Here is a 56,026-nt window from a genome sequence, read left to right on the forward strand (position 1 = left end):
TCGAACCTGATCCGAACTCAAATCACTGCGCACCCTGATCGGCGCCGCCATCGCAAACCTCCAACAGTTTGCCATGGTGAATCACGCCCAACGCCAGAGCAAAACCCTCCGTGAGTCAGATTCCACAGGTTTCAGTATAACGTAAGTAGGGTCGACTGCCTGCCGATCTATGGGGGCAACTGCTACTTCTCGAGAGACGTTCCACCCCTTGGCATAATCAGGGACTACCGCCACCCCGCCCAAAGTTCCCCTAACATTAACTAGAAGTTCTCCGCCTTTCAAAACAGTTCTAGAATAGTCATCAGAAATATCAGGTGATATGCGTTTAATACCATCGAGCTCGATATGCAGTTTCCTGACATTGCTAGTCCGCAAGCAATGGATGCCGCTTTCGATATGATCGCCTAGTTTGATGACGCCGTAGGTAATTCCCCTGTCCTTGTCGCATAGGTCCAAAAGCGGCTTAACACCGCCATTCGTTGAGCATTTTTGCAGAAAGTTCTGTAAATGGAGATCAAATAGTTCCTTGGCATTCAACAAATTCCGTTCCGTATTAGCCATTACCGTTGCAATGGCCTCGAATGCCTGATCGAGAATGCGGACAATCCGCTGCTGTTCGGGAAGCGGGAAAACAGGGATCTGAATTTCTTTGAATTTTTTTATCGAGACGCCGCCAATCATTCCAGTCATCAATGCCCGAAATTGCTGCTGGAACGCTTCGCTCTGACAAAAATAGAAAATAAACCTTCCATCCCAGTCCGTCCCGACTTCAATGGCAAAGAGTTTGTTGCCAAAGCAAACGGAGCGATCGGTGATTCCGATTTTGCGTCCAGCACTTCCGCCTTCGGCGCACACGAGAGGCGTCCCCGCCTTCGCAATTCTAAATGACCCGACCATTTCATCGGGGATCGCAACGCCCGAATGATAATCTATGGCGGTATCGAAACCCACCTCGGCTGTTCCGATATAGGGTGTGCCCGATACCCCGCGGTAATGCTTGTCTTTTTCGGCAACGCTAATGCTGTTCCCGTTAAAGACTTTGGCAATTGCACCAAAGGGAACGGCTTTCACAGAAGCCCCCGAATCTGCTCAAGGATGTCGGCACTTTCGTCATCAAGTGTGGCAATCTCATCGAGGATTTCCTGCGGTGTCCGCAGAGCCACTTCCTCGCCGCCATTGGGGTTCTTCACCGACAGGTCATAGGTTCTCTGATCCACTTCCGAGACGTTGACCGACCACGACTTCGGGGAATCGGCAAAGTTGCCCTGAAACTCGATGAACTCGGCTAGATCAGCGGCGTTCAGCGGATTGGTCTTGCCAAGACTACGACCTGGGTCGAGCTGGTAGTACCAGACCTTCTCGGTTGGCTTGCCTTTCTCGAAAAACAGCACGACGGTTTTCACGCCTGCGCCGATGAACGTCTTCGCTGGGCAATCAAGGATGGTGTGCAGGTCGCAGCTTTCCAGCAAAAGCTTTCGTAGGCTGACCGAGGCAGTGTCGGTATTGGAGAGAAACGTGTTTTTGATGACAATGCCCGCCCGTCCGCCAGCTTTCAGCGATTTGATGAAGTGCTGCATGAAAAGGTAGGCAGTCTCGCCCGTCTTGATCGGGAAGTTCTGCTGGATTTCCTTGCGCTCGTTTCCACCAAAGGGTGGGTTGGCAAGGATCACATCGAAGCGGTCCTTCTCCTGAATGTCGCTGATGTTCTCAGCCAATGTGTTGGTGTGAATGATGTTCGGCGCTTCGATCCCGTGCAGGATCATGTTCATCGTGCCGATGATGTAGGCAAGCGGCTTCTTCTCTTTGCCAAAAAACGTGCGCTTTTGCAGCGTCTCGACGTCCTGTGTGGTGAGCGCCTTCGACTCCTTCAAATATTCGAAGGCTTCGCAAAGGAAGCCTGCCGATCCAACAGCAGGGTCGTAGATGCGATCCCCGATCTTGGGGTTCACGACCTGAACGATGGCACGGATCAGCGGACGGGGGGTGTAGTATTCCCCACCGTTGCGGCCCGCATTGCCCATATTCTTGATCTTGTCCTCATAGAGATGGGACATTTCATGCTTTTCCGCCTGCGAACGGAAATGAAGCTGGTCCACCCGCTCGAGGATTTCCCTCAGCGTATAACCACTGCCGATCTTATTCCGCAGTTCGCTGAAAATCTGGCCGATCTTGTATTCGATGGTGTCGGGGCTGTCCGCAGTCTGGCGGAAGCGGGCCAGATAGGGGAACAGGTCACGGTTGACGAAATCGATCAGGTCATCGCCAGTCAGGGCATTGATATGGTCGATCTCGCCATTGGCCTTCTTGGGAACGGCCCACGCCTTCCAGCGATGCTTCTCGTCCAGAATGGGCATGTAGTACCCACCTGTCAGTTTCGCAGCGGTATGGCGGTCGGTGTCTAGGTCATCGAGGTACTTGAGGAAGATGATCCACGATGTCTGCTCGACGTAATCCAGCTCAGTCTGGCAGTCCGTGGTACGCAGCAGATCATCGATGTTTTTGAAGGTAAGCTCGAACATTCATCCCCCTGAATCGTCATACCCGACGCTACCATCGGGTATGCCGTTTTGGTGGCCGCAAGTCCATAAAGGTGTTTGCGGCTAATACCTCGAACGAAATCAGCTGTATAAGTGAGGCATAGCAGCCCAATCACAGCTCACTAAGGACGCTTTACAGCCATGAATAAGATCGACCTGCTCTCACAGCTGGAGAACGTCAAAAACAACTGGATTCTGGGTTTAGCGGCGGCTGGAATGTTGCACCGTTCGGATGCACCGCAATTGCTAAAAGGCGGTGTTGCAGAATTTGATGGCCTTACTGTGAACTTTGATCAGGTGGGGGCGCTGCTACGAAGCCCTGCCGACAAGCAGTTGGTTATGGAGGAGTTTTGCAAGGCGCACTTCCGCTATTTCGGATATGAATCTTTTGAGCGGGTTAAGGTATACGCCAAGGAAACATCGCAATTCATAAAGTTGAAAAATTGGGAGAATTTCCTCTTTTTCAATGCAATCAGGAATACGCTTGTCCATGATTTTCACTTCAGCGTGAGGTCAGAAGACCTGCATAAACTGCCGTTCCAATGGCAAGGCATCACCATTGAGAAGTCCATGCTCGGCACGCCTATGTCCGTTAGCTTTCTCAGGTATGGTGGCTTCTACCAGATGCACCAAGAGTTGCGTCAGTTTGCGCTGGAAAAGCTGAACTAAGAGCAATTTCACTGCCTATTCAATCAGCCCCAACTTTTCGAGCAATGGAAAATGGATAGGCCAATATCTCACTTTTGACGCATGTGTTGCATTTCAAATGCCAAATAGATTTTTTATGATCCATATATTCTTATTTGGCATACCAGATTTTGATAATTCTAAAATAAATTCAAAATTACTAAAATTTTTCGGTTTTTCATTTCCATTGAAAATCGAAACTATTGCCTGATGGAGTTCGGGGCTATCTACATCGCTATGACTATTGATTTCTAGAATTATCTTATTGGCAAATTCTGACATGAGGCGAGTCTGAGTGACATGATCGTCCTCACGGCGCTGCAATGCTTCTTCGAATGAAGTGGCGTCTATCCATCCATCTGGCTGCTGGCCCTCAGGGAAAAAAGCATTTTGCCTGTCATCGTTGATTCCGAGCTGCAAACCACTGCCCCAACGATACCTTTTCCAGTTCGAAGGCAGGAATTGACTCGAGCTAAGCCTTTGCGAGGCAAACCAGAATGATCGCGCAAACCCCTTAATCCAGCCACTTGGAGGGTGCCCGATGGGAAAGAACCTGAAGTCAGTAACTTTCGAATTTTCGTCTATTTGAACATAAGGCGCATAGCCTAATCGAGGATGATCCACTGCAAATGCTAAATCGTCAGGATAGTCCTTGTGGAAACGCCATTCTGGTAACTCTAGGCCTTTAAAGGTGTATCGCCAGCTACTGCTGAATTGATCCTTGTGACTCATATCTTCAAATTGAGCCCATTGCGCGGGACATTCCTGCCAGTTGATTGGCTCTGACCCGCTAATGAACCATCTATACTCTCCTAGTGGCGAAATATATCTAGTTCTAGGATAGAGCTCATCTACTCGACCGTCGATAAGCTGTGAAAACTCATTATAAAAATGTGGGTTTTTACCTACCATCAGCTGCCAATGAAGGTCGGCTTCATAAAATTCAGCATCTTTCCTGTCTTGAAAGGTGCGAATTATAGTTTTTTCAAATTTTGCACCTAGTTTTATAGCTTCCAGAACACTTTTGCTGGAGCTCCAATAGACATCGTCTTCAGGGCGGCAGTTTTGAGCGGTTCGGACACCGATATATCTAGAGGGGCCAGAGCCAGAGCTGGTGCGGCGGAGTTCATATACGTAGTGCGGGTGCGACATTGCGAGGCCAAGATGCTGCTGCGTGGCTTTAGGTGTCAATGCAGTAGGCATCATCATGGGATTTAACGAGCTGATCTGAGAGCACATGCGCGTGAGCGCATCCACCCAATGCTAATCTTCATCCAACCGTTCCCAAAACCGTCACAGCCACCATCACCAGCACCATCCAGGGCCAAGATGATGCCCATGGCGAAGGCTTCGGCAGGTTTTCCATTCGTTCGATAGCCAATGTGATAGATGCCTGTTGCTGATGGAGTTCCTTCAGGGCAACGGCCATGGCATCGCTGTTCACGTATGAAGCAGCGTCTTGGGCCAGAACCTCCACCTCTTCGAGAAGCTGCAACACTTGCCGCAGCCTTGGAAGGGCATTGGCATCTGGTGTGCCAACCATAGCCATTGCCTCCTCATGCTTTCGTTTCGCCAAGGTCAGCATGGAACTGACATGGTCGACCGCAGCAGGTGGTAGGTCTGGCTCGCAAGGCATAAGGCTGGAGTTTAGAACGATGCGGGTAAGTGGGAAGTGAGAATTGCGATATTCATTTGGTGGATAATGGGTTGAGGAGGGCTGCTAGCTGCAGCAACGTAATTTGCTTTCTAGGCTGTTATCAGCCCCAACCTTCGCAGTAGCCCGCATTACGCATATATTGCCCAGAAATCAGAGGTTTTCTGAACGAAGGGGCACCATCTTCGGATCATGTTCGGATTTTAAACGTCAATATAAAGCATTGTAATAAACCAGAAATACATCGCTTCGACTTTTGCCAAGGTTGGGGTCGAGGGTTCGAATCCCTTCGCCCGCTCCAGTTTTCCAAGCAGCAGTATCTGGGTGGAAGCTCGGGCGCATTGTCGTCCGTGGCTTTTCGTGGTGACGGCACTGCCGCCCGGTTTCTCGCTGGTCCTATAGGGGAACTACGATATTGTGCAGATGCCCGGTCCTGGCGCAGCCGACCGGGCTATGCTGCATGGCCCCGGCCCCCTTGCTGTCGCACTGCTGCTGGCGACCGTAGCCGGACCGCTCCGGGCGCAAGAGGCCGCTGGCCCCGGCCAGCTGCGGATCGAACCCAGGCTGCCGCAATCCTTCCCTGCCGCTGAGGATGCCGCCCTCAACCCCGGTGTGACCGTGCTGGCCGCACGATCGGGCGATGGGCTGCGGGTGGCGCGGGCGGCCGATGGGGAGGGGCGGCCGGTCAGCCCGGTCGCGCTCGAGCCCGCAACCGGCAGTCGCGGTACTGTTCGCCTGCGCGGCACAACTAGCGGATTCGGCTATAGAATGCATCCGATCCTGGGGCAGGTGCGGTTCCATGCCGGGATCGACATTGCCCGCGCCGCCGGCACGCAGATCATTGCCGCGAACGATGGCGTGGTGGTCCAGGCGGGCTGGGCGGCGGGCTATGGCCTGCTGGTGACAGTGGATCACGGCGGCGGGGTGCAGACCCGCTATGCCCACCTTTCGGGGCTGGGCGTGCGCCCCGGCCAGCGCGTGCGGCGGGGCGATGTGCTGGGCGCGGTTGGCTCGACCGGCCGCTCCACCGGCCCGCACCTGCATTACGAAGTGCGCCGCAACGGCCAGCCGGTCAGCCCGCTGCCCGCCCGCCCGAAACCATAGGGCCACCGATTCGCCCGGTTCCACGCACGTAGAATTGCGAAATTGTCGCTCCCGGTCCCCGGTTCCAATCTTGACCACGGTTGGCTGGCGGCATCGCCACTGACCTTGCTCCAAAACTAAGCCGCGGTGCCCGAAGTGCTGCGGATCGAGAAAGGTAAGTAGCCATGAAGTCGTTCCTCAAGCAGTTCTTCAAGAACGAGTCGGGCGCATCGGCGGCCGAATACGCGCTCATCCTCGCCATTGTCGGCGTGGCCCTTGGCGCTGCGGCCTTGGCGCTCAGCGTGCAGATCCAGAATTCGATGAACCGCGCGGCGGATCAGATTGAAAACTGCACCCAAGGCGATTGCACTGCACCGCCAGCGCCAACGACAAAGTAACCCGTCATTCCACGCGCGTCGGCAGGCCTCGCCGCATCCCCGATGTGGCGAGGCCGACCGGGCCAAGCGCACAATTGCAGGAGGTTGGCCGTGCAGAATCGCAACTGGGTTATGCTGGGCATCGCCGTGCTTATCGGCCTGTTCGCGGTATTACTCGCCAATGCCTGGTTTTCCGGTGTCGAGCAGCAGCAGGGTGGCAAGGTGGGCGAGCAGAAGCTGGTCCGCATCGTCGTTGCCGCCCAGCCGCTTGAGTTCGGCACCCGGCTGACCGGGCAGAACGTCCGTTTGCAGGACTGGCCCGAGGCTTCGGTGCCACAGGGTGCCTTTCGCTCGCTGGCCGATGCCATGAAGGATGGCCGCGTGGCGCTCAGGCCGGTGGTGCCGGGCGAACCGGTGCTGGCCAGCAAGGTCAGCGGCACTGACGGGCGCGCCACCCTGGCCGCGCTGCTGCCCGCCGGAATGCGGGCGGTTTCGGTGCCGATCAATGCCGTCAGCGGCGTGTCCGGCTTCATCCTGCCCAATTCGATGGTCGACGTGATCCTGACCCGCAAGATCTCGGGCGATGGGGCGGGCCGCGAAGGGCACCGTTCCGACGTGATCCTGGAAAATGTCCAGGTGCTCGCGATCGACCAGCTCACCAGTGACAAACAAAGCGAACCCAAGCTGGCCAAGACGGCCACCCTGGCGGTCTCGCTTTATGACGCCCAGCGGCTGGTCCTCGCCGAACAGGCCGGTTCGCTCAGCCTTGCACTGCGCCGACCGACCGACGCCGATGCAACTGCCGCTGGCGCTGCGCCGGTCGCCCGCTCGGTCACGCTCTATGAGCTGGGCGGTGGCCGCCTGGCCAGCGCGACCCCGGCTGCTTCATCCGGTTCGCTGGTCGCCCCTGCGCTGCCTGGCTTCGGCCCTGCCGCCAGTGGCAGCGCCGCTGCCGCCGTGGCGCCGGGCTGGACCGGCCCGACCATGACCATTGTCCGCGGCACCCAGCCGACCAGCTACCCGGTCGGCCAGACGAAGGGTAAGTGAGATGAGCAAGTTCAATAGCAGCATCTGCGCCCTTGCCCTGCTGACCGGCGCAGTCGTCAGTACCCCCGTGCTGGCCCAGACCAGCGAGGAATCGCTTCACGCCGGGGCGCTGGAAGTGCCGGTCAACAAGAGCCGGGTGGTTTCGGCCGAGCGGCCGATCGGCAAGGCCCTGATCGGCAATTCCGATGTGGCCGATGTCCTGCCGATCTCGGAACGCTCGGTCTATCTCCTGGGCAAGAGCTTCGGCACCACCAGCCTGACGCTTTACGATCGCAACAACCGCGTGATCGCGGTGATGGACGTCGCGGTCGGTCCGGACGTTGAATCGCTGCGCGGCCAGATCGCCACGCTGGTGCCCGGCCAGAAGATCGACGCCCACCTGTCCAACGGATCGGTGGTGCTGACCGGCCTGGTCAACGATGCCGGGGCGGCTGATCGCGTGGCCCAGCTGGCCAAGAGCTATGCCGGGGACAAGGTGATCAACCTGGTCTCGATGGGCGGCAGCCAGCAGGTGATGCTGGAAGTGCGTTTTGCCGAAGTGGACCGGCAACTGGGCGAGAAGGTCGGCTTCGGCCTGGCCGGATTGTCGCGCGGCGGCAGCTTCAGCTTCAATACTGGCGTTGCCGCCGGTGGCGTGGCGGCGGACAACTTCGCCACCGTCACCAAGTCGTTCAGCATCGGCGATACCGATATCGACGCGACGCTCGACCTGCTGGAGCGCAAGGGCCTGTCCAAGACCCTGGCCGAACCGACGCTGGTCGCGCTGTCGGGCGAGAAGGCCTCGTTCCTGGCGGGCGGGGAGTTCCCGATCCCGGTCGACAACAGCAACCGCGCCAGCGGCGATGTGACGATCGAATACAAGTCGTTCGGGGTCAGCCTGGGCTTCACGCCCACTGTCCTTGCCGACAAGGTGATCAGCCTGCTGGTCGAACCCGAAGTCAGCTCGCTCGACCCTAGCGCTTCGGTTTCGGTCAACGGGATCGTGGTGCCTGGCCTGCAGACCCGGCGGGCCAGCACCACGGTCGAACTGCGCGACGGCGAAAGCTTCGCGATCGCCGGGCTGCTGCGCAAGGACTTCCAGACCACCGTCCGTCAGGTCCCGCTGTTGGGCTCGATCCCGATCCTGGGCGCGCTGTTCCGCTCTTCCGGGTTCCAGAAGGGCGAGACCGAGCTGCTGATCGTCGTCACGCCCCGGCTCGTTTCCCCGATCCGGCCCGAGCAGGTCCGCCTGCCGACTGACCGGATCGAGGATCCCCGGCCCGAAGACGTCGTGATTGATGGCGAAGGCTATCGACCCAAGGCGCTCGCACCCCAGCCGGGTGCCGCGCCCGCCAATCCGGCCCCGCAAGCGAAGGAGAAGGGTTATGAATTCTGATCGCGGCAAATTGCTTGCGCTGGTGCTCTTGGCGACCCCCCCGCTGGCGGCCTGTGTCCATGATGATGCAGGCACCGGCACACCTGCGTCCAGCTTTGGTGAGGCCAACCGCCAAACCATGCTGGCGCAGGTGATCGAACCCGACCCCCAGTACGAGGAGGCCACCCCTCCGGCCAGCGCCGCCAAGGCGGGCCAGGCGGTGGAGCGCTATCGCAAGGACACGGTCAAGAAGCCGGACCGCGTGCGCAGCACCTCGGTCACTTCGGGCTCGTCCTCGTCCGGCAGCGGCACCACGCCCTGAACGCTGGAGGCACAACGTGACACCCGGCACCAGGGCACCCGGCATCAGGCACTTGGCAAGTGACCGGGGCGGCAACGTCTCCCCGCTCTATGCCCTGGTGCTGATGGTGCTGATTGCCCTGGCCGGGATCGGTTTCGACTATGGTCGGCTGATGGCCATGCAGAGCGAACTGCAGAACGCGGCGGACCAGGCCGCGCTGGCTGCCGCGACCCAGCTGGACGGGCACGACGATGCCATGATCCGGGCCCGCACAGCCGCCACTGCCGCCTTTGCCACGGCGGGCAGCGAATTCGCCAATATCACCCAGGTCGCCAACGACGAGGCCGGCCGCACGGTCAGCGGGCTGACCTTCACCTTCTACGAAAGCTATGCCGACGATGCGCCCGGCCCGCAGGTGACCAGCGATGGCGACGGCGCGCGGGCGCGGGTGGTCGAGGTTGGCGTCAATGGCCGCAAGGTGTTCTACGCACTGACCCCGGTGATCGGCGCGTTCAATTCGGGCGGAGTGACGGCCAAGGCCATGGCCATGCTCAAGAAGGCCGCCTGCAACGTGCCCTCGATCATGGTCTGCGTCGACCGGTCCGATTTTCCGCTGCCCGCCGATGCCGGCAAGGGCCTGCGGATGCGCTGGAAGAGCAGCAAGGACGTCACCCCGCTGGCACCCGGCAACTGGGGCTTCCTCGACATCTCGGGGATCAGGGACACACAGTACGAGCTGGGCGAGAATACCGCGCCGAGCTGCATCAACCTGGAAAACCTGACTACCGAACCCGGTTTCCGCAACACCGAGCCCGAAGCGCTCAACACCCGCTTCGACATGCCGACCAGCAAGCTGCAATGCCAGGGCAACGGGGATTTCTGCCCCTCGGAGAATACCCGCAAGAACTATGCGATCGCTTTCCCGGCCACTGTCATCAGCCCCAAGCCGACACTGACCTTGGCCGATGTGCGCGCCGCGCTGAGCTGCCCGGCAAGCGTCCCGTCCGGCAAGAGCACCTGGGTGCCCTTTTCGAACATCGGGGTGATCGATCGCACGGCCAGCGATTCCTTCACCATGGATTCCTGCTTCTATTCGGGCACCTGTTCCTACCTCGGTGACGGTACCTGGGACATCAACCGCTACCTTGCCGGGCATCATCCGGGCGTTTCCGCCAGCACCTTCCCCAAGGGCACCCGCTACGAGATCTACCAGTGGGAGATTGCCAACAAGGCGGCGCGGCTCGGCCGCGAGCTGGTCGGCTTCAGCCCTGATAACAGGCCGCAGAAGAGCGGCGCGAACTATCGCCACTCGATCACCTATCACTGCAGCTACCCGCAGCCGCAGTTCTCCCAGCCGTGGATGCCGTCGGATACCCAGAAGGACCGCCGCGTGCTGACCGTTGGCGCGGCCCGCTGCGAGGGGATCAGCGGGCGCAAGGAAGTCGAGCTGCTGGGCTGGATGGATGTGTTCCTGATCGATCCGTCCGAGCCGGCCGAACCTGGCACGATCCGCGCCGAGGTGATCGGTCCGGCGCTGCGCCCCGACAACCTCAGCGGCTTCCAGTACTATGGCCGCGACCGCGCGGTGCTGATCCGGTGACCGGGCTGCGCGCCCTGACCGATCGGGCTGGCGCAGCCGCCGCCGAACTGGCGCTGATGCTGCCGCTGATGCTCGTCCTGCTGTTCACCGGGTTCGAGGGCGGCCACTTCATCTGGACCCAGCACAAGCTGACCGAGGCGGTGCGCGATGGCGCGCGCTTTGCCGGGCGGCTGGAAGTGACCCAGGTCTGCCGCGACGGCGCGCTGGTGATCTCCCCCGAACGGATTGCCGAGATCAAGCTGCTGACCCGCACCGGCCAGCTCGACGATACTGCGCGCCATCCGCTGATCCCCGGCTGGAGCGATAACGAGGTCTATGTCTCGATCACCTGCGGCGGGTTCGTCGATACCGGGATCTATACAGAGCTGGGCGAGGCCGGGCCGGTGGCGGTCGTGGCCGCCCGGGGCGTGCCCTATCCCTCGCTGTTCGGTCGTCTCGGACTGTTCGATCCGGGCTTCCACATGAACGCGCGGGCCAGCGCGCCGGTGATCGGGCTATGACCCGGCTGCGCGCCTTTGGCCGGGCCAGCAGCGGGGCCAGCGCGGCCGAGTTCGCGCTGGTGCTGCCGCTGGCCCTGCTGCTGCTGTTCGGGGTGCTTGATGCCGGGCGCTATGTCTGGACGCTCAACCAGCTTGAAAAGGCCGCGCAGATGGGTGCGCGCTATGCGGTGTCGACCGCGCTCGTGCCGACCGGCCTCAACAGTTACGAAACAGTCGGCCTGAGCTGTCCCGGCGGCACGCTCAAGCCCGGCGACCGGATCTGCCGCGAGGCGCTGGGGGCGATCCGTTGCACCGGTTCGGGCGGCAGCGCCAGCTGCACCTGCGAGCGCACGCCCTGCCCGGACCTGGGCACTGCCGATGGCGCCGCCTTTGCCCGGATCGTTGACCGGATGCGCGCGATCACGCCGCTGCTGCGGGCCGACAACGTGACGATCACCTACAGCGGATCGGGCATCGGTTACGCCGGCGATCCGGGGCTCGACGACAATGGCGATCCGCTGAGCGACATTGCCCCGCTGGTCACGGTCGAGGTCGGGGGCATCGGCCTGCGCACCATGACGCTGTTCGGCGGTTCAATCACCCTGCCACCCGTCCGTTCCACCCTCACGCTCGAGGATGGCGACGGCGCGAAAGCCTATTGAGAAGGATCCATGGCCTCCATCAAGCCCCATGCCCAGCCAGACGCAGGCCCGCCCCAGCCGCACTTCGGTCGCGGCGGGCCGGTCGTGGTCGTGGCCAACCCCCAGGCGATTGCTGCATTGCAAGCTGCGCCGGACCGGGCCTCGCTGGGGGCGCTGTCGTGCCACGCCATCGGCGCGGCCGATCCGGTTCCGGATGAGTGGCTGACTGGAGCAGGGGTGCTGGTGATCGAAGCGGCGGTGGACCAGCCGGCCTCGCTGGACCGGATCGCGCTGATCCACCGCCAGCATCCCGAACTGCCCGTGATCGCGGCGCTGGCGGCGGCCTCTGTGGCCCTGTCGCGCGGCCTCCTGCGCCAGGGCGTGACCGATATCGCCACTCTGCCGATCGATTGCGACGAACTGGCCGCGCAGCTGCGCGATCTCAGCGATGGCCAGTTCGAGGGTCGGTCGGGCCGGTCTGGGCAGCTGATCGTGGTGGCGGGCAGCACCGGTGGCTGCGGCGCGACCACGATCCTGACGCACCTCGCGGCCAGCCTGGCCGCCACGCGCGACCATCACCCCAAGGTCTGCGTGATCGATCTCGATCTTCAGGCCGGCGAAGTGGTTTACTATGTCGGCCAGCAGCCGCGGGTCACGATCACGCCGCTGCTCGATGCGGGCGACCGGCTCGATGCCGAACTGGTCCGCAGCGCCCTGACCGACAGCCAGCACGGCTTCTCGGTGATTGCCGCGCCCGAAACGATCACTTCGCTCGACGATGTCGACCAGGACCGGCTGCTCGAAATGGTCGGCCTGGTCCGTTCGATGTTCGACGTGGTGCTGGCCGATGTGCCGACCGACTGGTCGAACTGGTCGCTGTCGCTGGCCCTGGCGGCCGACCGGGTGGTGCTGGTGACCGAACTGTCGGTGGCCGGTCTGCGCCAGGCTCGCCGCCGGCTCGACCTGCTCGCCTCGGTCGGGCTGAGCCCGGACCGGGTCAGCGTGATCGGCAACCGGGTCGAGCGCGGCCTGTTCAAGCCGATTGGCGTCAAGGAAGCGGCCCAGGTGCTGGGCCATCCGATCGCCGTCGCCGTTCCCGACGAGGAGGGCGAGGTGGTCGCTGCGCAGAACGAGGGCCGGTTGCTGACCGACCTGCATCGCCACGGCCGCTTTGCCTCGGCCGTGCAGGCGCTGGCCGAAACACTGAATCTGGAAGGCAGGTAGAGTGCGATGAGCATCTGGAAAGTTAAGCAACCCGAAGGTTCGCCAGCAAAGCCGGCTCCCGCCGGTTCGACCACCGGCACGGACCCGGCCGAACCGGACCGCGTGAGCGAGGATCACAAGCTGCGGCTGAAGGTGACCATCCACCGCGACCTGCTGGACAAGATCAACCTCGCCGCGCTCGACCAGCTCTCGCGCGAGCAGATCCATCACGAAGTGTCCGAGATCGTCGGCGAGCTGCTGAAATCGCAGAGCGAGCCACTCAATGCGCGCGAACGCGCCGCGCTGGTGGACGAGGTGATGGACGAACTGCTGGGCCTCGGCCCGCTCGAGCCGCTGCTGCAGGACGAGACCATCACCGACGTCCTGGTCAACGGCCCGGACAATGTGTTCGTCGAACGGCGCGGGTTGCTTGAACGGGTTTCGACCCGCTTCCAGGACGATCGCCACCTGCTGCGGATCATCCAGAAGATCGTCAGCGCGGTTGGCCGCCGGATCGATGAATCCTCGCCCTATGTCGATGCCCGCCTCGCCGATGGTTCGCGCGTCAACGCGATCATCCCCCCGCTGGCGATCGACGGGCCGATGCTGTCGATCCGCAAGTTCGCCAAGAAGTGGATCAGCGTCGATCGCCTGATCGAGCTCGGCTCGCTGCCCGATCAGATGGCCGAAGTGCTGAAGGCCATCGTTGGCTCGCGGCGCAATGTGCTGATCTCGGGCGGGACCGGCTCGGGCAAGACCACCCTGCTCAACGCCATGTCCTCGTTCATCAACCACCGCGAACGCATCATCACGATCGAGGATTCGGCCGAACTGCAACTGATGCAGGAACACGTGGTGCGGCTGGAAACGCGTCCGCCCAACATCGAGGGTCGGGGCGAAGTCAGCCAGCGCGACCTGGTCAAGAACGCGCTGCGCATGCGGCCGGACCGGATCATCGTTGGCGAAGTGCGCTCCGGCGAGGCCTTCGACATGCTCCAGGCGATGAACACCGGCCACGATGGCTCGATGACCACGGTCCACGCCAATACCCCGCGCGATGCCCTCTCGCGCGTCGAGCAGATGATCGGGATGAGCGGGGTGGACATCTCGCCACGCGCGGCGCGCAACCAGATCGCCTCGGCCATGAACATCGTGATCCAGATCGAACGCCTGGTCGATGGCCATCGCCGCATCGTCAGCCTCTCGGAAATCACCGGGATGGAGGGTGAAACGATCACCATGCAGGAAATCTTCCGCTTCCGCGCCACAGGCCGGGCCGAGGACGGACGGGTGCTGGGCCAGTTCGAGGCCACCGGAATCCGGCCCAAGTTCCTCGCCGAAACCGCCGCCTATGGCATCGCCCTGTCGCCGGACCTGTTCCGGCCCGACGTCAAGCTGGGATAGGCCCATGTCCAACGAGATCGTCCGCTTCGTTGTCCTGCTTGCGGTCTTCGCGGCCTTCTTCCTGTTCACGCAGGTGCTGCTGGGCACGGCCTGGCGGGCGCGGCAGAAACATGCCGCGATCAACACCCGCCTGCGCATGATCCGTGAAGGCGGCGATCGCGAGCAGATCCTGGCCCGGCTGCGCAAGAACGCCCCCACCGACCATTCGCACCTGCCGCCGCTGCTGGCCGGGATGCACCGCAACCTGCAGCGCCAGTTCTTCGCCGCCGCCGTGCCGCTGGGCGTGGGATCGGCGCTGATGATCATGCTGGGGATCAGCTTCGCGGTATTCATTGTCATGCTGCTGGCGGCGGGTGCGGCCGGGTTCGACTGGACCGCGGGCGTGATCATGCTACTGCTGGTCCTGGGACTGTGCGTGGGCCTGGCGCTGCCGCTGGTGGTCATCTCGATCCGCGCCCAGCACCAGCGCAAGCGGGTCGAGGAACAGTTCCCCCTGGCACTCGACATCTTCGTCCGGGCGCTGCGTTCGGGCCATCCGGTCGCCTCCGCCATCGACCTGCTGACGCACGAGATGGAAGACCCGATGGGCACCGAATTCGGCGTGGTGGCAGACGAGGCGTCCTATGGGGCGGATCTCAAGGACGCGCTCCAGGCCATGGCCGAGCGCTGGGACAACCCGGACATGCGGATGTTCGTCGTCTCGCTCTCGCTCCAGGCGGAAACCGGCGGCAACCTGGCCGAGATCCTGGAAAACCTGGCCGAGGTGATCCGCGCCCGAGCCGCCATGTACATGAAGGTCCGCGCGCTCAGCTCCGAAGGGCGGCTGACCGGGTGGATGCTGACGATCCTGCCGATCGTGTCGCTGCTCGGCATGGTGACGGTGAACCCCGGCTTCTACATGGATGTCGCGCGTGATCCGATCTTCATCTGGGGCTTTACCGGCCTCATCCTCCTCTACTTCATCGGCGTCTACGCGATCCGCCGCATGGTCGACCTGAAAGTCTAGTCATGCTTGATCTTGTCGCCACCAGTTCGCTTGCCCGCTTCGGGGTGCTGTTCACGATCTTCATTGTCGCGGTCGGAACGGTCTACGCCCTGGCCATCTGGCTGGAACACCGCACGGCGCTGCGCCGCCAGCTGGGCCAGATCGCCGAGGAACCGGGCGCCGTGCTGCGCCCGGCCAGCCTGCGGGCCCAGGCCAGCGAAGGGGCCTGGACCAAACTTGCCGCCGCGCTCGAAGGGGCGGGGCTCGACCTGTCCGATAGCCGCAACGAACGGCTGACCGCGCGGCTGCGGGCGGCCGGCTATACCTCGCCCGCCGCGCCGCGGATCTTCACGCTCGCGCGACTGATCGGTGTCTTCGTGTTGCCGCTGGGCTATCTTGCGCTGGCCTTTTCCGGCGATGAACCGCCGACTTTCCTCAAGACCTATCTGATCGGGGCCGGGCTGGCGCTGCTGGGGCTCTACCTGCCCAACCTCTACGTCCAGGCCCGGGCCGATCGCCGCCGCGACGAGCTGCTGCGCGGCTTCCCCGATTGCCTCGACCTGCTGATCATCTGCATCGAATCCGGCCTCAGCATCGAGGCGGCGATCGATCGGGTCGGGCGCGAGATGGTGCTGTCGCACCCGCTGATCGCCGAGATGCTCTCGGTCGCGACCCTGCACCTTCGGGCCGGGGCATCGCGCGAGGATGCCTTCCGCAAGATGGCCGAGGTGGCCTCGGTCGACGAGATCCGGTCGTTCACCACGCTGATCATCCAGTCGGACAAGCTGGGTACCAGCATTGCCACGACGCTGCGGGTCTATGCCTCGGAAATGCGCGAGCGGCGCAAGCTGCGGGCCGAGGAGCGGGCGCACCGCCTGCCGGTGCTGATCTCGATCCCGCTGGTGGTCTGCATGCTGCCGGTGATGATCGGTGTGCTGATGCTGCCGGCCGTGGTGCGGCTGGTGAAGAGTGTGTTCCCGATGATGATGGGAGGTTGAAATGCCCAAGTCCCTTGGTTCCCTGGCCCTTGTTCTTGCCGGTACCGTCGCGCTGGCGGGCTGTACCTCGCCAATGGGGCGGATCGCGCTGCGCGAAGGCCACCGCGTCGATCCGGCGCTGCTGGCCGTTCCCGCCAATCCCGACCTGGTGAGCGGCAAGCAGGCCCTGGCCGCCGGCAATTATGGCGCGGCGATCGCCGCACTGCGGCTGGCCCGGCTCGATCCGGCCAGTGCCGCCGAGGCGACCAATGGCCTGGGCGTGGCCTATGCCGGGATCGGCCGTGCTGACCTGGCCGAGCGCTACTTCCGCCAGGCCGTCGCCATGGCGCCCGAAGACCGGCGCTTTGCCGCCAACCTCGCGCGGTTCACCCGGGCGCAAGAGGTGCAGCTGGCCGCCGCCGCGCCACCCGCGCCGCCTCCCGCTCCGGTCGGGCAGACGCTCAAGGCCGGGCTGCTTGTCGCGGCAGCGGGTGGCAACAAGACGATCACGGTGAGCGGTGCGCCGGTCGCGGCACAGCGTCCGGCAACTGCCGCCGCGCCGCGGATCGCGGTTGCGGCCCCGCCACCGGTCAAGGTGGTGCGCGTCACGCCGGGCCAGCCCGAGCTGGCTGCCGCCGGTCCGGTCAAGGCCGGCCCGGTCAAGGCCGGGGCTCCGGCGCGGCTGACCGTCCTGGCGCCGCGGCCCGCGCTCGTCGCGGCCCCGCCCCGGATGGCGCTGGCCACGCTGGGCTGGCGGCCGGTCATCAACCGCGCCGTCCGCGACGTCGGCGAGTTCGACTGACGGCGGAGCTGACCCGTGGCCCTGCCCGATCTGCTCACCATCGGCCTGCTGGCCGGCATTGCCGGAGTCGGCGCCTGGCTCGACTGGCATTACCGCCTGCTGCCCAACCGGCTCTGCGCGGTCGCCTTGGTTGCCGGGCTGGTGGTGACCGGTCTGGGCCAGGGCCTGGCCGCGCTGCTGCCGCACCTGGGCCATGCCGGGCTGGCGCTGCTGGTGGGGATGGCCCTGTTCGCCGGCGGGGTGATCGGCGGCGGCGATGCCAAGTTCTATGCCGCGCTGGCAGTCTGGTTCCCGCTGGCCGAGGGCTTTCGCCTGCTGCTGCTGGTCGCGCTGGCGGGGCTGGTCCTGACAGTGGGGCTGTGGCTGTTCGTCTGGCGGGCGGCTCCGGCCGGGCCGGGCAGCGCGGCAGGCGCGCGGCAACCGCGCACTGTGCCCTATGGCGTGGCCATCGCCGCCGGGGCGGTGGTGGCGCTGCTTTTGTGAGGCGCGACGCGGGGAGCGCGCGCAGGCTGGAATAGGTGGCCACGCCGCTGGCTGGATCGGCGGGGCCACATCGCAGGATGGGTACTGGCGCAGTGGACTGGTGGAAAATCCGGATCGAGCCGATGCTGCTGCCCCGGGGACGGCCGGTGGCGAGCCGGGTCAGTTATACCTTCTGCCTGCCGCTGATCGCCGATGGCCGGATTTCGCTGCCAACCTATCGGGCCGACCGCGATCTCGCGACGGTCGAGCGGTCCCGGCCGAACCAGCAATGCGACCTCGGTCGGATCGAGCTGCGCGACAACCAGTGGACCTGCAGCTGGCCCTATCCGGCCTGCCTGCACCTGGCTGATGTCAGGATCCTGGCACCCCGCTTCCTGCTGGGTGATCTGGTCGGCATGCGCCCGCTGGGCGGGACGATGGCGCTGTTCCGGATCCAGGCTCGCGATGCCTTGCTTCCGGCGCCAGAGCCGCGGGTCATGCTGTCATCCTGACTCCCGCGCCGGTTTCCTGTCCCAGCCCGGCCAGGAAGGCGAGGTGGAGCATTTCCGACAGGCTGCGCACGCCCAGCTTGCGCATCGCATTGGCGCGATAGAGTTCGACCGTACGCGGGCTGAGGTCGAGGTCATAGGCGATCACCTTGTTGGCATGGCCCTTGATCAGCCCCTGCAGCACCTGCTGCTCGCGGGGGGTGAGTTGTCCGATCCGGCTGCAGGCTTCGGCCACTTCGGCGCTCGGCGCGGCCGGCCGGGGCGCGGCCTGCCGCTCGGCCCCGCGCACCGCGGCCAGCAGTTCCTCGCGCGAGAATGGCTTCTGCAGGAAGTCGATCGCGCCGTCCTTCATTGCCCGCACTGCCGAATCGACATCGCCGTGGCCAGTGATGATCACGACCGGCATGACGCAGCCCTGCTCGCGCAATTGCCGCTGCAGTTCCAGCCCGTTCATTCCCGGCATCCGGATATCAAGCAGGATGCAGCCCGGCTCCAGCTCGGCCAGGCCGCGCATGAAGGCTTCGCCGCTGCCATGAACCGTGGTCTCGATCCCTTCGGTGCGCAGCAGGAACGCCGTGGATTCCGCCACGGCCCGGTCATCGTCAACGATATGGCAAACCCGCTTCGACATGGTTTCAGCCCCCCGCAGTTTCAGACTCGCTCGAAATCGGCAGGGTGAAGCGGAAGGCCGCGCCGCCCAGTCGGGCCGACTTGCCCGCATGGATCGACCCGCCATAGGCCTCGACGATCTGCTTGCAGATCGCCAGGCCCACGCCCATTCCGCCACCCTTGGTGGTGACAAAGCTTTCGAACAGGGAATCGGCAATCGCCGGGGCGATGCCCGGCCCGTCATCCTCGACCGAAAGCTCGATGAAATCGTTCACTTGCCGGGCTGCGATCACCAGTTCGTGATGGCCGCCGTGTTCGGCATCGATCGCCTCCAGCGCATTGCGCACCAGGTTGAACAGCACCTGCTGGCCCTGCAGGTGGTCCACTTCCACCGTCGGCAGGTCGACCGGCAGGTCGTAGGTCACGTGGATCGTGCGCTTGTAGCCATTGATCAGCGCCAGGGCCGTGGCATCGCGCACTAGCCCGGCAACCGCATTGGGCCCCGTTTGGGGCTGGCCGCCGCGCACGAAATCGCGCAGGCGATGCAGCAGCTGGCCCGCCCGGACCGCCTGGTCGCTGCAGGTTTCCAAAACCCGCATCACCTCCTCGCGGCCCGCGAATTCATCCTGCTGGCTGACCAGGTTCGACAGGCCCTGGGTGTAATTGGCGATATTGGTCAGCGGCTGGTTCAGCTCGTGCGCGATCGCTGTGGCCAGCGCGCCCATGGCCGAAACGCGCGAGGCCTGGGCCAGATCGGCCAGCATCGCCTTGGCCTCGCCCCGTTGCAGCTCGTCACCGTTGATCGGGCGGAGGAACCCCTGATAGGCCACCTCGCCGTCCAACCTGATCTCGGAGACCCGCAGTTCGACCGGGAACTGGTGCCCGGACTTGTGCTGCGCCATTTCGATCCGGGTCGCGCCGATCACGTGGCGTACTCCGGTGCGTGCATATTCGGCCAGGTAGTGATCGTGTTCGGCGGCGATATGCGGCGCGGTCAGCAGGCTGACATTGCACCCGATCACCTCTTCCGCGCGATAGCCGAACATGTCCTCGGCCCGCTTGCCGAAGGCGCGGATGGCCCCGTTCCGGTCAATGGTCACCAGTGCCAGCGGGATCGCGTCGAGCACCTGACCAAGGTTTTCCGGCGTCTGAAGGTCGCGCACGATCGCCGCCCCAGACCCGGCGTCCCGCTGCGACACCGACAAACCAGCCGACTTCGTGTCAGTTTCCTCGACCAAAACGACATACCCCCAGTGCCTTGGGGTAGCACACGCTTTCGGTATTTACCTCCTAGTGATTTTACCCATCGACAGCCACGCCGGGGCAGCACGCAAATCGCGCCGGTTGGCGGCGTTCAAGCTCGATTCGTCGGTCCGGGGTGGGCGGCGTGTCGGGGCGATCAGGCCGCTTGCAGGGCGGCCAGGAATTCCTCGATCCGCTTGGCATTGACGCCGAAATCGCTCACCCCGATCCGGCTGACCGAACGCATGTCGACCCGGCTCTTGCCATCGGGGGTGGGAGTGATGCGCAGCACGACATCGTCATAAAACCGGATGAAGGATACTGCCGCAGTCGCTTCCACATGGCCGCGCGCCGGATCCTGCGCCGCCACGGTCCAGCCGCGTTCCTCGGCCAGCTTCACGACATTGGCCGTTACCTCGGCCACCGGCTTCGCCACATAGACCGGGTTGATATGGCCATAGGCCGCAGAGTGCAGCTTGCGCCAGTTCTCGGTCGTTTCCACGCCCGCAAGGTTGTCGGCGCGCAGCGGCAGCTTCTCGAAAGCTGGCGGATTGGCCAGGTCGGTGGTCACGTCGTGGAGCGGCGGGACGCCTTCGGCCGCGATCGGCCGCGAGACGATGAACCCGGCATAGCCCAGCGCCACCAGCAGCGCGAGCCAGGTCTTGCCCCCCGGCGGCGATGCGGTCCGCCAGCCGACCAATGCGGCGGAGAGGCCCAGCAGCACCGCCAGCAGGGCCACCAGCCCGCCGATCACGAAGCCGCCGAACCCGGCCAGCTTGGGCACCAGGTCATAGCGCGCCAGCACCAGCGCGGCTGCGCCCAGCACGACGCCGGTCAGGGTGAGGCCACGGGTCCAGCGCGCAAGGCGCGGGGCCCAGACGGGTTGCGAAAGGCTGCCAAGTCTAGTCATGGCTGGAAGTGAGCAGCAAAGCCGGGCAAGGTCAATCGGGCATGACGGGCGGCAATCATCCCCAGCGCGTGATCCTGGCGGGCGGCGGCCATGCGCACCTGGCCGTGCTGGCCGACTGGGCGGCACATGTGCTGCCGGGAACTGAACGTATTCTGGTCACCCGCGAGCGCCACCTGGCCTATTCGGGGATGCTGCCGGGCTGGATGGCGGGGCGCTATCGCGCGGAGGAGCTGCTGATTGATCTGGCCCCGCTGGCCGAAGCGGCTGGCGCGCGGCTGGTGCTGGACGATGTGGTCGGGCTGGATGCGGCGGCGCGGCATTTGCGGCTGGCCAGCGGGGAGGCATTGTCCTTCGACCTGTTGTCGCTGGCGACCGGCGGGACCATTGCAACTGAAGGGTTCGCGGCGTTGGGCGCGCGGCTGCTGCCGGTCCGCCCGGTCGAACGCTTCATGGCCGGGTGGCAGGCATTCTGCGCCGCCGGGCCGGGCCAGGTCGTGGCCGTGGTCGGCGGCGGCGCGGCCGGGGTCGAACTGGCGCTGGCGGCGGCGCGGCGCGGGCATCATGTGCACCTGATCGCCCCCGCCGCCGGCTTCATGCCGGGGCACGGCGGCTGGGCGCGGCGACTGGCACGGACGGCCTTGGCGCGGGCCGGGGTCACTATTCACGCCAGCATGGCGCGGGCCGTCTCGGACGGGCTGGTGCTGGATGATGGCACGATTCTGCCGCTCGACCTGGCGATCGTCGCCACCGGCAGCGGGCCGCCCGGCTGGCTGGCGGACAGCGGCCTCGCGCTCGATCCCTCCGGCTTCTTGCTGACCGGGGCGGACCTGCGCTCCACCTCGCAACCGGCGATCTTCGCGGCGGGCGATATCGCCGCCCGGGCCGACCTCGTCCTGCCGCGCGCCGGGGTCCACGCGGTCAAGGCCGGGCCGGTGCTGGCGGCCAACCTGCGCTCGGCGCTGACGGGAACACCGCTGCGCGCTTATCAGCCGGGTAAGCGCCGCCTGGCCCTGCTGGCCACCGGAGATGGGCGGACCATCGCTTTATGGGGCCAATTCGCCGCCGCAGGGCGCTGGCTGTCCCGGGTCAAAGACCGGATCGACCGCGGCTTTATCGCCCGCTACACCCGCCGCACCTAAACCGGGGAGAATTCACCAGTGCCACGTCTTGCTCTAGCCGCGCTGTTCGCGCTGGCCCTGGCCGCCTGGTTCCTGTTCGACCTGGGGCAATACCTCACGCTTGAAAACCTCAAGGCGCAGCAGGCCGCGATCGACGCCACTTACCGCGCCCACCCGGTGCTGGTGATCGCCGGATTTTTCCTGCTTTACGTGGTGCTGACCGCGCTGTCGGTGCCGGGCGCGGCGATCATGACCCTGGCGGCGGGGGCGATCTTTGGCCTCACTACGGGCTTCGTCATCGTCTCCTTCGCCTCGACCATCGGGGCGACGCTGGCCTTCCTCGCCTCGCGCTATCTGTTCCACGATGCGGTCCAGGCCCGGTTCGGGGCGACGCTGCGCCCGATCAACGAAGGGATCGCGCGCGACGGGGCGTTTTACCTGTTCTCGCTGCGGTTGGTTCCGGCCTTTCCGTTCTTCGCGGTCAACCTGCTGATGGGGCTGACCCCGATCCGGGTCTGGACCTATTACTGGGTCAGCCAGGTCGGGATGGTGCTGGGCACGCTGGTCTATGTGAATGCGGGCACGCAACTGGCGCGGATCGAAAGCCTGAAGGACATTGCCTCCCCCGCGTTGCTGGGTTCCTTCGTGGCGCTGGGCCTGCTGCCGTGGGTGGGCAAATGGATCATGGCCGCGCTGCGCCGCCGCCGGGTCTATGCGGGGTTCACGCGGCCGAAACGCTATGATCGCAACCTCGTGGTGATCGGTGCGGGGGCGGCGGGGCTGGTGACCTCGCTGGTCGCCTCGACCGTGAAGGCGAAAGTGACGCTGGTCGAAGCCGGCAAGATGGGCGGCGATTGCCTCAACTATGGCTGCGTGCCGTCGAAAGCCCTGCTCAAGAGCGCCAAGGTGGCGGAAATGATCCGCCGCGCCGATGCCTATGGCCTGAAAGCGGCCGAACCGCAGCATGACCTCAGCGAAGTGATGGCCCGGCTGCGCGGGATCATCGCCGCGATCGAACCCAATGACAGCGTCGAGCGCTATACCGGCCTTGGCGTCGATGTGGTGGAGGGCCGCGCCACCATCGTCGATCCCTGGACGGTGGAGATCGCGCGGCATGATGGCACGGTCCAGCGGCTAACCACCCGCGCGATCGTGATCGCCGCCGGTGCCGAGCCGGTGGTGCCGGACCTGCCGGGGCTGGCCGAGGCGGGCTATCTCACCACCGAGACGCTGTGGGATGCGCTTTCCGCCATGGACGAGCTGCCGCGCCGGATCGCGGTGCTGGGCGGCGGGCCGATCGGCTGCGAGCTGAGCCAGGCGCTCGCCCGGCTGGGCGCCGACGTGACCCAGGTCGAACTGGGCGAGCGGCTGCTCCCGCGTGAAGATGCCGATGTCGCGGCGCTGGCGCAGGCGGCGCTGGAAAAGTCGGGCGTGACCGTCCTCACCGGCCATCGGGCGCTGCGGGTGGAAGGCAAGGTGCTGGTCGCCGAGCATGACGGGGCCGAGCGGCGGGTCGAGTTCGATGCCCTGCTGCTCGCCGTCGGGCGCAAGGCGCGGCTGCATGGCTATGGGCTGGAAGCGCTGGGGATCGATCCTGCCGCGCCGCTGGCGGTCGATGCCAACCTCGCCACGATCTATCCCAACGTGTTCGCCGCCGGGGACGTGATCGGGCCGTATCAGTTCACCCATGTGGCCTCGCACCAGGCCTGGTTTGCCGGGGTCAACGCGCTGTTCGGGCACCTCAAGCGGTTCAAGGTCGATTACCGGGTGATCCCCTGGACCACCTATATCGATCCCGAAGTGGCCCGGGTCGGGCTGAACGAGGCCGAGGCGGCCGCCCAGGGCATCCCGCACGAGGTGACCCTGTTCCCCTTGCACGAACTCGACCGGGCGATTGCCGAAAGCGCCACCACCGGCTTCGTCAAGGTGCTGACCCCGCCGGGCAAGGACAAGATCCTGGGCGTGACCATCGTTGGCGAACACGCGGGCGAACTGCTGGCCGAATATGTGCTGGCGATGAAGCATGGGCTGGGCCTCAACAAGATCATCGCCACGATCCACATGTACCCGACCCTGGCCGAAGCGAACAAGTTCGCCGCCGGGCGCTGGAAGCAGAAGCACAAGCCCGAACGGCTGCTGAACTGGATCGGGCGCTATCACGAATGGCGGCTGGGGTGAGCCTGCTCGCCAACCTGCAAGGGCTGATCGGCCTCGCGCTGATCCTGCTGCTGGCCTGGGGCCTGTCGGAAGATCGCGCCGCCCGGCCCGGCTGGCGCTGGATCGGCGCGGCGCTGCTGGCGCAGCTGGCCATCGCCCTGGTGGTTACCCGCGTCCCCTTCGTCTGGGACCTGGTCGGCTATGCCAACCGCGCGGTGGCGGCGGTGGAGCGGGCGACGCTGGTCGGCTCAAGCTACATGTTCGGCTATACCGGCGGGGCGCCAATTCCCTTCCTGCTGAAGCCGGGGGAACAGCCCCCGGTGGTGATCGCCTTCCAGATCCTGCCGCTGATCATCGTATTTTCCGCGCTCTCGGCGCTGCTGTGGCATTGGGGTGTGCTGCGTGTGCTGGTGCGGGGCCTCGCCTGGGCGCTGCGCCGCACGCTTGGAGTGCGGGGTGAGGTCGGCCTAGCGGGCGGGGCGACGGTCTTCCTCGGCGTGGTCGAAACTCCGCTGGTGCTGCGGGCCTGGCTGGGCCGGATGAACCGCACGGACCTGTTCACCGTGATGTGCATGATCATGGCGACGATCTCGGGCGCGATCCTGGTGCTCTATGCCACCACGCTAAGCAAGACTGTCCCCAATGCCGTGGGGCACATGATCGTCGCCTCGCTGATCTCGCTCCCCGCCGCCGTGCTGATTGCCCGGCTGATGGTGCCGGGTGCGCCGGAGACGGCGGAAAACAGCGCTCCTGCCGAGCCTGGCCTCAAGTACGAAGGCTCGATGGATGCGCTGGTGCGCGGCGCGATGGAGGGGGTCACGCTGGTCCTCGCGGTGATCGGGATCATCATCACGGTCTTCGCTTTGGTCAATCTGGTCGACCAGGCGCTGGCCCTGCTGCCGCTCGTAGAGGGCACACCGCTGACCCTGCGACGGCTGTTCGGCTGGGCGCTCGCCCCGCTTATGTGGACCGTGGGCGTGCCGTGGGACCAGGCCGGGGCGGCCGGTGCGCTGATGGGGACCAAGGCGGTACTCAACGAATATGTCGCCTATCTCGATCTGGCTGCACTGCCCGCCGGAACGCTCGATCCGCGCAGCCTGCTGATCGTGACCTATGCGCTGTGCGGGGTGGCGAACCTCGCCAGCGTTGGCCTGATCGTCTCGACCATGGCCACGCTCGCGCCCGAACGCCGGGCCGAAGTGGCGGGCCTTGGCATGAAGAGCTGGATCGCCGGAAACTTCGCCTCGCTGATGACCGGGGCGGTGATCGGCCTGGTGACCTGGCGCTGACCGGCCATGCTTGATGCGCGCCTTCGCCCGCTGATCGATCCGCCGCTCAATGCGTTGGGCCGGGTGCTGGCGCGGGCGGGAATTTCGGCCAATGCCGTGACTCTTGCGGGCCTTATTCCGGCCCTCGGCGCGGCCTGGGCGCTGGCCGAACGGGAGTTCCTGCTTGCGCTTGCCCTGATCCTCGCCAACCGCCTGCTTGACGGGCTGGACGGGGCCGTCGCCCGGGTACGCGGATTGACCGATTTTGGCGGGTTCCTCGATATCCTGCTCGATTTCGTGTTCTACGTGGCGGTGCCGCTGGGCTTTGCCCTGTCCGCGCCGGACAATGTGCTGCCCGCGCTGGTGCTGGTGGCGAGCTTCACCCTGACCGGGACCAGCTTCCTGGCCTTCGCTACCCTCGCCGCCAAGCGCGGGCTGGAAACCGCCGCGCATGGCCGCAAGAGCTTCTTCTACAACACCGGCCTTGCCGAAGGGACCGAGACGATCCTGGTGTTCTGCGCCATGTGCCTGTGGCCGCAGCACTTCGCGCCGCTTGCCTATGGCTATGCGGCGCTGTGCCTGCTTACCGTGGGGCAGCGGGCGCTGATTGCCCGCGCCATGTTCAGGGACTGACACGCGATGACCGGCCTGCTCCTTGCCCTGCTTGCCACACTGGTGGTCGGGTTCGGTGCGCGCGACCAGGTGCTGGTGGCACAATTGGCCGAACGGCAGGGCGCCCGGCCGGCCGTGCTGCTGGTGGCGCTGGCCAGCGGGGCCCTGGCGGCGGGCCTCGCGGCCTGGGGCGGGGCGCAGGTTGCCGGAATGATGACCGGCAATGCCCGGCTGTTCCTGGTCGCGCTGGCGCTGGGTCTGGCGGGGCTGGAGCTGATCGTGCTGACCCCGCGCCGCGCCCCGGCCGAACCGACCAATTCGCTGGGTGCCTTCGCGATCGTCATCTTTGCGCTGCAATTGACCGATGCGGCGCGGTTCCTGGTCTTTGCCCTGGCCGCGTTGACCCGCGCCCCGCTGGTTACCGGCCTTGGCGGGGCGATTGGCGCGGTCCTGATGGTCGCTGCTGGCTGGGCGCTGGTCGGGACGCTGCAAGCCGCATGGCTGGTCAGACTGCGGCTTGGACTCGGCGCAGTCCTGCTGATTGGCGCGCTCGGGTTGGGGCTTCGGGCCACGGGCTATTTGTGATCGCGCCCGGCTGCGCTTAAGGCAGTGCCATGCAAAACGTTGCCATCCTCCCCGACAGTTCCGACCAGGCCATTGCCGACTGGCTCTTCGATCGCCTGACCGCTGCCCTTGCCAGCGCCGATGGCGCAATTGCCATCACCGTCCCCGGCGGCTCCACCCCTTTCCCGATCCTGGCCGAACTGGCCCGCCGCCCGCTCGACTGGAGCCGGATAGCGATCTGGCCGGGTGATGACCGGATCGTGCCGGAAGACCATCCGGCCAGCAATATCGGGCGGATCCGTGCCTTGCTCGAACCGGTGGGCGCGCGGGTGGTGGCGCTGAGCGAAGGTGCCGTGCCGCCGCACTTTGCCATCGCCTGGCTCGGCATGGGCGGCGATGGCCATATTGCCAGCCTGTTTCCCAACACCGATCCGCGCGCCGACGATCCGCTGGCGCTGCGCCGCCTGACCCCCGATCCGCTGCCGCCCGAAGCCCCGTTCGATCGTCTCAGCCTGACCATCCCGGCCTTGCTCAACAGCGATGCGGTGATCTTCGTGATCCGGGGAGAGGACAAGCGCGCGCTGTTCGAAGCGGCCGTACGAAGCGAGCACGATCTGCCGGTCGCCCGCCTGCTCGGCGCCGCGCATCAGCCGGTCACGTGTTTCGCCTGATCCCGCCCCCGTTGCACCGGGCGCTGCTGGTCCAGGCGCACCGGCTGCGGGTGGTCTGGTGGCGGATCAGGAAGCCGCTGCTGATCGGCTGCCGCGTGCTGGCCTTTGATGGCGAGGGGCGAGTGCTGCTGGTCCGCCATTCCTATGGCAGCGGGCGCTGGATGCTGCCCGGGGGCGGGGTGGCGCGCGGGGAAGAGCCGATCCTGGCCGCCTGCCGCGAACTGGCCGAGGAAACCCGCTGCGCGCTGCTTGACCCGCGCGAGATCGCCGTGATCGAGGAGCCGCTGGCCGGGGCGACCAACCGTGTCCACGTGATCAGCGGCCAGGCGGTAGGCTTGCCGCAGGGCGACGGCCGCGAGATTGTCGAAGCGCGGTTCTTTGTCCCCGATGCCCTGCCGCCCGACCTCGCGCGGCAGCTGCAGGACAACCTCGCGGGCTGGATCAGAACAGCGACAGCTGGCTAGCCGCGCGGGCCGGGGTGGGAGCCTCGTCCGGCTCGTCCTCGGTCAGGTGGGATAGGGTCAACCCCATCAGCCGCACGGGTTGGGGCAGCGGCAACAGCTCGTTCAGCAGGGCATGACCGATTTCCGCAAACTCGTTGCGATCGCGCACCGGCTGCGGCGTGGAGCGGGCGCGGGTCAGGCCGGTGAAGTCCTTGAGCTTGAGCTTCAGCGTCACGGTCCGGCCCTCCGCCTTGCTCTTCTCGATCCGGTCCCAGGTCAGCTGGACGATCCGCTCCAGCGCCTCGCGCAGCGCGGGGCCAGAGGAGATGTCGTGATCGAAGGTGCGTTCTGCCCCCACCGACTTGCGCGCCCGGTCGGCCTTGACCCGGCGCAGGTCGATGCCGCGTGCGGCGCGGAACAGGTAATCGGCCTGGCTGCCAAAATGCTCGCGCAGGAAAAGGATGTCCTTGGCGGCCAGGTCCGCGCCGGTTTCGATCCCCAACGCGGCCATCTTGTCCGCACCCTTGGGGCCGATCCCGTGGAACCGGCGGATCGGCAGGCGGGCGACGAAGTCTGCGCCCTCGCCGGGGCGGATCAAGCACAGGCCATCGGGCTTGTTCTGGTCACTGGCCAGCTTGGCGAGGAACTTGTTGTAGGACACGCCCGCGCTGGCGGTCAGCCCGGTTTCCGCCTTGATCCGCGCCCGGACCAGCTCGGCAATGCGGGTGGCCGAACCGATGCCCTTCTCGTCCGCCGTCACGTCGAGGAAGGCTTCGTCGAGCGCCAGCGGCTCGACCAGCGAGGTAAACTCGTGGAAGATCTCGCGGATCTGGCGCGACACGGCGGTATAGACGGCAAAGCGCGGCCGCACGAAGATCAGCTGCGGGCACAGCCGTTTCGCCGTGACCGAAGGCATTGCCGAGCGGCAGCCGAACTTGCGCGCTTCATAGGAACAGGTGGTCAGCACCCCGCGCGGTCCATCCCCGCCCACTGCCACCGGTTTTCCGCGCAGGTCCGGGTTATCGCGCTGTTCGACGCTGGCATAGAAGGCGTCCATGTCGACATGGATGATCTTCCTCAGGCCCTGGCCCGGAAGGTCATCGAATACCGCGTCGGATGGGTCTTCGGCCATGGCGAAGGCTTACCCATGCGAATTCAGTCTGGCCAGCGCCGCGCGAACAGGCCAAGGGCTTGGCCATGCCGGCAGCGAGTCCATCTGCGCCGGGCGTCAGCCTGGGCGAGCGCGAATTTGTCGCGCTGATGGCCATGATCATGGCGCTGCAGGCGCTGTGCATCGATGCCATGCTGCCCGCGCTGGGGATCATGGCCCAGGACCTTGGCGTGCGCGATCCCAACGATCGCCAGCTGGTGGTGGGCGTCTACCTGATCGCGGCGGGGATCGGCGCGCTGTTTCCCGGCGCGCTGGCCGACCGGTTCGGGCGCCGCCCGGTGCTGTTTATCAGCCTCGCGGCCTATGTCGCGCTGACGGTGGCCTGCGCGCTGGTGACGGATTTCACCGCCCTGCTGGTGCTGCGCGCGCTGCAGGCGATCACCAGTGCCGGGCTTTCGGTGCTGCCCACCGCGATCATCCGCGACCGTTTTTCGGGTGACCGGATGGCGCGCGCGCAATCGACCGTGGCGGTGATCTTCATGATCGTGCCGATGGCCGCGCCCAGCTTTGGCCAGGCGGTGCTGGCCGTGGCGAGCTGGCGCTGGATCTTCGGCGGCATGGCGCTGCTGGGGGTGGCGGTGTGGATCTGGGCCTGGATCCGCCTGCCCGAAACGCTCGATCCGGCCAACCGCCAGTCGATCGCCCCGCGCGTGATCGCCGCCAACATGTGGGAAGCGGCCACCAACCGCGCGGCGATGGGCTATGTATTCGGTGCCTCGCTGCTTGTGGCGGGGCTGTTCGGCTATATCAATTCGGCCCAGCAGCTGGTTGCCGAACATTTCGGCGCCGGCGATACCTTCCCGCTGCTCTTCGCGGCGATGGCGGGCGGGATGGCCCTGGCCAATTTCACCAATTCGCGGATCGTCGAGCGGTTCGGGGCGCGGCGGGTTTCGCACACGGCGCTGCTGGTCTTCATCGCGGTCAGCGCGGTGCAGGTCTGGCTGGCGCACCTGCCGCACCAGACGCTGTGGCAATTCGTGCCGGTGATGGCGCTCAACATGTGCCTGGTCGGCTTCATGGGGGCCAATTTCGGCTCGATCGCGCTGCAGCCTTTCGCCCGGATTGCCGGGGCGGCCAGCTCGTTCCAGATGTTCACCCGGATGGTGATTGCCGCCAGCCTGGGCGCGCTGATCGGCCAGGCCTATGACGGCACGGCGCGGCCGCTGGCCTGGTCGCTGCTGGCCGGGGGAATCCTGGCGCTCGGCCTGGTCCTTTACAGTGAACAGGGCCGCCTGTTCCGCCGCCTGACCCCGCCCGGGGCCGTGCGGCCGGTATCCGGCCCGGATGTGAGGTAAGTGCAAGTGCAGTTCGACCTGGCAGTGATCGGTGGCGGCGTGAACGGCGCGGGGATTGCCCGCGATGCCGCCGGGCGCGGCGCGAAGGTTCTGCTGCTCGAAGCGGGAGACCTGGCGCAAGGCACCTCCTCCGCCTCGACCAAGCTGGTCCACGGCGGCCTGCGTTATCTCGAGCATTACGAGTTCGCCCTGGTCCGCGAGGCACTGACCGAGCGCGAGGCGCTCTGGGCCATTGCCCCGCACATCATCCACCCGCTGCGCTTTGTCCTGCCGCACGTGAAAGGCCTGCGCCCGCGCTGGCTGCTGCGGTTGGGCCTGTTCCTTTATGACCATATCGGCGGGCGCAAGCATCTGCCGCCCACCCGCTCGATCGACCTCCACCGCCACCCGGCGGGCGCCCCGTTGAAGGCGGAATTCGGCCCGGCTTTCGAGTATTCGGACGGCTGGGTCGACGATGCCCGGCTGGTCGTGCTCAACGCGATGGATGCCCTGGCCCATGGCGCCGAAGTGCGCCCGCGCACGCCGCTCACCGCCGCGCGGCGCTCGGCCGATGGGTGGGAACTGGAAACCCCGGCAGGCACGTTCACCGCCCGCGCCCTGATCAATGCCGCCGGTCCTGCCGTGCTGACGGTTGACGGCCTCGCTGGCGAAGCGCCCGAATACGGGATGCGGCTGGTGCGCGGCTCGCACATCGTGGTGCGGGGGCTGTTCGACCATCCCTATGCCTATTTCTTCCAGCTAGCCGATGGGCGGATCTTCTTCGCGATCCCCTATGAGCGCGACTTCACCCTGATCGGCACGACCGACCGCGATCACGTGGCGGGCGAACCGATCAAGGCGAGCGAGGAAGAGATCGCCTACCTCTGCGAAGGGGCCAGCAATTACTTCAAGACGCCGATCACCCCGGCAGACGTGGTCTGGACCTATTCGGGCGTGCGCCCGCTGGTCGATGACGGTTCGGGCAAGCCCGAAGCGGCCACGCGCGGCTACCGGCTGGACCTGTCCGAGGCGCATGCGGGCGCGCCGCTGCTGTCGGTCTATGGCGGCAAGATCACCACTTATCGCCACCTCGCCGAGGAAGCCGTGGACCTGATGGCGACGCGCCTGCCCGCGCTCAGTGGCAAGCCCTGGACCCGCAGCCGGCCGCTGCCCGGCGGGGATCTCGCGCTCGATGGGCTGGAGCCGTTGAAGGCGGCGCTTGCCGCGCGCTATCCCTTCCTCGATGCCGGTACGGTCGACCGGATCGCGCGCGCCTATGGCACCCGCGCGGAGCACTGGCTGAACGGCGCGGAAGGCTGGCAGGCGCTGGGCAAGGCCTTCGGCGCGGGGCTGACCGCCGCCGAGGTCGATTACCTCAAGGCCAACGAATGGGCGGCGAGTGCCGAAGACGTTCTGTGGCGGCGCACCAAGCTGGGCCTGCGGCTCAGCGCGGCTGAGCAGCAGGCGCTGGCCGACTATCTTGGCGCCTGATCGGCTCCCCGTCGCCGCCAGGCCAGCTCGGCAAATTCGCACAGCAAGGGCCGCGTATCGCGCGGGTCGATGATGTCCTCGACATTGAAGCGCTCGGCGCTGCGGAAGGGTGAAGTGACCTTGGCCAGCCGCGCGCGGATCGCTTCCAGTTCGGCCTCCGGGTCGGCAGCCGCTTCGATCTCGCTCTTGTAGGCCACTTCCAGCCCGCCCGCGATCGGCAGGCTCCCCCAATCGCCCGAAGGCCAGCAATAGCGATACTGATAGGTATCGGCGTTGCTCATTGCACTGCCGGCAATGCCATAGGCCCGGCGCATGACCACCGAGGCCAGCGGCACGCTCGCCTTGTAGATCGCGTTCATCGCCTGCACGCCATAGCGGATCGTCCCGGCAATCTCGGCCTCGCGCCCGATCATGAAGCCGGGATTGTCGACCAGGTGGACGATCGGCAGGCGGAACAGGTCGGCCAATTTGACGAAGCGTTCCACCTTCTCGCTGGTCTTGGCGTCCCACGATCCGCCCAGGAAGCTGGGATCGCTGGCCAGCACCATCACCGGCCAGCCATCGAGCCGGGCCAGCGCCGTGATTGCCGCGCGGCCCCACATGCGGCCGATCTCGAACACGGTGCCCTTGTCAAACACCAGGTCCATCGCCCGGCGCATCGAATAGACTTCCTTGTCGCCGCGCGGGACGAGGCTGAGCAGTGCTTCCTCGCGGCGGTCCGCGGGGTCGCCGGTCTCTACGCGGCGGGCGGGCTGGCCGACATATTCGGGCATGAACGACAGGAAATGGCGCGCGCGGGCAAAGGCTTCGGCCTCTGATCCCACCTCGTCATCCACCACCCCGTTGCGGGTGTGGATTGCGCTGCCGCCCAGCGCTTCCTTGGCTTCCTCGTGGTTGGCCGATCCTTCGTCCTTCCAGGCCGTGCCCATGGCATCGACCACGGCGGGTCCGGCGGCGAAGATCTGGCTGAGGCCCTTGACCATGATCGAATAGTGGCTCGCCGCGATCCGCGCCGCGCCAAGGCCCGCCGTCGGCCCCAGCGCCAGCGCGACCACCGGCACGGTATCGAGGTTCTTCACCACCTCGCCCCACATGTGGACCGCCGGGATATAGGTCGCGCCGATCATCTCCAGCGTCTTGACCGAGCCGCCGCCACCGGTGCCGTCGATCATGCGCACGATGGGGAGCTTCAGCTCGTGCGCCATCTTCTCGGCCTGTTCCATCTTGCGGCCGATCCCGGCATCGGCCGCGCCGCCGCGGATGGTGAAATCGTCAGCCGTCGCCACCACCGGGCGGCCATTGATCGTCGCCTTGCCGAACAGGAAGGGGGCGGGCAGCACGCCGGTCAGATTGCCCTCGGCATCGTAGCTGCCCTTGCCGGCGATCTTGCCGATCTCGCGGAAGGAACCGGGATCGACCAGCCCCGCCAGCCGCGCGCGGGCATCCAGCTTGCCCCGCCCATGCTGGCGCGCCACCTTGTCCGGCCCGCCCATCGCCTCGGCCAGCGCCTCGCGGTGGCGCAGTTCTTCCAGTTCGCGTTCCCAACCCATCCCTATCTCCGTTCGGGCTGAGCTTGTCGAAGCCCCGTCCTGTTCTTTGCAGCGGACGCTAGAAGAAAGAACGGCCCTTCGACAAGCTCAGGGCGAACGGGGGAGGCAGATTCGCGCTATTCGGCCGCCTCGATCCGCGCCAGCAGCGCTTCGACCTGCACCTGCGCGCCGGGCGCGGCGTTGAGCTCCGCGACCACCCCATCGAATGGCGCGGTCAGGGTATGCTCCATCTTCATGGCTTCCAGCGTCAGCAGCTTCTGCCCCTTGGCCACCGCCTGCCCGGCGCTGACCTCCACCGCGATCACCTTGCCCGGCATGGACGAGAGGATATCGCCGTCGTGGGCGGAGTGGTGGCCGGTGCCTGCCTGACGCGGAGGAGCTTCGAAGATAAAAGACTCTCCTCGCTCAGTTACGGCGACTTCGTGATCCGACAAAGCTGTGTGGAACGGACCCGAAAGTCGAAATGCTCCGACCGTTGCATCGGCATCGCCGAGAACCTTTTCGCCTCGTGTTTCCATCGCAATGGTCCGCCAAGGCTTCGCGTTAAGTCGAAAAGCACGGAGGCCGCTTGGCAGGGTAACGGCAGGCAAGGTGTCGAAAGCAAAGTCAGCTTCCAGAAAGGTGGCAGCGGCTCGGTCAACTGCGGCTTTGCTGGGGAAGGAGGGTGGCATCAGCGCATCGCCAGAGGCCGCAATCAACCCAGTTGTGACATTGCCTTCACTGAATTCGGCATTGTCGAGACACGCATAGAGGAAGCCACTGTTCGTCCTAACCGGCGCCACAAAAGACTTTGACAGGGAGCGCATTAGCTCCTTTCGCACCTCATCACGACTTTGGCCGTGGGCGATGAGCTTCGCGATCATAGGGTCGTAAAAGGGGGAAATCTCGTCAGCTTCTTCGACGCCCGTTTCGACCCGGATTTCGTCGTGCAAATAGAAATGAGCTAGCTTGCCCACACTCGGCAAAAACCCTTTCGCCGGATCCTCGGCATAAAGCCGCGCTTCCATCGCCCAGCCGTTGATGCTCATCTCGTCCTGTTTGAGCGGCAGCGGTTCGCCGCTCGCCACCCGCAATTGCCATTCGACCAGATCGACCCCGGTGATCTCCTCGGTGACCGGGTGTTCCACCTGCAGGCGGGTGTTCATTTCCATGAACCAGATCCGGTCGGCGCGGAGGCCTTCCGAAGCATCGGCTATGAATTCGATCGTGCCCGCGCCGATATAGTCGACTGCCTTGGCCGCGCGGACGGCGGCGGCGCAGAGTTCGGCGCGGGTCGCCTCGTCCATGCCGGGGGCGGGGGCTTCCTCGATCACCTTCTGGTGGCGGCGCTGAAGGCTGCAATCGCGCTCGAACAGGTGGACGACATTGCCGTGGCTGTCCCCGAACACCTGCACCTCGATATGACGCGGGCGCTGGATGTACTTCTCGATCAGGACATGGGCATTGCCGAAGCTGGCGGCCGCCTCGCGCTGGCACGAGGCGAGGGCATCGGCAAAGTCCGCTGCGCTCTCTACCAGCCGCATCCCCTTGCCGCCGCCGCCGGCCACGGCCTTGATCAGCACCGGATAGCCGATTTCGGCGGCCTGCTGGGCCAGGAACCCTGGGTCCTGGTTGGCGCCCATATAGCCGGGCGTCACCGGCACGCCGGCGGCGGCCATCAGCTGCTTTGCGGCGTCTTTCAGGCCCATCGCTTCGATCGAGGCTGGCTTTGGCCCGACCCAGACCAGCCCGGCATCGATCACGCTTTGCGCAAACGCGGCGTTTTCGGACAGGAAGCCATAGCCCGGATGGATCGCTTCGGCTCCGGTCGCCTTGGCGGCGGCAATGATCTTGTCCCCCACCAGGTACGATTCGCACGCCGGGCTGGGGCCGATGTGCACGGCCTCATCGGCCTGGCGCACGTGCAGTGCCTTGGCATCGGCATCGGAATAGACCGCGACGGTGCGAATGCCCATCTGGCGGGCGGTGCGGATGATGCGGCAGGCAATCTCGCCGCGATTGGCGATGAGCAGGGACTTGATCATCGCCTATCGCTAGGCCCTGTCACCGCGCGCTGCAATGCCCCTTGCGCTTGCCCCACGCCGACACTAGAGCGACGCGCAAACCTGCTAGCCATCTTTCCCAACGGGGCACGAATAATGGACGAAAACCGTTTCAACACTATCGCCGGTTGGACGCTGTTCTCGGGCGTTGTGGCATTGGGCCTCGCCTCGGTCAGCAGCCACTATTTCAAGGCGAACAAGAACGAGCGCCCTGAGAAGATGGGCTACGAGATCGAAGGTGTCGTCCAGGAAGGCGAAGGCGGTGCTGCCGCCGTGCCGCTCGAAGTACTGCTCGCCAGCGCCGATGCTGCCAAGGGCGAAGCCACCTTCAAGAAGTGCGCCTCGTGCCACACCAACACCCAGGGCGGCGCCAATGGCATCGGCCCGAACATGTGGAACACGATGGGCAAGCCGCTCGCCGGCCATGCCGGCTTTGCCTATTCCGATGCGCTCAAGACCAAGGGCGGTTCGTGGGATTGGGCCAACATGGATGCCTGGCTCAAGAACCCCAAGGCCTTTGCCCCCGGCACCAAGATGAGCTTCGCCGGGATCGGTGACGCGCAGGAGCGCGCCAACCTGCTGGTCTACCTCAACTCGCTGGGTTCGAACCTGCCGCTGCCCGCCGCTCCGGCGGCTCCGGCGGCCGATGCCGCTGCTGCTCCGGCCGATGGCGCTGCCGCAGCCCCGGCCGATGGCGCGGCTGCCGCTCCGGCTGCGGCGGAACCGGCGAAAAAGTAAGCTGGCCAGCCAAACTGGCTGATAAAAGGGCGGCGGTCTGCGGACTGGCCGCCCTTTTGCTTCTCCCACCCCCTGAAAATTCGTCACCCTGAACTTGTTTCAGGGTCCATGGCGCGGTTTGCTCTGCGGAGAGTCTCATGCCGCAGGTCCGCGGGCTGGGTGCGCCGCAGGCGAGACAGGGCCGAAGGCACGATGGACCCTGAAACAAGTTCAGGGTGACGGGGAATTGCCTAGTTGCGCCTGGCCTATCCTTTGAAGCCCTGGGCAATAACGTACCATTCGGACGAATCCTTGCGGCTGGCCGGGGGCTTGGCGTGCTTCACGCTGGTGAAGTGGCGCTTCAGCAGCGTCAGCAGCTCGGTATCGGTGCCGCCCGCCAGCACCTTGGCGACGAAGGCCCCGCCCGGTTCAAGGTGCTCGATCGCGAAGTGCGCGGCGGTTTCCACCAGGCCCATGGTGCGCAGGTGATCGGTCGCCTTGTGGCCGACGGTGTTGGCCGCCATGTCGGAGATGACCAGGTCGGGCTGGCCGCCCAGCGCCTCGACCAGCAGGGCCGGGGCCTCGTCGGCCATGAAGTCCATCTGGAACAGCGTCACACCTTCCAGGGGCTCGGTTGGTAACAGGTCAATACCCACGATGGCGGCCTTTGGTGCCTGTTTACGCACCACCTGGCTCCACCCGCCGGGGGCCACGCCCAGGTCAACCACGCGGTGCGCGTTCTTCAGCAGGGCATATTTCTGGTCCAGCTCGATCAGCTTGAACGCCGCCCGGCTGCGCCAGCCAGCATCCTTGGCGGCCTTGACGTAGGGGTCGTTGAGCTGGCGGGTCAGCCACCGGGCCGAGCTGGCGGTGCGCCGCTTGGCGGTTTTCAGGCGTTCGCCCGCCGGGCGTCCGGAACGGCTCATCGTGCGGGTCCTTCGCGTTTCGCCCGGCGCAGGGCAGCGCGGGCGCGTTCGCCCATGCCTTCGGCAGCCATCAGGCTGCGCAGGATTCCTTCCCGGATTCCGCGATCGGCCACGCCCAGCCGGTCGGCCGGCCAGAGGTCCATGATCGTCTCCAGGATGGCGCAACCAGCCACCACCAGGTCGGCCCGCTCGCGCCCGATGCAGGCCAGTTCGCGTCGGCCGGGGATCGGCATTTCGGCCAGGCGCTGCGAAATCCCGCGCATCGATTCGGCCGGCACGATCAGGCCATCGACCGCGCGGCGATCGTATTGCGGCAGTTCCAGGTGCAGGCTGGCCAGCGTGGTGACCGTGCCACTGGTGCCAAGGAGGCGCAGCGGGGCGGGGCGATCGCGCCGGGCCAGGTGGTGCTCGATCCGGGCGGCGAATGGCGCCAGGCTTTCGCTCACCCGGCGGCGCATCTCGGCATAGCGGGCGGCGCGGCCATCCGCGTCGGCCGGTTCCGGGCCGCAGGTTTCTGACAGCGAGACAACGCCCCAGGGCACGCTCATCCAGTCGACGATCCGCGGCAACGGGGCGTCGCCCTGTTCGACCAGCACCAGCTCGGTCGATCCGCCGCCGATGTCGAAAATCATCGCCGGGCCATCGCCCTGTTCGAGCAGGATATGGCACCCCAGCACGGCCAGCCGTGCCTCTTCCTTGGCGCTGATGATGTCGAGCGCAATGCCGGTTTCGCGCTTGACCCGCTCGATGAATTCGGGGCCGTTTTCCGCCCGGCGGCAAGCCTCGGTCGCGACCGAACGGGCCAGATGGACGCGGCGGCGCTTCAGCTTGTCGGCGCAGACCTGCAGCGCGCCCAGCGCCCGGTCCATCGCCGCATCGCTCAACCGGCCCGATCCGGCCAGCCCTTCGCCCAGCCGCACCACGCGGCTGAAGGCGTCGATCACCACGAAATGCTCACCCTGCGGGCGGGCGATCAGCAGCCGGCAATTGTTGGTGCCAAGGTCGATTGCCGCAAAGCTCTGCCGGTGCTGGGATGGACCGTCGCGCCCGTTGCTGCGCGGGGCGAATCGCTCGGTCTGGCCGTCCGGCTGGCGGGCTGGCATGGCGGGCGGGGATGCGGAAAGGTCTGGCGCGCCGCGCTGGTCCTGTCCGGGATCGAACCCCTGCTCTGCCTCCTCGCGCATGGCCGGCGGATATTTTTCCGCCATGACAAATACACTCTTATCGTTTTCCCGCCCTGTGACGGGTACCTGACCGCCATGCTAGCGATGGGTGGAGCCCAGGGCAAGTGCGGGGGCAAGTGCAGCGGCTTGACGGAGCGCCTCGGCCCGCCTAGAGGACCGCCCTCGTTGCCCGATCCTCTAATGGTAAGAGAGCGGACTCTGACTCCGTCAATCAAGGTTCGAATCCTTGTCGGGCATCCACCTTTTCGCAAATCTGCACGGCCCGCGCTCTGATTGGAGCGGCGGGCCGATCCGTTTTTTGGGGCGGCAGTTTTGCCCCGACAACAAGGATTCACGCGATGACTGACCACAACGGAACCGACCAGAACGGCAAGCGCCTCAGCCGCCGCCGCTTCTACAAGGCGGAGCAGGAGGTCGGCTTCGTCGAATCGCAGCCGCATGTCACGCCGCAGACGATGGACCCGGCCTATCGCCTGGCCTTCAGCGATACCGATTTCCTGCTACGCGAGGAACTGCGCCCGGTTCGCTTCCAGCTGGAACTGCTGAAGCCGGAAATGCTGCTGGACGAGGCGAAGATCGGCTCAACCCTGGTCTGCTATGGTTCGGCCCGGATCCCTTCGCCCGAAGCGGCGGCGGAGCTGGTCGCCAATGCTGCGCCGGAAAAGAAGGCCGTGGCCGAGCGGCTGGCGGCCAAGGCGAAGTATTACGATGTGGCCCGCGATCTGGGGCGGCTTGCCAGTTCCTGCGCCATCGTCGAGCAGGGCATGCGCCAGTTCGTGGTCTGCTCGGGCGGCGGCCCGTCGATCATGGAGGCGGCGAATCGCGGCGCGCAGGATGCTGGCGCCGAATCGATCGCGCTCAATATCGTCCTGCCGCACGAGCAGGCCCCCAACAGCTATGTCACCCCGCACCTGTCGTTCCAGTTCCACTACTTCGCCCTGCGCAAGATGCACTTCCTGCTGCGGGCCAAGGCGGTGGCGGTGTTCCCCGGTGGTTATGGCACGCTCGATGAATTCCTCGAGCTGCTGACCCTGATCCAGACCGGCAAGATGAAGCCGATCCCGGTGCTGCTCTATGGCAAGGAGTTCTGGGACAAGGTGATCAACTTCGAGGCCATGGCCGATGAAGGCGTGATCAACCGCGACGACCTCAAGCTGTTCCACTGGGTGGAGACGGCCGAGGAAGGCTGGGCCAAGGTGGTCGAGTTCTACGAGCTCGACTGAACCGCCTGATGCCCCAGCGGGCCGCTGCCCGCGCCATAGCCGGGGGCGGCCAGCAGCGCGGCCCGCACGAAAGCGCGGCCGCGCTCGATCGCGGTGACCAGGTCCAGACCGGCGCCCAGCCCGCAGGCGATCGCGCTGGACAGGGTGCAGCCGGTGCCGTGGGTGTGGCGGGTGACGATGCGCGGCGCGGTCCAGACCAGCGGTTCGTGCCCCGGGCGAACCAGCACGTCTTCCACGTCCGGCCCTTCGGCATCGCCGCCTTTGGCCAGATAGGCCACGCCGCGCGCCGCCATGCCTTCGGCCCCGCCCAGCGCGGCCAATTCAGGCACGTTGGGCGTGGTCAGCGCGGCCAGCCGCATCAGCCGTTCGAACCCGGCAATCGTGGCCGCGTCGGCCAGCACCGAGCCGCTGGTGGCAATCATCACCGGATCGAACACGACCGGCACGTTCAGCGCCTCCAGCCGTTCGGCCACCACGGCGGCGATCTCCGGCGATCCCAGCATCCCGATCTTGACCGCATCGACGCCGATGTCGCTGACGCAGGCATCGATCTGCGCCGCCACCATCGCGGGCGAAAGGGCCTCGACCATGGTTACGCCCAGCGTGTTCTGCGCCGTCACCGCAGTGATCGCGGTCATGGCGAAGCCGCCCAGCATGGTCACGGTCTTGATATCGGCCTGGACACCCGCGCCGCCGGATGAATCCGACCCGGCGATGGCCAGAATGCGCGGGGGCTTCACCCCTTGAACTTCCGCGTGGTCGAAGGCGCGTACTTGGCGTGCAGTGCCCTGGCCCGGGTCGGCCGATCCATCAGTTCGCCGCCGCAATTGGGGCAGCGTTCATCCAGCTGGTCGGCGCATTCGGTGCAGAAGGTGCATTCGAAGCTGCAGATGAAGGCACCGGGCAGATCGGCGGGCAGGTCGGTGCCGCACTTCTCGCAATCGGGGCGCATCTCAAGCACTGGCGGCCTCCTTCACGGCAGTGCAGATCGCATCGACCACTGCCTCGACCTCGCCCGCGTCGTCGCCTTCGGCCATGACGCGGATGACTGGTTCGGTGCCGGACGGGCGGATCACCAGGCGGCCGCGCCCGGCCAGTTGGGCTTCGGCTTCGGCGATGACTGCCTGTACGCGCTGATCATCCAGCGGCTTGCCTTCGGAAAAGCGCACGTTCTTGAGCAATTGCGGCACCGGATCGAACAGGTGGAGCAATTCGCTCGCCCGCTTGCCGTTCTTGACCAGCGCGGCCAGCACCTGGAGCGCCGCGATCGTGCCATCGCCGGTGGTGGCGTGATCGAGCAGGATCATGTGGCCCGATTGCTCGCCGCCAACGTTATAGCCCCCGGCCTTCATCGCCTCGAGCACATAGCGATCGCCCACCTTGGCGCGGATGAGGTCCAGACCCTGCCCGGCGAGGAACCGTTCCAGCCCGAGGTTCGACATGACCGTGGCCACGATCCCCCCGCCGCGCAGTTCGCCCCGCGCGGCCAGCTGGCTGCCGATCAGCGCCATGATCTGGTCGCCATCGACCGTCTGGCCCTTTTCATCGACGACGATCAGCCGGTCGGCATCGCCATCCAGGGCAATGCCGATATCGGCCCCGCTGGCCACGACGGTTTCCTTGATCAGGTCAAGGTGGGTCGATCCGCACTTGTCGTTGATATTGGTGCCATTGGGGGCAACGCCCACCGCGACCACTTCGGCGCCCAGTTCCCAGATCGCCGATGGGGCCACCTGGTAAGCCGCGCCATTGGCGCAATCGACCACGATCTTCAGGCCATCGAGCCGCACGTCATGAGGCAGGGCGGCCTTGACCGCGTGGATATAGCGCCCGCGCGCATCCTCGATCCGGCGGGCCCGGCCGATCTGGGCGGCGGGGGCCAGCGGCAGGTCTTCGGACAGCATGGCCTCGATCGCCAGCTCGTCGGCATCGGACAGCTTGAAGCCATCGGGGCCGAACAGCTTGATGCCGTTGTCTTCATAGGGGTTGTGGCTGGCCGAGATCATCACGCCCACGTCCGCCCGCAATTCGCGGGTCAGCATGGCGATCGCCGGGGTAGGCAGGGGGCCGGTCAGCACCACGTCCATCCCCACGCTGGTGAACCCCGCGACCAGGGCGTTTTCCAGCATATAGCCCGACAGGCGGGTGTCCTTGCCGATCACCACCCGGTGCTTGTGGCTGCCGCGCAGGAAGCGGGTCCCGGCCGCCTGGCCGACCTTCATTGCCGTGGCAGCGGTCATCACGCCGGCATTGGTGCGCCCGCGAATGCCGTCGGTCCCGAAATAGTTACGTCCCATGCTCCACCTTGTGGCACGACAAGTCTTGGTAAATTGCTATGTCGCGCTGCCACGCTAATGTCACGCGGACAAAACGTTTCTCAGGGGAGCATTCATGCAGCAACAGGCCGGGTCGAGCAGCTTTCCGGAGATCAGGGTCCCGGCCCTGCTGACCTTTTTGGCCCTGCTGCTGGGCTTTGCCGTGGGCACCGCATTCCAGGGCGATGCCGGTTTTGCACCGATGCAGGCCGTGGCCGAGGAAGTGGGCAGCCTGTGGCTCAAGCTGCTGCAGTTGACGATCCTGCCGCTGGTGATTGGCCTGGTGGTGACCGGCATTTCGCAGACGCTGGCCGCGGCCGGCGGCGGGCGGCTGGCGCGGCGCGCGGTGCTGATGTTCGTGGCCGTGCTGCTGTTTGCGGGCACCATGTCAGCCGTGCTGGTACCGCTGCTGATCGACCTGTTCCCGATCCCGGCTGCTGCGGTTGCCGCGCTGAGCGGCGGGGGCGGGGATCCCGGCAAGGTCCCGGGCTTTGCCGAGATCCTCGAAGCGATGGTGCCCAGCAACATCTTTTCCGCCGCTGCCAATGGCGCGATGCTGCCGGTGGTCCTGTTCGCCGCGCTGTTTGCCCTCGCTGCAACCCGCATTGCCGAAGCCCCCCGCAAACTGCTGGTGCAGTTCTTCGAAGGGCTGGCGGCGACGATGATGGTGATCGTCGGCTGGGTGCTGATGCTGGCACCGATCGGGGTGCTGGGCCTTGCCGTTGCGCTCGGCGCCAAGACCGGGGCCGACGCCATTGGTGGTCTGGCGCATTACATCCTGATCGTCAGCGCAGCGGGCTTCGTGGTGCTGCTGACCTCGGTCGCCATCGCGCTCACTCTGGGGCGGCGGGCGCCGGGGGCCTTCGCCCGCGCCATGCTGCCGGTCTATGCCGTGGCGATTTCCACCCAGTCCTCGCTGGCCAGCCTGCCGGCCATGCTGGCGGCCTCGCGCAAGCTGGGCGTGCGCGAATCGACCGCCGATTTCGTGCTGCCACTGGCCGTGGCGATCTTTCGCGGCACTAGCCCGGCAATGAACATGGGGGTGGCGATCTATGCCGCCCATCTGACGGGCACACCGCTTTCGGTCTGGGCACTGGGAGCCGGGGTGCTGGTGGCCTTCCTGGTTTCGCTCAGCTCGGTCTCGCTGCCCGGCACGCTCAGCTTCGTGGTCTCGGTCGGCCCGATCGCCATGGCGATGGGCGTGCCGATTGCGCCACTGGCGCTGCTGGTGGCGGTGGAAATGCTGCCCGACATCATGCGCACCCTGGGCAATGTCACCGCCGACGTGGCGGTGACGGCGGCAGTGGACCAGCAGGACGAGACCGAAAAAGCCGCTTAAAGCGGCCTAAAGCGCTTTCGCGTAGACCCGGTATTCCTTGTTGACCTTGGCCTCGATCGCCTGGGCGATGGCATTCATGCCCTGATTGTCGTCAAGGATCCAGCCGATCTCGCCGCGCGTGCTACCATAGCGTTCCACCGAAGCGCGGCGGATCGTCTCGATCATCATGAAGGCCAGCTGGCTGGCCATCCGGGTCGATTGCAGGCGCTGCAGCACGCCCATCAGCGGCACCCGCATGCCCGTGGGCCGGGTGCGCAGGAGGAACAGCCCAAGCCGCAGCCAGCCGAGCGGCGATGGCTTGCCCTTGGGGCCAACGGCCTTCAGCTGGACCTGGTTGAGATCGGGCAGGGTGATCATGAAGGCCACCGGCTCGCCATCGTATTCCGCGATCCGCACCAAGTCGGGCTTGACCAGCGGCTTCATCTTCTTGGCGGTATAGGCGATCTCGGTCTGGGTGAATGGCACGAAGCCCCAGTTGCCCGACCAGGCATCGTTGAGGATGTTGCAGATGATCTCCACCTCGCGGTCGAAGTTCTTGAGGTCCACGTCGCGGATGCGGATCCGCTCGTTCTTCTCGCCCGACTGGACGATCCGCTGGATCAGCGGCGGGAATTGCCTGGTGATGTCGAGGTCCCAGGTCGCGAGGGTCTTCACCCCCTGATAGCCGGCGCCCTCGATCCAGCCCTGGTGATGCGGCGGGTTGTGGCCCATCATGACCATGGGCGGGTGATCGTGGCCCTTAACCAGCAGGCCCGGCTCTTCCCAGACCGAGAGGGTCATCGGCGCGAGCACGCGGGTCATGCCCTGGTCACGCAGCCACTGTTCGGCCCGGGCGATCAGCGCGGCAGCGACATCCGCGTCCTCGGCCTGAAGCGCGCCCCAGAAGCCGGTGCCGGGGCCCATGCCCTGCTCGGCCGGCTGGGCCAGGGCCAGCTCGTCGATATGGGCGGCGATCCGGCCCACCACCGCTCCACCTCGGCGGGCCAGGAACAGCTGGCAGCGGGCATGTTCGAAATAGGGGTTGCCGCCGGGGGTATAGCGCTCGATCTCTTCCGAGCGCAGCTGCGGCACGAAATTGGGATCATCGGCATTGAGGCGATAGATCAGGTCGACAAAGGCCTCGCGACCCTGCTTGTCGCCGACTTCTGTGATCACAATTTCCGTATGGGCCACGATCTTGCCTTTGTTCTATCGCATCAGGCCGCCATCTATGCCCCGCCGCACTTGCCAAGCCAAGCGGGCCAAGCCACGCTAGAGTGAATTATGACCGCCCACGAAGCCATCGCCGATACCACCAAGGGAACCGCCCGGGGCGCCGGCATTGCCGATGACATGGCCATGCTCCGCGCTGCGGTGGAGCAGACCCGCGATATCTCGCAGGCCAAGGGCAGCATCTACTGGCCCGACATGCTGGTTTCGGCCGCGCTGGGCTATGCGGGCCTGGCCGGCGCGATCCTGCTGCCGGTCACCTGGCAGGCAGTGCTGGCGGGCATGGTTTCGGCACTCGCGTTCTACCGCGCGCTGCTGTTCATTCACGAGCTGACCCATATCCACCGCGATGCCCTGCCGGGTTTCCGCTTTGGCTGGAACCTCCTCGTCGGCATCCCGATGCTCACGCCCTCGCTGATGTACGAGAACGTCCATACCCTGCACCATGCCCGCACCCGCTATGGCACGGTGGAGGATCCCGAATACCTGCCGCTGGCGCTGATGAAGCCGTGGTCGCTGCCGCTGTTCATCGTGGTGGCGGTGCTGCTGCCGATCGGCCTGCTGATCCGCTCCGCCGTGCTGGTGCCGCTGGGGGTGATCGTGCCGCCGCTGCGCCGCCTGGTCTGGGAACGGGCCTCGGCCCTGTCGATCAATCCGGAATTCCGCCGCCGCCCGGCCGAGGGTGACTTTGCCCAGCAGGTGTTCTGGCAGGAACTGGGCGCCTCGGCCTGGGCCTTGTTCCTGGTGTGGTATGCCGCCGTGCATGACTGGCGGCCACTGGCGATCGGCCTGGCGGTAATCTCGGCCACGGCCGTGTTGAACCAGGTTCGCACGCTGGTGGCGCACCTGTGGCAGAACGAGGGCGAGCCGATGACGGTCACCGCCCAGTTCCTCGATTCGGTCAATGTCCCGCCGCCGGGGCTGCTGGCCGAACTGTGGGCCCCGGTCGGCCTGCGCTATCACGCGCTGCACCACTTGCTGCCCAGCCTTCCCTATCACGCCCTGCCCGAGGCGCATCGCCGGCTGGCCCGGCAGCTGGGCGCGGAATCGACTTACGCCAAGGCCAGCTACCCCGGCCTGTTGCCGCTGGTCGGCTATCTGGCGAAGAGCACGATGAAGGCGCGCTGAGCCGCTATTCCTCGGTGCGAACCAGCACCGTCTCGCCCACCAGGGCAAACAGCAGGAACGGTGCCCAGGCGGCAATCAGCGGGGGGTAGCCGCCGAAATTGCCCATGGCGAGCGCGGCATTGTCGACCACGAAATAGGCAAAGCCCAGTGCCATGCCGATGATCGCGCGGATCAGCAGCTGGCCCGAGCGCGCCAGGCCAAAGGCCGCCACCGCGCCGAGCAACGGCATCAGCAGCGCAGCCAGCGGGCCGGAGAACTTGTGCCACCACTTGCCTTCCAGCTCGCTGGTACGGCGACCCTGCGCCTTCAGTGACTGGATCGAACGGTACAGCTCGATCACATTCTGGCCGTCCGGATCGACCTTGCTGATCGCGACCTGTTCAGGCGTGATCCCGCGCGCGACCACGGTGGGGCCAAGCGGCGCGTTCTGGGTGCTGGCCACTTCGAAACGGATCGGCCGGTCCAGCTGCCAGCCGGGATTGGCATAGGTGGCATGCGGCGCGCGCAGCTGTTCCAGAACCATGCCCCCGGCATCGCGGCGATACCAGGTGACGTTGTCCATCCGCGTCAGCTTGCCGGTGCCGCTGACCGCCGCTGCCGCCAGGATGTTCGGCCCGTCGGGCAGATAGACATTGGTGCGGATGCGGGGGTCGGGCGGAACCGCTCCGAATTCCGCCGCGGTCCAGGCCTTGAGCGTCGAGGTGGCGCGGGTCACCACCCGTTCGTTGAAGGCAAAGCTGAAGGCCGAAACCACCGCTGCCGTCAGCAGCAGCGGGGCCAGCACCTGGTGCGCGGAGAGGCCGGCCGCCTTCATCGCGACCACCTCGCTGTTCTGGTTCAGCGTTGCCAGGGTGATGATCGTCGCCAGCAGCACCGAATAGGGCAGGAACCGCGCGATCAGCTGCGGCGTACGCAGCGAGATATAGTGCCACAGTTCGGCCTGGCCATTGCCCGGCACGCCTAGGATCTTGCCGCTTTCGGACAAGAGGTCGAGCGTCTGGAGCACCAGCACCAGCATCACCAGCACGGCCAGGATGCGCACCACGAACAGTTTGGCGAGGTACCGTGTCAGGGTGGGCGAAGGGAAGAATTCCAGCCGCATCAGTTCGCCTCTGCCGTCCGGTTGCGATCAAGCCGCTTGGCCAGCTGGCGGCCCCATTTGCCAAGGTTTCCGGCCATGCGTTCCAGCGCGCCGATCGGCTGACCGCCGGGCACATAGGCCACCCGCCAATACATCCACAGGATCAGCGCGGAAAACAGCACGAAGGGTACCCATAGCGCGATCAGGGGTGAAACCTTGCCCAACGCGGACACCGCCATGCCGTATTCGTTGACCTTGTGATAGGCGACCACCATCACGATCGACAGGAACAGCCCGAGGGCCGAGGTTGATCGCTTGGGCGGGATCGCCAGCGCCACGGCCAGCAGCGGCAGAAGCAGCATCATCGCCACTTCGACCAGCCGGAAGTTCAGGCTGGCGCTGGTCTCGTTGCGGACCTTTTCGCTGACCCGGTCGTTCCAGGTGATCCGCAGCAGTTCGGGCAGGAAGTATTCCCGCTCCTTGCCGCCGCGCTGGCGGAATTCCTCCACCGCCGGCAGGTCGATCGGCAGGTCGTGGCGCGAAAAGCTCAGCACCCGGGGCGGGCGCCCCGGATTGTCCTGCACGATCTGGCCATCGGTCAGTCGCAGGATGATCGTGTCCGGGCTGTCCTTCAGCGCGAGGAACCGCCCCTCGCGCGCCGAGATCGAGAGGACCTGGCCCTTCGAGGAGGAAACGCGGGCGAAGATCCCGATCAGTTGGCGGCCTTCCTCGCGGCTTTCCTCGATCCGCAAGGCCATCTTGTCCTTCAGGGTGGTGAACTCCCCCACCTTGATCGAGGCACCCAGCGCGCCCGAGCGCAGTTCGAACTGGAGCTGTTCGTAGTAGTAGCGCGACAGCGGCTGGAGATAGCTGACGATCGCCAGGTTCACCACGGCCAGGACGATCGTGATCATGTAGGGCACCCGCAGCAGCCGGGTATAGGACAGGCCGACCGCACGCATCGTGTCGAGCTCGCTGGTGGTGGCCAGTTTGCGGAAGGCCAGCAGGATCCCCAGCAGCAGGCCCAGCGGGATCGCCAGGCTGGCATATTCGGGCAGCAGGTTGGCCAGCATCCGGAAGACGACCGATACCGGCCCGCCTTCCGTCGCCACGAAATCAAACAGTTTCAGCATCTTGTCCAGCACCAGCAGCGATGCGGCGATGACGAAGACGCCCAGCATCGGCATCAGCACGAGCCGGAAGATGTAACGGTCGATGGCGGGAAGGGACTTCACTAGGCGGCCAGCACTTATCCTTCGGGCGGCCACCGGCCTGCCGTTGCAGCCCGATCCATAGCGGCGGCGGGGCGAGGGCGGAAGCGGGAATTGCTTTGCCGCGCAATCCGCCGCAAGCTGTGCCCCGGTTGGGAGGGCATTGGCCATGCGGATGCATCTGGAACGGCATACGGTGGAACGGATCGGCTGGCTGCGGGCAGCCGTGCTGGGGGCGAACGACGGGATCGTTTCCACCGCCAGCCTGATCGTCGGCGTGGCCGCCAGTTCGGCGGGCAAGCCTGAAATCCTTGTCGCCGGCATGGCCGGGCTGGTGGCCGGGGCCATGTCGATGGCGGCGGGCGAATATGTCTCGGTTTCTAGCCAGGCCGATACCGAGTCGGCCGACATCGCCCGCGAAACCCGCGAGCTGGCCGAGGATCCCGAACACGAACACGAGGAGCTGGCCGCGATCTATCGCGAGCGCGGGCTTACGCCGGACCTGGCGAACGAGGTGGCGACTGCGCTGATGGCCCACGATGCGCTGGGCGCCCATGCCCGCGACGAACTGGGCCTGCACGCCATCACGCGGGCCCGCCCGGTTCAGGCGGCGCTCACCTCAGCCACGACCTTTGCCGTCGGCGCGGCCCTGCCGCTGGGGACCGCCGCCTTGCTGCCGATCGGGCAGCTGGTGCTCGGCGTGTCATTTGCCGCGCTGCTGTTCCTGATGCTGCTGGGGGCAGTCGGCGCGCGGGCCGGTGGCGCCCCGATCGGGCGCGGCGTGCTGCGCGTGGCTTTCTGGGGCGCGCTGGCCATGGCCGCGACCTGGGCGATCGGGCGCCTGTTCGGAACGGCGGTGGCTTAGCGGCGCGCCGCTGCTGTGCGGCTCAGGCCTTTTCCAGCGTGCACTGCAGCGGGTGCTGGTTCTGGCGGGCGAAGTCCATCACCTGGTTCACCTTGGTCTCGGCGATTTCGTAGGGAAAGATCCCGCAGACGCCGACGCCCTTCTGGTGGACGTGCAGCATCACCCGCGTGGCCTGTTCAAGGTCCATGTTGAAGAAGCGCTTGAGGACCATCACCACGAATTCCATCGGGGTGTAATCGTCGTTCAGCATCAGCACCTTGAACTGGCTGGGCTTCTTGGGCTTGGCGCGGGTCTTGGTGGCGATGCCGATCTGGCCCTGGCCGCCGCTGCCCCCCGAATCGCCTTCACCTTCATCCGCGGCGCGGACGGGCGATATGGCGAGGTGGGCGGTTTCAATCATCGGGTGTGAATATCGCATTGCCGGGGGCAAGGACAAGTCCCCGCAGGGCTACCCGGTCCAAATACCAAGCGGGCCGGACAGCCTGGTGACTGTCCGGCCCGCAATGAGGCTCGCCGGGCGGTGGGGAGAGGGATCACCGCCCAGGCGAGGAACGGCCCGTTGGCCCTGAGGAGCCGCCGCGCAGGCGCGGCGGCGTCTCGAAGGGTTAGGCGGCCTGCTTGACCTTTTCGATCGCGATGCTGACGCGGTTCTGGACCGGCGCAAAGGCGTCGTTGGCCAGCTTCACGATGGCTTCCGAACGCTTCGAGCCAGTGGCCACGGCAGCGTCGAAGTTGCGGCGCAGGATTTCACCCTGCAGCTTGAAGAAGTCGGTCGGCGACTTGACGGCGGCCAGTTCCTTGACGTCGGCAGTCATGGTTTCGAAGCCGGTCTTGGCGTCTTCGACATAGACCTTGCCCAGGTCCTGCAGGCCGGCGGCCAGCACCTTGCCCGATTCGACCAGGGCTTCGACGTTGCCCTTGGTGAACTCGTTCAGTTCGGCAAAGGTTTCGTTGCTCTTTTCGAACGCGGTCTTGGCGCGCTCCTGCAGGTCGGCAACGGCGTCCTTCACCTTGGCAGTGAGATCTTCGGCGGCGTGCTGGGTCTTGGCCATGATCGAGGAGTCCTTCGACTTGAGGGGGGCAGCCTTCGCAACCTTCTTGGCGGCGGGCTTGGCAACCTTGGGGGCAATCTTGGTGGCAGTCTTCTTCGCCGCGACCTTCTTGGCCGGGGCGGGCTTGGCGGCGGCCTTCGGGGCAACGGCCTTCTTCACAGCCGCGGCCTTGGCAGCGACAGCCTTCTTCGGCGCGGCGGCCGGAGCGGCCTTTGCTTCGGTGGCCGCAGCGGCGGCGGCATAAGCCTTCTCGGCCAAAACTTCGGCCTTGGCTTCGTCGATCTTGTTCACGGTGGCTTCGGCCATCGGGGTAATCCTTCGCGAATGTCCCGGGCACTGGCCAGGGCTCATGTTGCAGTGCACAAAATAGATATTGCACCCGCGAAGTCAACCCATTTTTGTGCAGTGCAGCAAAAATGGCAATAAAGACTTCAAATCGGACATTTAAGGAGATTTCACATAGGTCCCGGGGGCGTCCTCGATGACCCTGTCGCCCTTGCTGCCGGGCACACGCTTGCCCGTGGCGGGCACTTCGGCGCTGTCCTGGCCGCGCAGCCAGGCGATCCAGTGCGGCCACCAGGAACCGGGGGTTTCGGTCGCGCCAGAGATGAATTCGGCCAGGGTTTCGACCTCGGCCGGGTTGGTCCAGTACTGGTACTTCTTCGCCGAGGGCGGGTTGACCACTCCGGCGATATGCCCCGATCCGGCCAGCAGGAAGGTCTTCGGCCCGCGCAGGTGGTGCATGATCCGCCAGACGCTTTCGACCGGGGCGATATGATCCTCGCGCCCGGCCTGGATATAGGCCGGGGTCTCGACCCGGGTCAGGTCGATCGGCGTGTCATCGGCGCTGAGTGCATCGGGTACCACCAGCTTGTTATCGCGGTACAGGTCCTTGAGGTACGCTTGGTGCCACTTTGCGGGCAGGTTGGTGACATCTCCGTTCCAGTGGAGCAGGTCGAACGCCGGGTAATCATCGCCCAGCAGGTAGTTCTTGACCACGTAGTTCCAGATCAGGTCGTTCCCGCGCAGCAGGTTGAACGTGGTCGCCATATAGCGCCCGTCGAGGAAGCCGTGCTCCTCGCCCAGCTGCTCGATCACCTTCAGTTGCTGGTCATCGATGAATACCTTGAGCTCACCCGCCTTCTCGAAATCGACCTGGGCGGTGAAGAAGGTGGCGCTCTTCACCTTGTCCGCCTCGCCCCGCCGGGCCAGCACGGCCAGCGTCGCGGCCAGCGTGGTCCCGGCCACGCAGTACCCGATCGTGTGGACGGACTTCACGCCCAGCCGTTCGCGAACCGTATCGATCGCCTCGATCTGGGCGCGGATATAATCGTCCCAGGTCAGGCCCTTCATGCTCTCGTCGGCGCTTTTCCAGGACACGACAAACACGGTCACGCCCTGCTCGACTGCCCAGCGGATGAAGCTTTTCTGCGGCGTAAGGTCGAGGATGTAGAACCGGTTGATCCACGGCGGGAAGATCACCAGCGGCGTTTCGAGCACCTTTTCGGTGGTCGGGCAGTACTGGATCAGCTGGAACAGGGGGGTCTGGTAAACCACCTTGCCCGGCGTGGTTGCCAGGTTCTCCCCCAGCCGGAAGGCCTGCGGATCGACATGGGTCAGTTGCCCGCGCTTGAGGTCGGCCAGCAAGTGCTCCAGCCCCTTGGCCAGGCTTTGGCCCTTGGTGGCAATGGCGCGTTCCAGCACCAGCGGATTAGTAACCGGGAAGTGCGCCGGGCTGAGCGCTTCGACCAGGGTGCGCGCGGCGAAGCGCAGCTGCTCGCGCTGGTGTTCATCCACCCCTTCGACACTGTCGGCCAGGGCCAGCACCTGTTCGGCGACCATCAGGTAGGTCTGGTGAACCAGCGCGAAGAACGGCTGTTCGCGCCACTTCGGATCGGCAAAGCGGCGGTCCGTGCGCGGCAGATCCGGATTGTCACCGGTCGGTTTCCCGTCGATGCCGTATTGCCCCAGCACCGTCTGCCACAGCGCCATGCCATCGGCCCACAGCTTCTGCTGCACTTCGGGGCGGGTGAGCGGCAGGGCGCGGACCCAGCCTTCATAGACCCCCAGCCAGTTGCCGGGATCAGCCAGCATCGCGGGCGCCTTGTTGGCGAAGCTGGCCGCCTGATCCTTCGCGAAATCGAGCCACAGCCCTTGCATGGTCTGCAGCGCAGCCGCCCATTCGCCCAGTTCGCCACTTTTTACGCCTGCCGGGACCAGTTGCTCCCAAAGCTTGAGCGGCTCGGCAAACATGGCGTCGAAGGTCTTGGTAAGGTCATCGTCGCGCATGGTCGGTCCCGATTCAGCGGCTGGCGCGGCCACCCTAACCGATTTGCCAGCGCGGCTTAAGCGTCTTACAGACGAATGCGCGACAATTCCGCCGCATTTATGAAGCCGAGGTCATGGAAGAAGAGTTCTACCGCATCAAGCGCCTGCCGCCCTACGTCATCGCCGAAGTGAACGGCATGCGGGCCGCAGCACGCGCCGCCGGTAGAGACATCATCGACCTGGGCATGGGCAATCCGGACCTGCCGCCCCCGCAGCACGTGATCGACAAGCTGTGCGAAGTGGCGCAAAAGCCTGATGCCCACGGCTATTCGGCCTCCTCCGGCATTCCCGGCCTGCGCAAGGCCCAGGCCAATTATTATGGCCGCCGCTTCGGGGTGGAGCTCGATCCCGAAACCGAAGTGGTCATGACCATGGGCTCCAAGGAGGGCCTCGCCAGCCTCGCCACCGCGATCACCGCGCCGGGCGACGTGGTGCTGGCACCGAACCCCAGCTACCCGATTCACACTTTCGGCTTCATCATTGCCGGGGCGACGATCCGTTCGGTCCCGACCACGCCGGACGAGCGCTATTGGGAATCGCTGGAGCGGGCGATGGCCTTCACCGTGCCGCGCCCCTCGATCCTGATCGTCAATTATCCCTCTAACCCGACGGCCGAGACGGTGGACCTCGCATTCTACGAGCGGCTGGTGGCCTGGGCGAAGGAAAACAAGGTCTGGATCCTGTCCGACCTGGCCTATTCCGAGCTCTATTTCGACGGCAACCCGACCCCGTCGATCCTGCAGGTGCCGGGCGCCAAGGATGTCGCGGTGGAATTCACCTCGATGTCCAAGACCTTCTCGATGGCCGGCTGGCGGGTCGGCTTCGCGGTTGGTAACCCGCGGCTGATTGCGGCGCTCAAGCGGGTGAAGAGCTACCTGGACTATGGAGCCTTCACCCCGATCCAGGCGGCCGCTTGCGCGGCACTTAACGGTCCCCAGGATATCGTTGAGATGAACCGTAACCTTTACCAGAAGCGCCGTGACGTGCTGGTGGAGAGCTTCGGCCGCGCCGGGTGGGAGATTCCCAGCCCCAAGGCCTCGATGTTCGCCTGGGCGCCCCTGCCCCCGGCGCTCAAGGAGATGGGCAGCCTCGAGTTTTCCAAGCAGCTGCTGACCCATGCCGAAGTGGCCGTGGCCCCCGGCGTCGGCTATGGCGAAGAGGGCGAGGGGTTTGTCCGCATCGCCATGGTCGAGAACGAGCAGCGTCTGCGCCAGGCCGCCCGCAACATCCGCCGCTATCTGGCCAGCATGGGCGTCAACACCACCGCAGCCTGATCGCCACACCTCGCACCGCGACCGACTTGCCGCTCTCGCTGCAAGGCGGCAAGGCTTGCGCCGGGGTGGCTGCGGTGTCGAGAGGCGATCCTTGCGGCGGTTCCAGTGGTTTGCGCCAGTGCCCATGCCGGACGGCTGCGACCTCAGGCAGCTTGGCTGGACCATGCTCGCTCCGCACAGCGATCCGCCCCCGGACGAAGCGCTGCCGCTCCTGGCCATGCCGCATCGTGCCGCCGTGGCCGACTGGGTGATGCTGCTCGGTTCCAGCCCGCGTCACCGCCGCAGGGTGCTGGCTATCGGCGTTGACGATGCGGGTGAGCGGGCGCGGCTGCTGCGCCTTGGCTTCGGCGATGCCGTGCCCGGACCACCCCGGCTGGAGGAAGTCGAAGCGCGGGCTATCAGGATCGCGGCCGGTTTGCGGGCCTTGCCCCGCCAGCGCCAGATCGGTCCGTTGCAGCTCGACCTTTTGCAACGCGAGGCCTTCGTTTCCGGGCGGGCGGTGGGGCTGCACCCGCGCGAGTTCCTGCTGCTGTGGCGACTGGCCGACGATCCGGGGCGGGCCGTGGCGGCCAGCCAGCTGCGCGGCGATGTCTGGCGGCTGGCCTTCCGGCCGGAAACGAACAGTCTGGCCGTTCACGTCAGCCGCCTGCGCGTCAAGCTGCGGATCGCCGGGCTGGACGGGCTGATCCAGACCCGGCCCGGGGGTGCCTATCGCCTGGCCGGGGAGCTGCTGCGGCCGGGCCTGAGCCTGCCCGGTGACTTGGGACTGGACGCGCACCTGCGTTTGCGCAAGGAAGCCGGGGAACACCAATCAGGGATCGAGGACCAATGCGGCACGAACTGAAGCCCAACGAACGCGTTGCCATCACCATCCAGGAAGATGGCGTGGCCCAGGTGCGGATGATCCGTGCCGACAAGATGAACGCGCTCGATCCTGCGATGTTCGATACCCTGATCGAGGCGGGCGAAGTGCTGCATTCGATGCCGGGCCTGCGCGCCGTGGTGCTGGCGGGTGAAGGCCGCAGCTTCTGCGCCGGGCTGGACTTGGGCAGCATGGCCAATACCAACCGGCACGAAGCGATCCCGCTGATCGACCGGACCCACGGCAATGCCAACCGCGCCCAGCAGGTGGCGATGCAGTGGCGCAAGCTGCCGGTGCCGGTGATCGCGGCGGTCCACGGCGTGTGCTTTGGCGGCGGGCTGCAGATTGCCAGCGGCGCCGATATCCGTGTGGTCGATCCCACGGCCCGGATGGCGGTTATGGAACTGAAGTGGGGCCTGGTGCCCGACATGGGCGGCTATGCCTTGTGGAAGGGCATGGTGCGCGACGACGTGCTGCGCGAGCTGACCTATACCAACCGCGAGTTCACCGGCGAGCAGGCCGGCGAATATGGCTTTGCCACGATTGTCGATCCCAACCCGGTGGCTCGCGCCACCGCGATCGCGGCCGATATCGCCAATCGCAACCCCCATGCCCAGCGCGCGGCCAAGCGGCTGTTCAACCGCTATCTCGAAGCTGGCACCGACGAAATCCTGATGGCCGAAAGCGTCGAACAGACCGCGCTGATCGGCAGCCGCAACCAGATCGAGGCGGTGATGAGCCAGATGGAAAAGCGCAAGGCCGAATACGTCGATCCCTGAGCCGGTCAGGTCTGACCGGCGATGAAGATGCTGCGCGATCCGCAATGTCTGCTGGCCGATGGGCTGGCGCAATTGCGGCAGCAGTTCCAGGTGCCGGCCAGCTTCCCGCCGGCCGTGCTGGCCGCGGCCGAGGTGGCGGCGCAGCGGCAACCCACCGACCATGCCGACTGGCTGGACCGGGCCTTTGTAACGCTCGACCCGGCGGGATCGACCGATCTTGACCAGGCCTTCGCGATCGAGTCGGCTGAGGCTGACTGGCTGCTCCACTATGCCATTGCCGATGTCGGCTGGTTCGTGACCCATGATGATCCGCTGGACCGGGAAGCCTGGGCGCGCGGGGTGACGACCTATCTGCCCGATGGCAAGGCGGGGCTCTATCCCCCGGCGCTGGCCGAGGGCGCTGCCAGCCTGCTGCCGGATGGCCCGCGTCCGGCGGTAGTCTTCACGGTCCGCGTGCGCCCCGATGGCGTGGCGATCATCGATGGCGTGACCCGCGCGGTGATCCGCAGCCGGGCCAAGCTGGCTTACGAAACGGTGCGGGAGGCGGATTTGCCGCCCGGCTTTGCCGAGGTCGCCGCCCGGATCGGTGCGGCTGAGCTGCGCCGCGCGGCGGCAAGGGTCGATCCGCCCGAACAGGAAGTGGATCGCGATGCGCTGGGCCGCTTCGAACTGCGGCTGCGGCCGCTGCTACCCAGCGAGACGCACAACGCCGCGCTTTCGCTGGCCTGCAACCTGGCCGTGGCGGATTTGCTGCTGGCCCATCGCACCGGCCTGTTCCGGGTGATGGCCAGTCCCGATGCCTGGGCCGAGGCACGTCTGCGGCAGACCGCGCGGGCCTTTGGCCTGATCTGGCCGGACCAGGCCACGCTGGCCCAGTTCGAACGTCAGCTCGATCCGCGCGATCCGCGCCACGGCGCCTTCATGCTGGCCGTTCGGAGGGCTGGGCAGGGGGCCAGCTATGCCCCCTATGCGGCAGAGCAGCTGCCCTGGCATGCCGCCATTGCTGCGCCTTATGCCCATGCCACGGCCCCCTTGCGGCGGCTGGCCGATCGTTATGTGATCGAGGCTGCACTGGCCCTGGCCAATGGTCGCCCCGTGCCCGAGCAAATCAGCGCGGCCTTCGGGCGGCTGCCCACGACGATGCAGCGCGCCGAGGCGCGGGCCGGGCAGGTCGAACGCGCCGTGGTCGATCTGGCCGAAGTGGCGCTGCTGGCCGGGCGCGAGGGCGAGGTCTTCGAGGCCGTAGTGACCGACCTTGGCGAAGCCGGTGCCCGCATCCAGCTCTGTGCGGCTCCGGTTGTCGCTCGCA

General features: G+C 65.7%; 55 protein-coding genes and 1 tRNA gene (1 of these 56 cut by a window edge). 35 read left to right on the top strand and 21 right to left on the bottom strand.

Features of this window, described 5'->3' with window-relative positions; translation table 11 throughout:
- Positions 1 to 81: 81 nt before the first annotated feature.
- Positions 82 to 1,071 (bottom strand): restriction endonuclease subunit S, encoded by a 990-nt coding sequence (locus O9281_RS06555; RefSeq protein ID WP_298183943.1) that lies wholly within the window; start codon positions 1,069 to 1,071, stop codon positions 82 to 84.
- Entirely contained in the window at positions 1,068 to 2,519 is a 1,452-nt protein-coding gene (locus tag O9281_RS06560; protein WP_298183944.1) for an N-6 DNA methylase, read from the bottom strand. Before O9281_RS06560 ends, O9281_RS06555 begins: the two co-directional genes overlap by 4 nt.
- 159 nt (positions 2,520 to 2,678) lie before the next feature.
- On the opposite strand from O9281_RS06560, the gene O9281_RS06565 reads away from it, so the two are divergent.
- Entirely contained in the window at positions 2,679 to 3,206 is a 528-nt protein-coding gene (locus tag O9281_RS06565; RefSeq protein ID WP_298183945.1) for a hypothetical protein, read from the top strand.
- A 93-nt stretch (positions 3,207 to 3,299) separates the two neighbouring features.
- Here the strand turns inward: O9281_RS06565 and O9281_RS06570 are convergent, their stop codons facing one another.
- Together O9281_RS06570 and O9281_RS06575 are read right to left on the bottom strand one after the other, a co-directional pair.
- A complete protein-coding gene (locus tag O9281_RS06570; RefSeq protein WP_298183946.1) occupies positions 3,300 to 4,433 on the bottom strand; it encodes a hypothetical protein in 1,134 nt (377 codons plus the stop codon).
- 61 nt (positions 4,434 to 4,494) lie between these two features.
- Positions 4,495 to 4,809 (bottom strand): hypothetical protein, encoded by a 315-nt coding sequence (locus O9281_RS06575; RefSeq protein ID WP_298183947.1) that lies wholly within the window; start codon positions 4,807 to 4,809, stop codon positions 4,495 to 4,497.
- A gap of 522 nt (positions 4,810 to 5,331) precedes the next feature.
- Here O9281_RS06575 and O9281_RS06580 point away from each other — a divergent pair.
- From O9281_RS06580 to O9281_RS06650, 15 genes are all read left to right on the top strand, one after another.
- A complete protein-coding gene (locus tag O9281_RS06580) occupies positions 5,332 to 5,982 on the top strand; it encodes a M23 family metallopeptidase (protein WP_298183948.1) in 651 nt (216 codons plus the stop codon).
- 164 nt (positions 5,983 to 6,146) lie between these two features.
- Positions 6,147 to 6,359 (top strand): Flp family type IVb pilin, encoded by a 213-nt coding sequence (locus tag O9281_RS06585; protein WP_298183949.1) that lies wholly within the window; start codon positions 6,147 to 6,149, stop codon positions 6,357 to 6,359.
- Positions 6,360 to 6,449: 90 nt separating this feature from the next.
- Positions 6,450 to 7,385, top strand: a complete 936-nt coding sequence (gene cpaB, locus O9281_RS06590; RefSeq protein ID WP_298183951.1) for a Flp pilus assembly protein CpaB — start codon at positions 6,450 to 6,452, stop codon at positions 7,383 to 7,385.
- 1 nt (position 7,386) lies between these two features.
- On the top strand, positions 7,387 to 8,760 hold the full coding sequence (locus tag O9281_RS06595) for a type II and III secretion system protein family protein (protein ID WP_298183952.1): 1,374 nt from the start codon (positions 7,387 to 7,389) through the stop codon (positions 8,758 to 8,760).
- Complete coding sequence (locus tag O9281_RS06600) at positions 8,750 to 9,061, top strand: hypothetical protein (protein WP_298183954.1); 312 nt, start codon at positions 8,750 to 8,752, stop codon at positions 9,059 to 9,061. The genes O9281_RS06595 and O9281_RS06600 overlap by 11 nt, the downstream gene beginning before the upstream one ends.
- Before the next feature lie 52 nt (positions 9,062 to 9,113).
- On the top strand, positions 9,114 to 10,640 hold the full coding sequence (locus O9281_RS06605; RefSeq protein WP_298183956.1) for a pilus assembly protein TadG-related protein: 1,527 nt from the start codon (positions 9,114 to 9,116) through the stop codon (positions 10,638 to 10,640).
- Positions 10,637 to 11,140, top strand: coding sequence for a TadE/TadG family type IV pilus assembly protein (locus O9281_RS06610; protein ID WP_298183958.1), 504 nt, complete (start codon positions 10,637 to 10,639; stop codon positions 11,138 to 11,140). Before O9281_RS06605 ends, O9281_RS06610 begins: the two co-directional genes overlap by 4 nt.
- A complete protein-coding gene (locus tag O9281_RS06615; protein ID WP_298183960.1) occupies positions 11,137 to 11,781 on the top strand; it encodes a TadE/TadG family type IV pilus assembly protein in 645 nt (214 codons plus the stop codon). The genes O9281_RS06610 and O9281_RS06615 overlap by 4 nt, the downstream gene beginning before the upstream one ends.
- Before the next feature lie 9 nt (positions 11,782 to 11,790).
- Positions 11,791 to 12,984 carry an AAA family ATPase gene (locus O9281_RS06620; protein WP_298183961.1) on the top strand — a complete coding sequence of 398 codons (1,194 nt, stop codon included), beginning with the start codon at positions 11,791 to 11,793 and terminating at the stop codon, positions 12,982 to 12,984.
- A gap of 6 nt (positions 12,985 to 12,990) precedes the next feature.
- Positions 12,991 to 14,367: a CpaF family protein gene (locus O9281_RS06625; RefSeq protein WP_298183962.1), complete on the top strand. Its 1,377-nt coding sequence runs from the start codon at positions 12,991 to 12,993 to the stop codon at positions 14,365 to 14,367.
- Positions 14,368 to 14,371: 4 nt separating this feature from the next.
- Entirely contained in the window at positions 14,372 to 15,373 is a 1,002-nt protein-coding gene (locus O9281_RS06630; RefSeq protein ID WP_298183964.1) for a type II secretion system F family protein, read from the top strand.
- 2 nt (positions 15,374 to 15,375) lie between these two features.
- Positions 15,376 to 16,350: a type II secretion system F family protein gene (locus O9281_RS06635; protein WP_298183966.1), complete on the top strand. Its 975-nt coding sequence runs from the start codon at positions 15,376 to 15,378 to the stop codon at positions 16,348 to 16,350.
- Between the two features lies 1 nt (position 16,351).
- The gene (locus O9281_RS06640) at positions 16,352 to 17,131 is read left to right on the top strand and encodes a hypothetical protein (protein WP_298183968.1); all 780 of its coding nucleotides are present in this window, start codon (positions 16,352 to 16,354) and stop codon (positions 17,129 to 17,131) included.
- A gap of 15 nt (positions 17,132 to 17,146) precedes the next feature.
- A complete protein-coding gene (locus O9281_RS06645) occupies positions 17,147 to 17,614 on the top strand; it encodes a prepilin peptidase (RefSeq protein ID WP_298183970.1) in 468 nt (155 codons plus the stop codon).
- Positions 17,615 to 17,691: 77 nt separating this feature from the next.
- Positions 17,692 to 18,105 carry a hypothetical protein gene (locus O9281_RS06650; RefSeq protein ID WP_298183972.1) on the top strand — a complete coding sequence of 138 codons (414 nt, stop codon included), beginning with the start codon at positions 17,692 to 17,694 and terminating at the stop codon, positions 18,103 to 18,105.
- On the opposite strand, the gene O9281_RS06655 is transcribed toward O9281_RS06650, so the two are convergent.
- The 3 genes from O9281_RS06655 to O9281_RS06665 form a co-directional block, all read right to left on the bottom strand.
- Positions 18,089 to 18,733, bottom strand: a complete 645-nt coding sequence (locus O9281_RS06655) for a response regulator (RefSeq protein WP_298183974.1) — start codon at positions 18,731 to 18,733, stop codon at positions 18,089 to 18,091. The genes O9281_RS06650 and O9281_RS06655 overlap by 17 nt on opposite strands.
- 4 nt (positions 18,734 to 18,737) lie before the next feature.
- Positions 18,738 to 19,874: an ATP-binding protein gene (locus O9281_RS06660; RefSeq protein ID WP_298183976.1), complete on the bottom strand. Its 1,137-nt coding sequence runs from the start codon at positions 19,872 to 19,874 to the stop codon at positions 18,738 to 18,740.
- A gap of 236 nt (positions 19,875 to 20,110) precedes the next feature.
- Positions 20,111 to 20,863, bottom strand: a complete 753-nt coding sequence (locus O9281_RS06665; protein WP_298183977.1) for a DUF1499 domain-containing protein — start codon at positions 20,861 to 20,863, stop codon at positions 20,111 to 20,113.
- Between the two features lie 8 nt (positions 20,864 to 20,871).
- Here O9281_RS06665 and O9281_RS06670 point away from each other — a divergent pair, with 8 nt between their 5' ends.
- From O9281_RS06670 to O9281_RS06700, 7 genes are read left to right on the top strand one after another with little or no spacing between them, the layout of a single operon-like run.
- Positions 20,872 to 22,002, top strand: a complete 1,131-nt coding sequence (locus tag O9281_RS06670; protein WP_298183979.1) for an FAD-dependent oxidoreductase — start codon at positions 20,872 to 20,874, stop codon at positions 22,000 to 22,002.
- 18 nt (positions 22,003 to 22,020) lie between these two features.
- The gene (locus tag O9281_RS06675; protein WP_298183981.1) at positions 22,021 to 24,159 is read left to right on the top strand and encodes an FAD-dependent oxidoreductase; all 2,139 of its coding nucleotides are present in this window, start codon (positions 22,021 to 22,023) and stop codon (positions 24,157 to 24,159) included.
- Positions 24,156 to 25,427 (top strand): nucleoside transporter C-terminal domain-containing protein, encoded by a 1,272-nt coding sequence (locus tag O9281_RS06680; RefSeq protein ID WP_298183983.1) that lies wholly within the window; start codon positions 24,156 to 24,158, stop codon positions 25,425 to 25,427. The genes O9281_RS06675 and O9281_RS06680 overlap by 4 nt, the downstream gene beginning before the upstream one ends.
- 6 nt (positions 25,428 to 25,433) lie before the next feature.
- Positions 25,434 to 26,039, top strand: coding sequence for a CDP-alcohol phosphatidyltransferase family protein (locus O9281_RS06685; RefSeq protein WP_298183985.1), 606 nt, complete (start codon positions 25,434 to 25,436; stop codon positions 26,037 to 26,039).
- Between the two features lie 6 nt (positions 26,040 to 26,045).
- The gene (locus tag O9281_RS06690; protein WP_298183986.1) at positions 26,046 to 26,603 is read left to right on the top strand and encodes a hypothetical protein; all 558 of its coding nucleotides are present in this window, start codon (positions 26,046 to 26,048) and stop codon (positions 26,601 to 26,603) included.
- A 29-nt stretch (positions 26,604 to 26,632) separates the two neighbouring features.
- The gene (locus O9281_RS06695; protein WP_298183988.1) at positions 26,633 to 27,253 is read left to right on the top strand and encodes a 6-phosphogluconolactonase; all 621 of its coding nucleotides are present in this window, start codon (positions 26,633 to 26,635) and stop codon (positions 27,251 to 27,253) included.
- Positions 27,241 to 27,717, top strand: coding sequence for an NUDIX domain-containing protein (locus O9281_RS06700; RefSeq protein ID WP_298183990.1), 477 nt, complete (start codon positions 27,241 to 27,243; stop codon positions 27,715 to 27,717). Before O9281_RS06695 ends, O9281_RS06700 begins: the two co-directional genes overlap by 13 nt.
- Here O9281_RS06700 and dinB read toward each other — a convergent pair.
- Positions 27,695 to 28,828 (bottom strand): DNA polymerase IV, encoded by a 1,134-nt coding sequence (gene dinB, locus O9281_RS06705; protein WP_298183991.1) that lies wholly within the window; start codon positions 28,826 to 28,828, stop codon positions 27,695 to 27,697. The two genes, O9281_RS06700 and dinB, sit on opposite strands and share 23 nt — an antisense overlap.
- 65 nt (positions 28,829 to 28,893) lie before the next feature.
- Between dinB and O9281_RS06710 the strand changes: the two genes are divergently transcribed.
- A complete protein-coding gene (locus O9281_RS06710; RefSeq protein ID WP_298183992.1) occupies positions 28,894 to 30,162 on the top strand; it encodes a multidrug effflux MFS transporter in 1,269 nt (422 codons plus the stop codon).
- Entirely contained in the window at positions 30,163 to 31,632 is a 1,470-nt protein-coding gene (locus tag O9281_RS06715; RefSeq protein WP_298183993.1) for a glycerol-3-phosphate dehydrogenase, read from the top strand.
- Here the strand turns inward: O9281_RS06715 and O9281_RS06720 are convergent.
- Together O9281_RS06720 and O9281_RS06725 are read right to left on the bottom strand one after the other, a co-directional pair.
- Positions 31,617 to 33,182, bottom strand: a complete 1,566-nt coding sequence (locus tag O9281_RS06720; RefSeq protein ID WP_298183994.1) for an acyl-CoA carboxylase subunit beta — start codon at positions 33,180 to 33,182, stop codon at positions 31,617 to 31,619. The genes O9281_RS06715 and O9281_RS06720 overlap by 16 nt on opposite strands.
- 116 nt (positions 33,183 to 33,298) lie before the next feature.
- On the bottom strand, positions 33,299 to 35,206 hold the full coding sequence (locus O9281_RS06725) for an acetyl/propionyl/methylcrotonyl-CoA carboxylase subunit alpha (protein WP_298183996.1): 1,908 nt from the start codon (positions 35,204 to 35,206) through the stop codon (positions 33,299 to 33,301).
- 114 nt (positions 35,207 to 35,320) lie between these two features.
- Here O9281_RS06725 and O9281_RS06730 point away from each other — a divergent pair, with 114 nt between their 5' ends.
- Positions 35,321 to 35,962: a cytochrome c family protein gene (locus tag O9281_RS06730; protein ID WP_298183998.1), complete on the top strand. Its 642-nt coding sequence runs from the start codon at positions 35,321 to 35,323 to the stop codon at positions 35,960 to 35,962.
- A 245-nt stretch (positions 35,963 to 36,207) separates the two neighbouring features.
- On the opposite strand, the gene O9281_RS06735 is transcribed toward O9281_RS06730, so the two are convergent.
- Together O9281_RS06735 and O9281_RS06740 are read right to left on the bottom strand one after the other, a co-directional pair.
- The gene (locus O9281_RS06735) at positions 36,208 to 36,867 is read right to left on the bottom strand and encodes an RlmE family RNA methyltransferase (RefSeq protein WP_298184000.1); all 660 of its coding nucleotides are present in this window, start codon (positions 36,865 to 36,867) and stop codon (positions 36,208 to 36,210) included.
- Complete coding sequence (locus O9281_RS06740; RefSeq protein ID WP_298184002.1) at positions 36,864 to 38,075, bottom strand: Ppx/GppA phosphatase family protein; 1,212 nt, start codon at positions 38,073 to 38,075, stop codon at positions 36,864 to 36,866. The genes O9281_RS06735 and O9281_RS06740 overlap by 4 nt, the downstream gene beginning before the upstream one ends.
- A 142-nt stretch (positions 38,076 to 38,217) precedes the next feature.
- Between O9281_RS06740 and O9281_RS06745 the strand changes: the two genes are divergently transcribed.
- Positions 38,218 to 38,291 (top strand) — tRNA-Gln (locus O9281_RS06745).
- A gap of 98 nt (positions 38,292 to 38,389) precedes the next feature.
- A complete protein-coding gene (locus O9281_RS06750) occupies positions 38,390 to 39,274 on the top strand; it encodes a TIGR00730 family Rossman fold protein (protein ID WP_298184005.1) in 885 nt (294 codons plus the stop codon).
- Here the strand turns inward: O9281_RS06750 and thiD are convergent.
- From thiD to glmM, 3 genes are read right to left on the bottom strand one after another with little or no spacing between them, the layout of a single operon-like run.
- On the bottom strand, positions 39,259 to 40,014 hold the full coding sequence (thiD, locus tag O9281_RS06755) for a bifunctional hydroxymethylpyrimidine kinase/phosphomethylpyrimidine kinase (RefSeq protein ID WP_298184006.1): 756 nt from the start codon (positions 40,012 to 40,014) through the stop codon (positions 39,259 to 39,261). The genes O9281_RS06750 and thiD overlap by 16 nt on opposite strands.
- Positions 40,011 to 40,235 (bottom strand): DUF1272 domain-containing protein, encoded by a 225-nt coding sequence (locus tag O9281_RS06760; RefSeq protein ID WP_298184008.1) that lies wholly within the window; start codon positions 40,233 to 40,235, stop codon positions 40,011 to 40,013. Before O9281_RS06760 ends, thiD begins: the two co-directional genes overlap by 4 nt.
- Positions 40,228 to 41,571, bottom strand: coding sequence for a phosphoglucosamine mutase (gene glmM, locus O9281_RS06765; RefSeq protein ID WP_298184009.1), 1,344 nt, complete (start codon positions 41,569 to 41,571; stop codon positions 40,228 to 40,230). The genes O9281_RS06760 and glmM overlap by 8 nt, the downstream gene beginning before the upstream one ends.
- A gap of 94 nt (positions 41,572 to 41,665) precedes the next feature.
- Here glmM and O9281_RS06770 point away from each other — a divergent pair, with 94 nt between their 5' ends.
- Positions 41,666 to 42,928, top strand: coding sequence for a cation:dicarboxylase symporter family transporter (locus O9281_RS06770; RefSeq protein ID WP_298184011.1), 1,263 nt, complete (start codon positions 41,666 to 41,668; stop codon positions 42,926 to 42,928).
- A 6-nt stretch (positions 42,929 to 42,934) separates the two neighbouring features.
- On the opposite strand, the gene O9281_RS06775 is transcribed toward O9281_RS06770, so the two are convergent.
- Positions 42,935 to 44,083, bottom strand: coding sequence for an N-acetyltransferase (locus O9281_RS06775; RefSeq protein WP_298184013.1), 1,149 nt, complete (start codon positions 44,081 to 44,083; stop codon positions 42,935 to 42,937).
- A 108-nt stretch (positions 44,084 to 44,191) separates the two neighbouring features.
- Here O9281_RS06775 and O9281_RS06780 point away from each other — a divergent pair, with 108 nt between their 5' ends.
- Entirely contained in the window at positions 44,192 to 45,265 is a 1,074-nt protein-coding gene (locus O9281_RS06780; RefSeq protein WP_298184014.1) for a fatty acid desaturase, read from the top strand.
- Between the two features lie 4 nt (positions 45,266 to 45,269).
- Here O9281_RS06780 and lptG read toward each other — a convergent pair whose 3' ends face one another.
- Positions 45,270 to 46,367 carry an LPS export ABC transporter permease LptG gene (lptG, locus tag O9281_RS06785; protein ID WP_298184016.1) on the bottom strand — a complete coding sequence of 366 codons (1,098 nt, stop codon included), beginning with the start codon at positions 46,365 to 46,367 and terminating at the stop codon, positions 45,270 to 45,272.
- Complete coding sequence (locus O9281_RS06790; protein WP_298184018.1) at positions 46,367 to 47,581, bottom strand: LptF/LptG family permease; 1,215 nt, start codon at positions 47,579 to 47,581, stop codon at positions 46,367 to 46,369. The genes lptG and O9281_RS06790 overlap by 1 nt, the downstream gene beginning before the upstream one ends.
- 145 nt (positions 47,582 to 47,726) lie before the next feature.
- Here O9281_RS06790 and O9281_RS06795 point away from each other — a divergent pair, with 145 nt between their 5' ends.
- On the top strand, positions 47,727 to 48,422 hold the full coding sequence (locus O9281_RS06795) for a VIT family protein (protein WP_298184020.1): 696 nt from the start codon (positions 47,727 to 47,729) through the stop codon (positions 48,420 to 48,422).
- 22 nt (positions 48,423 to 48,444) lie between these two features.
- On the opposite strand, the gene clpS is transcribed toward O9281_RS06795, so the two are convergent.
- From clpS to O9281_RS06810, 3 genes are all read right to left on the bottom strand, one after another.
- Positions 48,445 to 48,822 carry an ATP-dependent Clp protease adapter ClpS gene (gene clpS / locus O9281_RS06800; protein WP_298184021.1) on the bottom strand — a complete coding sequence of 126 codons (378 nt, stop codon included), beginning with the start codon at positions 48,820 to 48,822 and terminating at the stop codon, positions 48,445 to 48,447.
- 205 nt (positions 48,823 to 49,027) lie between these two features.
- Positions 49,028 to 49,780, bottom strand: a complete 753-nt coding sequence (locus O9281_RS06805; protein ID WP_298184023.1) for a phasin family protein — start codon at positions 49,778 to 49,780, stop codon at positions 49,028 to 49,030.
- 138 nt (positions 49,781 to 49,918) lie between these two features.
- A complete protein-coding gene (locus tag O9281_RS06810) occupies positions 49,919 to 51,763 on the bottom strand; it encodes a class I poly(R)-hydroxyalkanoic acid synthase (RefSeq protein WP_298184025.1) in 1,845 nt (614 codons plus the stop codon).
- A 113-nt stretch (positions 51,764 to 51,876) separates the two neighbouring features.
- Here O9281_RS06810 and O9281_RS06815 point away from each other — a divergent pair, with 113 nt between their 5' ends.
- The 4 genes from O9281_RS06815 to O9281_RS06830 all read left to right on the top strand — a co-directional run.
- The gene (locus tag O9281_RS06815; RefSeq protein WP_298184027.1) at positions 51,877 to 53,076 is read left to right on the top strand and encodes an LL-diaminopimelate aminotransferase; all 1,200 of its coding nucleotides are present in this window, start codon (positions 51,877 to 51,879) and stop codon (positions 53,074 to 53,076) included.
- 124 nt (positions 53,077 to 53,200) lie between these two features.
- Complete coding sequence (locus O9281_RS06820) at positions 53,201 to 53,920, top strand: winged helix-turn-helix domain-containing protein (protein WP_298184029.1); 720 nt, start codon at positions 53,201 to 53,203, stop codon at positions 53,918 to 53,920.
- On the top strand, positions 53,905 to 54,717 hold the full coding sequence (locus O9281_RS06825; protein WP_298184031.1) for a crotonase/enoyl-CoA hydratase family protein: 813 nt from the start codon (positions 53,905 to 53,907) through the stop codon (positions 54,715 to 54,717). Before O9281_RS06820 ends, O9281_RS06825 begins: the two co-directional genes overlap by 16 nt.
- Before the next feature lie 21 nt (positions 54,718 to 54,738).
- Positions 54,739 to 56,026: the 5' portion of an RNB domain-containing ribonuclease gene (locus tag O9281_RS06830; protein ID WP_298184032.1), read on the top strand. 98 nt of this gene lie beyond the right edge of the window; only the first 1,288 of its 1,386 coding nucleotides appear in the window; it begins with the start codon at positions 54,739 to 54,741; its stop codon lies beyond the right edge, outside the window.

Source organism: Novosphingobium sp., from assembly GCF_027531025.1.
In the GTDB taxonomy this organism is placed as follows: Bacteria; Pseudomonadota; Alphaproteobacteria; order Sphingomonadales; family Sphingomonadaceae; genus Novosphingobium.

Coding starts and splice junctions, on each gene's coding strand:
- O9281_RS06560 (WP_298183944.1), bottom strand. CDS start 2,519: ATGTTCGAGCTTACCTTCAAAAACATCGATGATCTGCTGCGTACCACG.
- O9281_RS06565 (WP_298183945.1), top strand. CDS start 2,679: ATGAATAAGATCGACCTGCTCTCACAGCTGGAGAACGTCAAAAACAAC.
- O9281_RS06570 (WP_298183946.1), bottom strand. CDS start 4,433: ATGATGATGCCTACTGCATTGACACCTAAAGCCACGCAGCAGCATCTT.
- O9281_RS06575 (WP_298183947.1), bottom strand. CDS start 4,809: ATGCTGACCTTGGCGAAACGAAAGCATGAGGAGGCAATGGCTATGGTT.
- O9281_RS06580 (WP_298183948.1), top strand. CDS start 5,332: ATGCTGCATGGCCCCGGCCCCCTTGCTGTCGCACTGCTGCTGGCGACC.
- O9281_RS06585 (WP_298183949.1), top strand. CDS start 6,147: ATGAAGTCGTTCCTCAAGCAGTTCTTCAAGAACGAGTCGGGCGCATCG.
- O9281_RS06595 (WP_298183952.1), top strand. CDS start 7,387: ATGAGCAAGTTCAATAGCAGCATCTGCGCCCTTGCCCTGCTGACCGGC.
- O9281_RS06600 (WP_298183954.1), top strand. CDS start 8,750: ATGAATTCTGATCGCGGCAAATTGCTTGCGCTGGTGCTCTTGGCGACC.
- O9281_RS06615 (WP_298183960.1), top strand. CDS start 11,137: ATGACCCGGCTGCGCGCCTTTGGCCGGGCCAGCAGCGGGGCCAGCGCG.
- O9281_RS06620 (WP_298183961.1), top strand. CDS start 11,791: ATGGCCTCCATCAAGCCCCATGCCCAGCCAGACGCAGGCCCGCCCCAG.
- O9281_RS06625 (WP_298183962.1), top strand. CDS start 12,991: ATGAGCATCTGGAAAGTTAAGCAACCCGAAGGTTCGCCAGCAAAGCCG.
- O9281_RS06630 (WP_298183964.1), top strand. CDS start 14,372: ATGTCCAACGAGATCGTCCGCTTCGTTGTCCTGCTTGCGGTCTTCGCG.
- O9281_RS06635 (WP_298183966.1), top strand. CDS start 15,376: ATGCTTGATCTTGTCGCCACCAGTTCGCTTGCCCGCTTCGGGGTGCTG.
- O9281_RS06640 (WP_298183968.1), top strand. CDS start 16,352: ATGCCCAAGTCCCTTGGTTCCCTGGCCCTTGTTCTTGCCGGTACCGTC.
- O9281_RS06650 (WP_298183972.1), top strand. CDS start 17,692: ATGGGTACTGGCGCAGTGGACTGGTGGAAAATCCGGATCGAGCCGATG.
- O9281_RS06655 (WP_298183974.1), bottom strand. CDS start 18,733: ATGTCGAAGCGGGTTTGCCATATCGTTGACGATGACCGGGCCGTGGCG.
- O9281_RS06665 (WP_298183977.1), bottom strand. CDS start 20,863: ATGACTAGACTTGGCAGCCTTTCGCAACCCGTCTGGGCCCCGCGCCTT.
- O9281_RS06685 (WP_298183985.1), top strand. CDS start 25,434: ATGCTTGATGCGCGCCTTCGCCCGCTGATCGATCCGCCGCTCAATGCG.
- O9281_RS06690 (WP_298183986.1), top strand. CDS start 26,046: ATGACCGGCCTGCTCCTTGCCCTGCTTGCCACACTGGTGGTCGGGTTC.
- O9281_RS06695 (WP_298183988.1), top strand. CDS start 26,633: ATGCAAAACGTTGCCATCCTCCCCGACAGTTCCGACCAGGCCATTGCC.
- dinB (WP_298183991.1), bottom strand. CDS start 28,828: ATGGCCGAAGACCCATCCGACGCGGTATTCGATGACCTTCCGGGCCAG.
- O9281_RS06710 (WP_298183992.1), top strand. CDS start 28,894: ATGCCGGCAGCGAGTCCATCTGCGCCGGGCGTCAGCCTGGGCGAGCGC.
- O9281_RS06720 (WP_298183994.1), bottom strand. CDS start 33,182: ATGGGTTGGGAACGCGAACTGGAAGAACTGCGCCACCGCGAGGCGCTG.
- O9281_RS06725 (WP_298183996.1), bottom strand. CDS start 35,206: ATGATCAAGTCCCTGCTCATCGCCAATCGCGGCGAGATTGCCTGCCGC.
- O9281_RS06730 (WP_298183998.1), top strand. CDS start 35,321: ATGGACGAAAACCGTTTCAACACTATCGCCGGTTGGACGCTGTTCTCG.
- O9281_RS06735 (WP_298184000.1), bottom strand. CDS start 36,867: ATGAGCCGTTCCGGACGCCCGGCGGGCGAACGCCTGAAAACCGCCAAG.
- O9281_RS06740 (WP_298184002.1), bottom strand. CDS start 38,075: ATGGCGGAAAAATATCCGCCGGCCATGCGCGAGGAGGCAGAGCAGGGG.
- O9281_RS06750 (WP_298184005.1), top strand. CDS start 38,390: ATGACTGACCACAACGGAACCGACCAGAACGGCAAGCGCCTCAGCCGC.
- glmM (WP_298184009.1), bottom strand. CDS start 41,571: ATGGGACGTAACTATTTCGGGACCGACGGCATTCGCGGGCGCACCAAT.
- O9281_RS06770 (WP_298184011.1), top strand. CDS start 41,666: ATGCAGCAACAGGCCGGGTCGAGCAGCTTTCCGGAGATCAGGGTCCCG.
- O9281_RS06780 (WP_298184014.1), top strand. CDS start 44,192: ATGACCGCCCACGAAGCCATCGCCGATACCACCAAGGGAACCGCCCGG.
- lptG (WP_298184016.1), bottom strand. CDS start 46,367: ATGCGGCTGGAATTCTTCCCTTCGCCCACCCTGACACGGTACCTCGCC.
- O9281_RS06795 (WP_298184020.1), top strand. CDS start 47,727: ATGCGGATGCATCTGGAACGGCATACGGTGGAACGGATCGGCTGGCTG.
- clpS (WP_298184021.1), bottom strand. CDS start 48,822: ATGATTGAAACCGCCCACCTCGCCATATCGCCCGTCCGCGCCGCGGAT.
- O9281_RS06805 (WP_298184023.1), bottom strand. CDS start 49,780: ATGGCCGAAGCCACCGTGAACAAGATCGACGAAGCCAAGGCCGAAGTT.
- O9281_RS06810 (WP_298184025.1), bottom strand. CDS start 51,763: ATGCGCGACGATGACCTTACCAAGACCTTCGACGCCATGTTTGCCGAG.
- O9281_RS06815 (WP_298184027.1), top strand. CDS start 51,877: ATGGAAGAAGAGTTCTACCGCATCAAGCGCCTGCCGCCCTACGTCATC.
- O9281_RS06820 (WP_298184029.1), top strand. CDS start 53,201: ATGCCGGACGGCTGCGACCTCAGGCAGCTTGGCTGGACCATGCTCGCT.
- O9281_RS06825 (WP_298184031.1), top strand. CDS start 53,905: ATGCGGCACGAACTGAAGCCCAACGAACGCGTTGCCATCACCATCCAG.